Raw genomic sequence first — 56,692 nt, forward strand, 5'->3', positions numbered from 1 at the left:
AGCTCCTCCGAGACCCGCTCGCGCAGTTCGGCGATCAGCGGCTTGATGTCCAGCCCCGGGATCAGCGGGCCCAGCAGCCAGGCCACCCGGCTCAGCTGCGACAGGTCCGCGAGCAGCGCGTCGCCCGCGCCCGGGTACTGCACCTTGACCGCGACCCGGCGGCCGTCGTGCCAGACCGCCCGGTGCACCTGGCCGATCGAGGCCGCGGCCGCGGGCCGGTCGTCGAACTCCCGGAACAGCTCGCGCCAGTCGTCCCCGAGCCGCTGGGCGAGCGCGGTGTGCACCTTGGCGGCGGGCATCGGGGGAGCGGCGTCCTGCAGCTTGGTGAGCGCCGCCCGGTACGGACCGGCGACCTCCTCCGGCAGTGCGGCCTCGAAGACGGACAGCACCTGCCCGAACTTCATCGCCCCGCCCTTGAGCTCGCCGAGGACCTTGAACAGCTGGTCGGCGGTGGCCTGTTGCAGCTCGGCGGTGACCACCTCGGCGGAGCGGCCGCCGATCCGCCTGCCCAGGCCGAGCGTGGCGCGACCGGCTATCCCCAGCGGCAGGGCGGCGAGCCGTGCCGTGCGGGTCACTGCCTTGCGCGGAAGATCGCTCACCCCTGGCCTCCAATCCCTGGCCCCCCGACACCGGACGGCCGACCATCACTACGCCATTGTGCCCGCTCCCCGCGCCGCGCCCGCCGGAATTCCGCGAGGTGGGGCGGGGAGCGCCATCCCTTTGCGGGGAGTTGGGCGGCTTGGTCCGGTCGGCCGGGGTCGGCCGGGGTGGGCCGGGCAGGCCGAGGGGCGGCCGGGGTCAGCGGGGCAGGCGCAGGGCGAGGCCGTCCAGGACGACCTCCAGGCCGTAGGCGAACTTGGCGTTGCGGACCTCGGCCGGGTCGGTGAGCGCGGCGGCGGCCGCGTAGGCGTCGGCGAGATGGGCGTAGTCGGCGCTGGCCTGCTGGGCGGCGGGCATCAGGCGGGCGATGAAGTCGGCCTCGCTCTCCCCGGAGCGGGCGACGGTGGTGAGCCAGGCCGCCTCGGTCGTGCTCATCCCGACGACGTAGGAGATGAGCGTGTCGATCGCCCGGACCGGCTCGGGGAAACCGACGGCGGCGAAGAAGGCGGTCAGCCGCTCGCCGTAGGACGCCAGGTTGGGGCCGAGGTAGGCGAGGCCGGCCTGGCCCAGCACGGAGGACAGCCAGGGGTGGCGCAGGGCCGTCGTCCGGAAGGCCTCGGCGGCCTCGGTGGCGGCGGCCCGCCAGTCGGGGCTGTCGGCGGGCGGCAGGGCCATCTCGCCGAAGACCTCGTCCACCGCGAGTTCCATCAGCTCGTCCTTGGTCGCGACGTGCCGGTAGAGGGAGGTGGCGCCCGCGTTGAGGCGGGTGGCGAGCTTGCGCATGCTCAGGGCCTCGGTGCCGTCGGCGTCCAGCATGGTGATCGCCTCGCGCACGATCGAGGCCCGGCTGAGGGCGGGCTGGTCGGGCTCGCGCTGTTGGCGGGCCCACACGGACGGGATCGGGTTCGTTCGGGCGGCCATGGGCTGCTCCTCCTCCTACGTGCTGCGTACACCGTTCGCATCGAGCGTACAGGAGTCAGTGGTTGCGCACACTGTTCCGCCATGCGTACAGTGTTCGCATCGACGGAACGCAGTGCGCACCGAAGGAACGGTGTGCGCGATTGGGGAGGGGAAGCTGATGTCAGCCGACAACGTGACCGAGGCCGGGGGCCGCAACCCGCACCGCTGGTGGATCCTGATCGTGCTCTGCCTGAGCTCGCTCGTGCTGGTGATCGACAGCATGGCCCTGACCGTCGCGGTCCCCTCGATGACCACCGACCTCGGCGCGAGTGCCCAGGACACCCAGTGGATCCTCGACTCCTACGTCCTGGTCTTCGCCGGCCTGCTGCTCACCTCCGGCAGCCTCGGCGACCGCTTCGGCCGCCGGAAGGTCATGATCATCGGATTGCTGCTCTTCGGAGCGGCCTCGCTCGCCGCGACCTTCTGCGCCAGCCCTGCCGAGGTCATCGTCGCCCGGATCGCGATGGGCGTCGGCGGCGCGCTGATCATGCCCTCGACGCTGTCGATCCTCATCACCGTCTTCGACGGGGACGAGCGCAACAAGGCGATGGCCGCCTGGGGTTCGGTCTCGATGCTGGGGCTGGTCGGCAGCCCGGTGCTCGGCGGCGTGCTGATCGCCCACTTCTCGTGGCACTCGATCTTCTTCATCAACGTCCCGGTGGTGGCGCTGGCGATCCTGGCGGGCCTGCTGCTGATGCCGGAGTCCAAGGGGCCGTGGCAGAAGCCCGACCCGCTGGGCGCGGTGCTGTCGGCCGTCGGCATGACCGCCCTGATCTGGTGGATCATCGAGATCCCGCAGCACGGCGCGTTCGCAGGCCGGGCGCTGGTCACCCTGGTCGTCGCGGTGGCCGCGCTCGTCGGGTTCGTGGTGTGGGAGAACGTCACCGCCGCGCCGATGGTGCCGCTGGCGCTCTTCAAGGCCCGCAACTTCAGCGGGGGTTCGCTGTCGCTGACCCTGGTCCAGATCGGCAACGGCGGGCTGCTGCTGGTGCTCACCCAGTACCTCCAGTTCGTGCTCGGGTACTCGCCGGTCAAGGCGGGCCTCGCGTTCCTGCCGCTGGCCGTCGCGGCACTGCTCGGCAACGGGTTCGGCGCCAAGTTCGCGGCGAAGTTCGGCAACCGGCTGCTGATCCTCGCCGGGATGCTCGTCATGGCCTCCTCGTTCGCGCTGCTGACCACCGTCTCGGCCGACACCGGCTTCGCCGTCCCGTCGGTGGCGCTCGGTCTGCTCGGCCTCGGGGCGGGCCTGGCGATGCCGGCCGCGGTGGGCGCGCTGATGGGGACGATCCCGGCGGAGCAGGCCGGCGTCGGCTCGGCGCTGAACGACACCATCCAGCAGGCGGGCACCGCGCTCGGCATCGCGATCCTGGGCTCGCTGCTGTCGAGCGGCTTCGCGAACGGGATGCCGGCCGGGACGCCGGAGCAGGCGAAGCACTCCATCGCCGGGGCGCTGGCGATCGCCAACGGGGACTCCGGGCTCGTCCGGACCGCCCGGGAGGCCTTCACCGGGGCGATGACGACCACCTTCACGGTCAGCGCGATCGGTGTGCTGGCGGCGGCGCTGGTGGCCACGCTGGTGATGCGGGACCGGAAGGCGGAGGCCGGGGCCGAGGAGAACACCGAGGAGGCGGTGGTCGCCGCCTGAGTCCCGGTCGGACGGAGTCCGGTCGGCGCGTGCACCGGGAAGGCCGGCACCTGCGGGGTGCCGGCCTCCGGCGCTCTTCGGCGTTCTTCGGCGCTGTGACTCGGCCCCTCGACCCCTCAGCCCGGCGGCCCCTCAGCCCGGTGGCAGCGGTTGCCACAGGCACCCGCAGTCCGGGTGCCCCCGCAGCCGCAGCCGCCGGGCCATCCCGTCACCCGCCGACACCTCGCACCACCCGTCCACACTCGGCGGCCGGCCACCGTCCAGGTACACCTGCACCTGCAGCGCGGCCAGTCCGGCGACCGCCGTGGCCAGGGCCGTGTCGCAGGCCGGCGTACGGGCGCGGCCCGGGCCCTCGTGGGCCAGCTGGGCCAGGACCCGAGGCCAGGCCGCGTCCTCGTCCTCCCTGCGCAGCACCAGGCAGTGCCCGCACGCCGACATCCCGGGGATCACCAGCGGCCCGACGACGCCGAACTCCTCGACCACGCCCACGTACAGGTGCGGCACCCCGGCCCGGAGCAGCAGCCGGGCCTCGTACGTCCCGCCCGCGAAGGCGGCGCTGCCGTCCCGGGGCGCGAGGACCACGAAGTCCGGTGGCGGGTCGCCGGGCCCGCGGCGCGGTGCCGGAGCCGGCGGACGGCCCGCGGCGCGCTGCACCGCCTCCCGGGCCGCCGTCGAGCGCAGCCGCCCGACGTCCCCGGGCGGCAGCCCCGCCGGGGAGCAGTCGCCCGGCGTGACCCGGCCGCCGTCCACGACGGTGACCGTGCCCGTGCCGCCGGCGGCGAGCACCGCCGCCACGGCGGCACCGACCCGGCCCGCGCCGCGTACCTCGATCCGCGCGTCGGCCCGTCGGGCCAGGATCGCCGGTGCGGCGCCCGGGCCGGAGTGGACCAGGGAGAGCGAGGCGAGGTCGGGCCCGAGCAGCTCCCGGTGCGGCTGGGGGAAGCGGGCCAGTGTCCGGTCGGCGGCCTCCGCGTCGTCCAGCAGCCCGGTCTCCGCCAGCTCGGTCAGCAGGGTGTCGGTCGGCTCGCGGCCGAGGCCGATCCGCTCGCCGGCCGCCAGGAGTTCGGGCCGGTCGCGCGTGCCGTCGAGCAGCCCGAGGAACTCGCACAGGGTCGGGTCGGCATTGCCGAGCACCCCCGCGTGGCGGGTGACGGTGCCGAACTGCAGGGTCTCGGAGTCCCGCCAACTGCGGGACAGGGCGGGCTTCAGTGCGAGGCGCACGGCGATCTTCCTCCCGATCGTTTCCGGACGGCTGACCGCAGCATGCCCCATCGGGCCGACGGGGCGTCGAAGGTTTTCCACAGGTCCGTGCACATGATCGGACCAGCGGTTCGCACGCCCTGTGGATAACCGGCCATCCTCCCCGGCGTCGGTTTCCGGACACCCGCCGTCGACATTTCGTTCCCGATCACTCCATGAAAGATTCCGGCCATGGCAGCGGACTTCTGTCCGTGCCACCGGGTAACGTCGTGTGCCATGGCAGCCGAGCGGGACTCCCATCCACCGGCGTCGCGTCGGCGTGCCCGTGCAGCGTCCGGGTCGCAGATCGCGACGCCGAACACGCGCGGCCGCCCGGACCAGCTGCACCCGGACCAGCTGCACCCGGAGCAGCAGCCGAGGTCGGCGCCGCCGCATCCGCCCGTCGGGGCGGTCTCCCCGGAGGCGCTCGACCGCAGCCGGGTCGAGGTGCGGCGCAGCGCCCGCCGCAGTCGTACGGTCTCCGCCTACCGCGAGGGCGACCGCACCGTGGTGCTGATCCCGGCCCGGATGTCGCACGCCGAGGAGCAGCGCTGGGTCGCGCAGATGCTGGAGAAGCTCGCCGCCCAGGAGTCCCGGCGGATCCCCGGGGACGAGGCCCTGATGACCCGGGCCCGTGAGCTGTCGGCCGCCTACCTGGAGGCCCGCGCCCATCCCCGCCAGGTCCGCTGGGTCACCAACCAGAACTCGCGCTGGGGCTCCTGCACCCCGAGCGAGGGCACGATCCGCCTCTCCCACCGTCTCCAGGGCATGCCGGAGTACGTGCTGGACTACGTGCTGCTGCACGAGCTGGCGCACCTGCTGGTGCCGGACCACGGTCCGGCGTTCTGGGCCCTGCTGGAGGCCTACCCCCGGACCGAGCGGGCCCGCGGCTACCTGGAGGGCGTGGTCTCGGCGGCCCGGCTGCCGCACATCCCCGGTGCCCGGCACGCCGACCAGGGGTCCGACCCGGCCACCTCCTGCGGCTGACGCGCCCCGGGGGGCGGCGGAAGCCGACCGGAGGACGACAAGAAGGGGGCGCGGGCCGTATCGGCCCGCGCCCCCTTCCGCTGTCGCACCTCAGCCGGTCAGCTGCCGCGCCCGGGCCACCAGATCGCGCACCGAGTGGTCGGTGAGCTCCGGCAGCCCGTCGTAGTCGAACCAGCGCAGGTCCAGCGACTCCTCGCTGATCAGCGCCTGCGCGCCGGCCGGGGCCACCGCGATGAACTGGACGTCGAGGTGGGTGTTCTCCGGCCGGTCCTTGCCGGTGCAGCGGACCACGTGCCGGTCCAGCTTGGCCGGGACCGGGGCGCCGTCCGCCTCCAGCAGGACCAGGTCGGGGATGCCGGACTCCTCGACGGCCTCGCGCAGCGCGGCCGAGGCGAGGTCGCGGTCGGCGGGCTCGCAGTGCCCGCCCATCTGCAGCCACATGCCGACCTTGGGGTGCAGGGTGAGCAGCACCCGCCCGGCGGCCGGGTCGACGACGGCCGCGCTCGCGGTGATGTGCGCGGGCAGGCAGGACCGGTACATGCCCTCGGGCTGCGCGGCCAGGTGCGCCAGGTAGTCGAGCCGCAGCCGCTCCTGGTCCTCCTCGGCGGGGCGCCACGCGGACAGCGTGCGGACGGCGTCCGCGTGCAAGGGGGACGCGGACGTTCCGGGGTCCGTCATGCGGTGGGCTCGCCCTTCCCGTCGGTGTCGGTGCCGTCGGTCTTCGGCTTGCCGTCGTCCTCGGAGAGGTCGTCGTCCTTGCCGAGGTCGGGGCCCTTGGTGAGGTCGGGCTTGCCGGCCGCGGCCTCGCCGAGCAGCCTGTCGATCGCGTCGAAGTCGAGCCCGCCCTCCAGGCCGTCCGCGGTGCCCCGGTGCACGAAGGCGTCCGGGTCGTCGAGGTCGGCGGCGGTGGGCAGCATGTCCGGGTGCTCCCAGAGCGCGTCGCGGCCCTCGACGCCGCGGGCGTCGGCGAGCAGCGCCCACAGCCGGGAGGCGTCCCGCAGGCGGCGCGGGCGCAGCTCCAGGCCGACCAGGGTGGCGAAGGTCTGCTCGGCGGGCCCGCCGGCCGCGCGGCGCCGGCGGACGGTCTCGCGCAGCGCGCCGGCCTGCGGCAGGTGCGGTTCGGCGGCGGCGTGCACGACGGCGTCGACCCAGCCCTCGACCAGCGCGAGCGCGGTCTCCAGGCGGGCGAGCGCGGCCTTCTGCTCGGGGGTGTCCTCGGGCTGGAGCAGGCCGCCGGCGAGCGCGTCCTGGAGCGCCTCGGGGTTGCTCGGGTCGAGCTGGCCGACGAGCTCCTCCATGCGGGAGGTGTCGACCTTGATGCCGCGCGCGTAGGCCTCGACGGCGCCCAGCAGGTGGGCGCGCAGCCACGGCACATGGGCGAAGAGTCGCTGGTGGGCGGCCTCGCGCAGGGCGAGGTAGAGGCGGACCTCGTCGGCGGGCACGCTCAGGCCCTCGCCGAACTCGGCGACGTTCTGCGGCAGCAGCGCGGCCTGGCCGGCCGGGGCGAGCGGCAGGCCGACGTCGGCGGAGCCGACCACCTCGGCGGCGAGCGCGCCGAGGGCCTGGCCGATCTGGGTGCCGAACATGGCGCCGCCCATGGAGCGCATCATGCCCATCAGCGGGCCGGCCATGGCCTGCATCTCCTCGGGCAGGATGCCGCCCATGGCGTTGCCGACGCGCTCGGCGACCGGGTCGACCAGGTCCTTCCAGACCGGGAGAGTGGCCTCGATCCACTCGGCGCGGCTCCAGGCGACGGCGGTGCCGGCGCCGGAGGGGAACTCGGTGGCGCCGTCGAGCCACAGGTCGGCCAGGCGGACGGCCTCGGCGACGGCGGAGCGCTCGGCGGCGCTGACCGAGCGGTCCTTGCTCTTGCCCTCGGCGGGCTCGGCGACGACGCTCTGGCGGGCGATGTTCTTGGCGAGGTCCCAGTTCACCGGGCCGCCCTCGAACGAGAGCATCTGCCCGAGCTGCTGGAACGCGGCGCCGAGGTCGCCGGGGTTCATGCCGCCGAACATCGCGGCGAAGGGGTTGTCGGCGCCGCCGGGGCCGCCCGGGGCACCGGGCATCCCGAACATCGCGCCGAAGGGGTTGCCGCCCCCGAAGCCGAACTGCTGCGGGCCGGAGGCGGACTGGTCCTGGTCCTTCTTCTGCGCGTCGTCGGGCTTGGCCTTGCCGTCCTCGGGCTCCTCGGGCGGAACGCCGAATCCGAAGGGAAGGTCGCTCACGGGGTCCTCGATCCGGTCGGCCGTCATGCGGGTGTGGCGGAAAAGTCTGCGCCCGGGGCGGTGGCGGAGTGGGGGACTCGGGGGCGGCTCCCGCGCGGCAGGTCCGCGCCGGGTGCACCGCCGGGCCTTCGCCTCGGGCAGGATGGACGTACGTGACACACGTCCGTACGCACATAAGCTAACCGTGGAGGATGGCCGGTGAGTTCCCCGCCCTCGGACGTTCGCTCTGGGCTGACCGGAGGAGAGGAGGCGTCGGACACCACGGCGTCGCCGCCTCCAGCCTACGGCGGACGGCCGCTGACCGTGGCGGTGACGGGCGCCGCGGGTGTGCTGGGGGAGCGGGTCGCGGCGCGACTGGTGGCCTCCCCGCACGTGAAGAAGGTCCTGGCGGTCGACGACCGGCGCGGCGAGGTCCCGGGCGTGCAGTGGCGGGTGCTGGACGTACGGGACCCGGCGGTGGCCGAGCGGCTGGTCGGGGTCGACGTGGTGGTGCACCTCGCGATGGACTTCGGCATGGAGTCCGACCCGCGGGCCCGCAGCGCCTACAACGTGCGCGGCGCCCAGACGGTGCTGACCGCGGCCGCGGCCGCCGGGGTGCAGCGGGTGGTGCTGTGCACCTCGGCGATGGTCTACGGCGCGCTGGCCGACAACGAGGTGCCGCTGGCCGAGGACTCCGAGCTGCGGGCGACCGAGGAGGCCTCGCTGGTCGGGGACCTGCTGGAGATCGAGCGGCTGGCCCGCCGCGCGCCGCGCGCCCACCCCGGGCTGCAGGTGACGGTGCTGCGCCCGGCCGTGGTGGTGGGCCCCGGTGTGGACACCGTGCTGACCCGGCACTTCGAGGCGCCCCGGCTGCTGGTGGTGGCCGGCTCCCGCCCGTGCTGGCAGTTCTGCCACGCGGACGACCTGGCGGCGGCGCTGGAGTACGCGGCGCTGGGCCTGGTCGAGGGCGAGGTGACGGTCGGCTGCGACGGCTGGCTGGAGCAGGAGGACGTGGAGCGGCTGTCGGGGATCCGGCGGATGGAGCTGCCGGCCGCGCTGGCGCTCGGGACGGCCGCGCGGCTGCACCGGCTGGGCCTGACCCCGGCGCCGGCCGGGGACCTGGCGTACACGATGTACCCGTGGGTGGTGTCCGGCAGCCGGCTGCACGAGGCGGGGTGGCGCCCGGCGCACACCAACGAGCAGGTGCTGGCCGAGCTGCTGGCCCAGGTGTCCGGCAAGCACGCGGTGGCGGGGCGCCGGTTGGGCGGCAAGGAGGCCGCGACCAGCCTGGGGGCGGCCGGGGCGACGGTGGCGCTGGTCGGTACGGCGGCGCTGGTGCGCCGGGCCCGCAAGCGGCGCCGGTTCTGAGGCGGCGCCGGTTCTGAGGCGGTGCCCGGTCCGAGGCGGTGCCGGGTCCGAGGCGCGCCGCTTCTGAGGCGTGCCGATCGACGGATCGGCGCGGTTTTCTCACGATGCGAAATTTCCACATCGTGATGCGGAAGACACTTGCCTCCGACCGGTCCGGATGAGGAATCATGGGGTCATGTCCGAGAACCACGACCCCATCCGCCTGCTCGCCATCCGCGACACCCCGCTCTCGCTGGACGAGGTGTACGAGGCGGTCGGCGACGACGCGGCCGGCGGCACCACCGTCTTCGTCGGGACGGTCCGTGACCACGACGGCGGCAAGTCGGTCGCCGCGCTGGAGTACAGCTGCCACCCCAACGCCGAGCAGGAGATGCGCCGGATCGCCGAGAAGGTCGTCGCCGACTTCCCGGTCCGGGCGCTCGCTGCGGTCCACCGGGTCGGCCGGCTGGAGATCACCGACAAGGCCGTGATCGTCGCCGTCTCCTGCGCCCACCGCGGCGAGGCCTTCGCGGCCGCCCGCCGGCTGATCGACGACCTCAAGCACGAGGTGCCGATCTGGAAGCACCAGGTCTTCGCCGACGGCGAGGAGGAGTGGGTCGGCGCCGGCAGCTGCTGACGCCGACCGCCCGCACCGCGGCGTCGCACTCGCCGTGAAGCCGCACCCGCCGTGGAGCCGCTCGCACCTGCCACGAAGCGGCTTGCGCCGCGGAACCGCCCGCATGTCCCGCGCGTCTGTCGGGTCAGGCGCGCCGGGGCCTCACTCGAACGGGTTCGCGGCGGCGCCCCGAATAACTCCCTGGAAGTGAGCCGATCGGCCGTCCCGTAACCCGGACGGCGCCGGCCGCGTTGTCCGCCGGAGTGGTTAATCTGCTCATAGACACGACGAGCTGGGAGTACTGACATGGGTGCGCTCGCCTGGTTGATCATTCCGGTAGTCGCCGTCCTGGCCGCGGCCCTCTGGGCGGGCTGGGCCCAGCGGGCCCCGAGAGCCACGGGGGACCCTGCCTCGCTCGCCGAGCACCGGCGGTTCATGGCCGCCATGGAGCGCACCACAGCGGGGGCCGCCGCCCCCGGTGAGCGTTCCGGCCGGTAGCCCGCCGGGCGTCGCGTCACCCGCGTCCCGTACTGTCGAGGCATGCCACGCCGCTCCGCGACGATGCTCGCTGCCACCCTGCTGCTCATAGCACTGCTCTGCGTCTCGGTGCTGATGAAGGTGCCGTACACGGAGATGAGCCCGGGGCCGACGTACAACACGCTCGGCAACCAGGGCGGCAAGCCGGTGATCAGCGTCGCCGGCCACGACTCCTACCCGACCACCGGGCACCTCAACATGACGACCGTCCAGGTCACCGGGGCCAAGTACGAGCCCAGCCTGGTCAACGCGGTGGTCGGCTGGCTGCGCGACGACGTGCTGGTGGTGCCGCACGACAACGTCTACCCGAAGGGTCAGACGGACGCGGACGCGAAGCAGCAGAACGCCGAGGAGTTCGCCTCCTCCGAGGACAGTGCCCGCACCGCGGCGCTCAAGCAGCTGGGCATCCCGGTCGGCAGCGAGCTGATCGTCAAGTCGGTCACCGCCGGAGCGCCGGCCGAGGGCAAGCTGCACGCGGGCGACCAGATCGTCGCCGTCGACGGGACGCCGGTCGGCTCGGTCGAGCAGGTGGTCGCCGTCGTCACCAAGCACAAGCCGGGCGAGTCGGTGGTCTTCACCGTCGTGCCGCGGGTCAAGGACGCCGCCGGCAACGGCGCCGCCCCGGGGAACCGGACGGACGTGACCGTCCCGACCGTCCGGGCCAGGGACCTCGACCCGAAGGCGCCGGCCGAGCGGGCCGAGCTCGCGGTGGTCGGCATCGGCACCGGGATCCGGCACACCTACCCGTTCCAGATCGACATCGGCCTGCAGGACGTCGGTGGCCCGAGCGCCGGCCTGATGTTCTCGCTCGGCATCATCGACAAGCTGACCCCGGGCGGCGACCTCACCGGCGGCCGGTTCGTCGCGGGCACCGGCACCATCGACGACGACGGCAAGGTCGGCCCGATCGGCGGGATATCGATGAAGCTGATCGCCGCCCGGGACGCGGGGGCCCAGTACTTCTTCACCCCGTCCTCGAACTGCGCCGAGGCGACCAAGAACGTCCCGTCCGGGCTGACCCTGATCAAGACGGACACGCTGGACGGCGCGCTGAAGTCGCTGGAGCAGGTCCGCTCCGGGCAGACCTCCGCGCTGCCGTCCTGCGCCAAGTAGCGCTCGGGGGAAGGCCCCCGGCGACCGTCCTACGAGAAGGTCGCCAGCAGCGCGTCGGTCAGGCCGGGCACCAGGTCCGGGCCGGTCAGCACCTCGCGGGCGACGTCCTTGGAACGCAGCCGCAGGGCGATCTCCTTCTTGCCGTCGCGCAGGACGGCGGCGGTGATCCGCACCTCCTCGCGCTTGGGGTGGTTGGCCACCCAGTCGGCGAGCTGGGCGTCGCTGGCACCCCGCGGGCGGGACTGCTCGGCGCCCGGGGGCAGCATCAGGCGCTCGACGACCAGGGCGCAGCCGGCCACGGCGTCGGGCCAGGCGATGGTGCCGAGGAACTTGTCGAGCTCCATGCCGGCCGGCAGCTCGTCCTGCTCGACCGGGGTCAGGCCGGGCTCGTCGCTGTCGGCGAGGCCGAGCTGCTTGGCGATCCGGGGGTCGGCCTTGCGCAGGGCGGCGCTGTCCACCAGGGCGAACAGCCGGGCCGGGAGGTCCCAGCCGAGGGTGGAGGCGTACTCGTCGATCTCCAGCGCGGCCCGGGTGAGCGGGGAGGCGGCCGGGAGCTTGGAGACGTCGTCGGGGGAGTTGTTGAGATCAGACGCGTCGGACATGCCTCAATCCTCACACGCCGGGCGGGACGCGCTCGCCCGGGCGGTCCGGCGGGGGCCGGGTGGTGCGGACCGGCCCCGGGACACGGTGGGCGGAGACGGCCGGGGGCGGGGCGCCGTCGTAACCGTCTGCTAACGGTGGGAACTCGGCCAAAGCCTGGTTAAGTTGCTCTGACGACCGATCGATATCCAGACGACACAGCTGAGGTGCCACCGTGGTATTCCAGATGCCGGAACGCTCAGGGCCGGGTTTCCGGCGAAGGGTGGGCCCGCCCTCCCGGCGGGCGCGGGTCGCCCTGCTGACCCTGGGCGTACTCGCGGTGCTGTTCCTGCTGTTCGTCATGTTCGCGGGGTTCTGGACGGACTGGCTGTGGTTCAGGTCGGTCCACTACTCCTCGGTCTTCACCACCCAGCTGTGGACGAAGATCGGGCTGTTCGCGGTGTTCGGCCTGCTGATGGCGGCGATCGTCGGCTTCAACATCTGGCTGGCGCACCGGCTTCGGCCGCCGCTGTCGGCGATGTCGGTGGAGCAGCAGAGCCTGGACCGCTACCGGACGGGCCTGGCGCCGTTCAAGCGCTGGGCGCTGATCGGCATCTCGCTGGTGATCGGCCTGGTGGCGGGTGCCGCGGCGTCCGGCCAGTGGCGGACCTGGCTGATGTGGACCAACGCGACGTCCTTCGGGGAGAAGGACGCCCAGTTCGGCATGGACGTCTCCTTCTACGCCTTCGACCTGCCCTTCTACGAGTTCGTGCTGGGCTTCGCGTTCAGCGCGGTGATCGTCTCGCTGCTGACCTCGGCGCTGGTGCACTACCTGTACGGCGGGCTGCGGCTGCAGGGCCCGGGCCGGCGGGCGAGCGCGGGCGCGCAGGGGCACCTGGCGGTGCTGCTGGGCGTGTTCGTGCTGCTGAAGGCCGTCGCCTACTGGCTGGACCGGTACGCGCTGGCGGTCAAGACCGGCGCGTACAAGGGCGTCTCGGGCTGGACGGGCCTGCGCTACGTGGACGCCAACGCGTTCCTGCCGGCCAAGACCATCCTGTTCTTCGTCGCGATCATCTGCGCGGTGCTGTTCTTCCTGACCCCGATCCGCCGCACCTGGGCGCCGGCCCTGATCGGGCTGGGGCTGATGGTGCTGTCGGCGGTGCTGATCGGCGGCCTGTACCCGGCGATCGTGCAGCAGTTCCAGGTCAAGCCGAACGAGCAGGCCAAGGAGACGCCGTACATCCAGAAGAACATCGACGCGACGCGGCAGGCGTACGGGATCGCGGCCGCGCAGACCACGCCGTACAGCCCGCAGGGGTCGACCAACGGTGACGCGCTCAAGCCGGACGCGCAGACCATCGCGGACGTGCGGCTGCTGGACCCGAACATCGTGTCGCAGACGTTCCAGTCGCTGGAGCAGCAGCGCAACTACTACGCCTTCCCGAGCACGCTGGACGTGGACCGGTACGGCAGCGGCGCGGACAAGCAGGACACCGTGATCGGCCTGCGCGAGCTGGACCTCAACGGCGTGCAGCGCAACTGGATCAACGACCACTTCAAGTACACCCACGGCTACGGCGCGGCGGTCGCCAAGGGCAACCAGGTCGACGACAAGGGCGGGCCGGTGTTCACCGAGTCCGGTCTGCCGGCCACCGGCGCGCTCGGCGACTACCAGCAGCGGATCTACTACGGCGAGAAGACGACGACGTACTCGATCGTCGGCGGCGCGAACAAGGAGATCGACTACACCGACACCAAGACCGGCCAGAACGTGGAGTACACGTACGGCGGCGACAGCGGTGTCTCGCTGGACAACCCGGTCACCCGGGCCGCGTACGCGGTGCGCTTCGCCGAGCCGCAGATCCTGTACGCGGGGGCGATCACCGACGGCGCCAAGGTGATCTACAACCGCACGCCGAAGGAGCGGGTGGAGAAGGTCGCGCCGTGGCTGTCGATCGACGCCGACCCGTACCCGGTGGTGCAGAACGGCCACGTGGTGTGGGTGGTGGACGGCTACACCACCTCGGACGGCTTCCCGTTCTCCTCGAAGACGACGCTGGGCGCCGCGACCAAGGACTCGCTGACCAACCAGCGCGGTGAGCTGCTGACCGTCGCCAACCAGGTCAACTACATCCGCAACTCGGTCAAGGCCACGGTGGACGCCTACACCGGCGAGGTGAAGCTCTACCAGTGGGACGAGAAGGACCCGGTCCTGAAGACCTGGATGAAGGCCTTCCCCGGCACCGTCGAGCCCAAGGCGGACATCCCGCAGTCGCTGCTGCCGCACCTGCGCTACCCGCAGGACATGTTCAAGGTGCAGCGCGACCTGCTCGGCCAGTACCACGTGACCGACTCCAACTCCTTCTTCAACGGCAGCGACATCTGGCAGGTCCCGGTGGACCCGACCAGCGACACCAAGCAGGTCCAGCCGCCGTACTACGTGACGGTGCGCACGCCGGACGCCGCCAACGCGAGCTTCTCGCTGACCAGTACCTTCGTGCCCAACGGCCGTCCCAACCTGGCGGCGTTCATGGCCGTCAACGCGGACCCGGGCGACGACTACGGGAAGATCCGCGTCCTGAAGATGACCGGCGAGTCCGGCGCCCCCGGCCCGGGACTGGTGCAGTCGAAGTTCAACTCCCGCCAGGAGGTGGCCTCGCAGATCTACGCCCTGAAGACCGGCGGTGACACCGAGCTCGAGTACGGCAACCTGCTGACCCTGCCGGTCGGCGGCGGCCTGCTCAACGTCGAGCCGGTGTACGTGCGCGGACGCGGCGCCAAGTACCCGACGCTGCAGAAGGTCCTGGCGGTGTACGGGGACGACAACGTGGCGTTCGAGAACACCCTGGAGGCCGCGCTGACGAAGCTGTTCGCCGGGCAGGCCCCGCCGGCCACGCCGGTCGCGCCGTCCAGCCCGGGCGGCGGGACGACCCCGACCTCGCCGACGACGCCGACCTCCCCGACGTCCCCGGCGACGCCCACGCCCACCGCGCCGGCCACGCCGGCCCCGGGCGGGACGATCTCGCCGGAGCTGCAGAAGGCGCTGTCCGACGCGGCGAAGGCGTACAACGACAGTCAGACCGCGTTCAAGAACGGCGACTGGGTGGCCTACGGCAACGCCCAGAAGGCGCTCGGCGACGCCCTGAAGGCGGCCGAGGCGGCCCGCGGCGGCCCGGCGCCCACCCCGACCGGTACCCCCGCCCCGGGAGCCACCGGCGGGGGATCACCGAGTCCCCAGCCGTAAGGCCGCGGCAGTAGCCCTCAGCGGTGGCCCGCTGAGCTGCGGTAACCGTTTTCCGTTCCACCCCGCGCCCGTGCTATGGTTCAACTACCGACGCGGGGTGGAGCAGCTCGGTAGCTCGCTGGGCTCATAACCCAGAGGTCGCAGGTTCAAATCCTGTCCCCGCTACAAAGGCCAGAGGCCCGGAGGATCCTTCCTCCGGGCCTCTGGTGTTTCCCCGGGTGTTTTCGCGCAGAAGCGGTGGGAACCGCTCCGGTACTATCGACCGTCGCCAAGGAAGACGGCAGTGGGGTTTGTGAGGTCGAAGTGTCGGGAAATCGACAAAGCGTCGAAGCAATTCCGTCGGCTTCGGGTCGGCCCCACCGGAATTCGGGCGGGGCAGGTGTACGCGGGTAGCGGGTGATGCGACGATGGGACACGTGGGGGACGGTGCACGGCTGCTGATCGGCCGTCGGGTCCGGCGCCTCCCCTGGGAGTCCCCCCGGCCGCACGCCGGGGCACGATGCCGCGACACTCTGGGGGAGCGGGAGTCGGCATGAGGCTGATCGGCAAGTCAGGCGCCAAGTCAGCGGCGGCAGCCGAGGCGGACACCGACGCCTGGGCGGAGAGCGCAGAGGCCCCCGACAGCCGTCCCGGAGCCCTGCCGGCCCAGCGCACCAGCGGACTGTCCGAACGCCCCACCCCCGGCTACGGCCCCGACAGCCTGGTCCACGTGCCCACCCGTCACTTCGCCGCCGCCGTCGGCGCGTACGGGGAGCGGACCGACGAGGAGCCGGCCGCCGGCGCCGCCCTCGACCCGGCGGGCCTGGACCCCACCAGCTTCGAAACCGCGCTCGCCGCCCGCGAGTCCGCCGCGCTGGAGGCCCGGCACCGGCAGGCCGCCGACGGCGGGGACCCGGAGGCCGCCGGCCGGCTGGGCACCCTGCTGCTGCGCCGCGGCGACCTGGAGGACGCCGAACCGTACCTGCGCGCCGCCGCGGCGGCCGGGGTGCGCGCCGCCGCCAACAACCTCGGCGTGCTGCTGCACCAGCAGGGCCACCGGGCCGAGGCCGGCCAGTGGTGGCGCCAGGCCGCCGTCGCGGGCAGCGCCCCGGCCGCGCACGCGCTCGGCCTGCAACTGCGCGACCAGGGCGAGGAGGAGGCCGCCGAGTACTGGCTGCACTTCGCCGCCGACCACGGCCACCCGCTCGGTGCCTACGCCCTGGGCGACCTGATGGAGCACCGGCGGGACGTCCGGGCCGAGCGCTGGTTCAAGGTCTCCGCCGACGCCGGGCACCGGGAGGGCGCCTACCGGCTGGGCCGGATGCGCGAGGCTGCCGGGGACAAGGAGACCGCCGAGGCCTGGTACCGCACCGCCGCCGCCCGCAGCCACGCCCGCGCCGCGCTGCGCCTGGGCGTGCTGCTGGAGGAGCGCGCCCGTGCCGACCGGTCCCCGGCGGAGGAGGCGGCCCGCTGGTACCGGCAGGCCGCGCAGAACGGGGAGCCGCGCGCGGCCTGCGCGCTGGGCTTCCTGCTGCGCGACTCCGGGGACATCGAGGCCGCCGCCGAGTGGTGGCAGGAGGCCGCCGAGGCCGGGGACGGCAACGCGGCCAACGCGCTGGGCGCGCTGTACGCGAGCCGCGGCGAGGCCAAGGAGGCCGAGCGCTGGTACCGCGTCTCGCTGGACGCGGGCGACCAGAACGGCGCCTTCAACCTCGGCCTGCTCTGCGCCGGCACCGGTCGCGAGCAGCAGGCCGAGCAGTGGTACCGCCGGGCCGCGTACGCCGGGCACCGGGAGGCCTGCAACGCGCTGGCCGTGCTGCTGCTGCAGCGCGGCGACGAGTCCGGGGCCCAGCCGTGGTTCTCCAAGGCCGCCGAGGCCGGCAGCGTCGACGGCGCCTTCAACCTCGGTGTGCTGCACGCCGGGCGCGGCGAGCAGCGGCAGGCCCAGGAGTGGTACGCGCGGGCCGCCGCCGAGGGGCACGGCGAGGCGGCGCTGCAGCTCGCCGTCGTCCAGGAGCAGCGCGGCAACCTGACCGGGGCGCTGGACCGCTACCGGCAGGCGGCGGCGGGCGGCTCGGCCGAGGGCGCGTTCCGGCTGGCCTCGCTGCTGGACCGGCGCGGTGACGCGGACGCCGAGGCCGAGCACTGGTACGCGCTGGCGGCCGACGCCGGGCACCGGCGGGCGCAGGTGCGGATGGGCGTGCGGGCGGCCGAGCGCGGTGCGCTGGAGATCGCCGAGAGCTGGTACCGGCGGGCCGCCGAGGCCGGCAGCCGCAGCGCCGCGTTCAACCTGGGGCTGCTGCTGGCCCGGCAGGACAGCGAGGCCGAGGCGATGCTCTGGTACACCCGGGCCGCCGACGCCGGGCACGGGCGGGCGGCGCTGCGCCTCGCGCTGCTGGCGCTGCGCCGGGGCGAGCCGGTGCAGGCGGAGAACTGGTGCCGGCGGGCGATCGACTACGGCCCGGCCGAGGTGGCGGAGCGGGCCGGGCGCCTGCTGGGCGCGCTGCACGCCGAGCTGAGCGCGTAGCGGGCCGCCCGTTCGGGGGGCTGGGCGTTCGGGAGCTGCCCGTTCGGGGGCCGGACGTTCGGGCTGGGCGCGTAAGGGTGCGCTCAACTGTCGCGCTACGGGCGGCAGTCGGGGCACAGGCCGCGGTAGGTGACCTCGGCGGCGGTGACGGTGAAGCCGAAGCGCTCGGCGGCGGGCAGTGCGGCGAGCGGGTCGCCGTGCGGGTGGACGTCGCGGATCGCGCCGCAGCCGGAACAGACCAGGTGCTGGTGGGCGCGGTGCGCGTTGGGGTCGTAGCGCCGGGCGCGGCCGTCGGTGGCGACTTCCAGGACCTCGCCGAGGGCGACCAGTTCACCGAGCGTGTTGTAGACGGTGGCGCGGCTGATCTCGGGCAGTCGGTCCGTCGCGCGGGCGTGCACCTCGTCGGCGGTGAGGTGGACGTGCTCGCCGTCGAGGACCTCGGCCACGACCCGGCGCTGCGAGGTCAGCCGCCAGCCGCGTTCGCGCAGTCTCTCCAGCAGGTCGTTCATGGCCACCAGAGTAAGTCACAGTCCGGGATTGATTCCAGTATTGACTTGGACAAAGTCCAAGTTAGGATCGTGTCATCACGACCGACCCCGTGGAGGCACCCGTTATGACCACGCAGGACGAGCTGCGCCCGACCCTCACCACGGAGGCGGGTGCCCCCGTCGCCGACAACCAGAACACCGAGACCGCGGGCATCGGCGGCCCGGCCCTGATCCAGGACCAGCTGCTGTTCGAGAAGCTCGCGCACTTCAACCGCGAGCGGATCCCGGAGCGCGTCGTGCACGCCCGCGGCGCCGGGGCCTACGGCACCTTCACGGTCACCGCCGACGTGACGCCCTGGACCCGGGCGGCCTTCCTCTCCGGGATCGGCAAGCAGACCGAGGTCTTCCTGCGCTTCTCCACCGTGGCCGGCAACCTCGGCGCGGCCGACGCGGTGCGCGACCCGCGCGGCTTCGCGCTGAAGTTCTACACCGAGGAGGGCAACTACGACCTCGTCGGCAACAACACCCCGGTGTTCTTCATCAAGGACGCCATCAAGTTCCCCGACTTCATCCACACCCAGAAGCGCGACCCGTACAGCGGCTCGCAGGAGGCCGACAACGTCTGGGACTTCTGGGGCCTGTCGCCCGAGGCCACCCACCAGGTCACCTGGCTGTTCGGCGACCGCGGCATCCCGGCCTCCTACCGGCACCTGAACGGCTACGGCTCGCACACCTTCCAGTGGCAGAACGAGGCCGGCGAGCACTTCTGGGTCAAGTACCACTTCAAGACCGACCAGGGCATCCGCAACCTCACCCAGGCCGAGGCCAACGCGCTCGCCGGCGAGGACCCGGACAGCCACCAGCGCGACCTGCGCGAGTCCATCGAGCGCGGCGACTTCCCCAGCTGGACGGTGCAGGTCCAGATCATGCCGGCGGCCGACGCGGCGGCCTACCGCTTCAACCCCTTCGACCTGACCAAGGTCTGGCCGCACGCCGACTACCCGCCGATCGAGATCGGCCGGCTGGAGCTCAACCGCAACCCCGACAACGTCTTCGCCGAGGTCGAGCAGTCGGTCTTCTCCCCGGCGCACTTCGTGCCCGGCATCGGCCCGTCCCCGGACAAGATGCTCCAGGGCCGCCTGTTCGCGTACGCCGACGCCCACCGCTACCGGGTCGGCATCAACGCCGACCACCTGCCGGTGAACCGTCCGCACGCCACCGAGGCCCGCACCAACGGCCGCGACGGCCACCTGTACGACGGACGCCACGGGCGGCAGAAGAACTACGAGCCGAACAGCTTCGGCGGCCCGGTCCAGACCGGCCGCCCGCTGTGGGCCGCCACCGCCGTCGACGGCCTCACCGGCACCCACGTGGCGCCCGCGCACGCCGAGGACGACGACTTCGTGCAGGCGGGCAACCTGTACCGGCTGTACTCGGAGGACGAGAAGCAGCGGCTGATCGCCAACCTGGCCGGCTTCATCGCCAAGGTCTCGGCCGACCGCGAGGACATCGTGGAGCGGGCGATCGACAACTTCCGCCAGGCCGACGCCGACTACGGGCAGCGGCTGGAGACGGCGGTCCGGGAGCTGCGCAAGCAGTAGCAGCAGCCGGGCCGAGAAAGCGGCAGGCCCTGTGACCAGCTCCCACTGGTCACAGGGCCTGCAACCATGTCAGGGCGGTTCAGGCGTTCAAGCGTTCAGACGCTCAGGCGGCGCAGCGCTTCCTCGTGCAGCACGCCGTTGGAGGCGACGGCGTCGGCGCCGCCGGGGCCGGGGATGCCGTCCAGGCCGGTGAAGCGGCCGCCGGCCTCCTCCACGATGACGCAGTTGGCCGCCATGTCCCACAGCGACAGCTCGGGCTCGGCGGCGATGTCCACGGCGCCCTCGGCGACCATCATGTAGGACCAGAAGTCGCCGTAGGCGCGGGTGCGCCAGCAGGCGCGGGTGAGGTCCAGGAACGGGTCGAGGCGGCCGCGCTCCTCCCAGCCGGTGAGCGAGGAGTAGGAGAAGGACGCGTCCTCGATCCGGGAGACGCCGGAGACGTGGATCCGGGAGGCCTTGGTCAGGCTGCGGCCGGCGAAGGCGCCGAGGTCCTTGGCCGCCCACCAGCGGCGCTGCAGCGCGGGGGCGGAGACGATGCCGACCACCGGGCGCTCGACGCCGTCCGGGCCGTCCTCCAGCAGGGCGATCAGGGTGGCCCAGACCGGGACGCCGCGGATGTAGTTCTTGGTGCCGTCGATCGGGTCGATCACCCAGCGGCGCGGGCCGGAACCCTGCAGGCCGAACTCCTCGCCCAGGATCGCGTCACGCGGGCGGGCGCGCTGCAGCACGCTACGCACGAGTTCCTCGGCGGCCTTGTCGGCGTCGCTCACCGGGGTGAGGTCGGGCTTGGTCTCGACCTTCAGGTCGAGGGCGCGGAAGCGCTCCAGGGTGACCGAGTCGGCCGAGTCGGCGAGGACGTGGGCGAGTCGGAGATCGTCGTGGTAGTCGGCCATGTCCGAAACCCTAGCGAGCCCGCCCCGATCGGCACAGCGGGGCTCGCGGAGCGGGACGGGGCCGTCCGGGGGCGCGCCGTGTCGGCGAGTGGGCGAGCAACCGCTCCGAGCCGAAGGGGCGCGGGCCGGTGCCGAAAGGGAGAAGCGACAAGCCAGGCACGAGCGCCGGAGCGCCGACCGTCGGCACCGGGTCAGAGCGCCCCGGAGGCGAGCGGGCGAGTATCAGTGCGCGGTGCCGCTGAGCTGGAGGCCGATGACACCGGTGATCACCAGGGAGATCGAGACCAGTTTGAGCACCGAGGTGGCCTCGTTCAGGAAGACCATGCCGTAGATGGCGGTGCCGGCCGCGCCGATGCCCGTCCACACCGCGTAGGCGGGGCCGATCGGCAGGCTCTTCAGGGAGAGGGTGAGCAGGCCGAAGCTGCCGAGGGCGAACACGCAGAAGCTGACGGTGGGCCAGAGCTTGGTGAAGCCCTCGCTGAGCTTGAGGTTGATCGCGAAGCCGGTCTCGAGCAGGCCGGCCAGGACCACCAGGGCCCATGCCATCGCGTGCCCTCCCAGTCGATCGACGGGTCGGACCGTGCCCGGCCCGACTTTCCTATGATCGCCAGGCGGGCGCGGTCCGACACCTCGAAGGGGCCACGGATCCCGGGAGTGAGCGAAGGCTCAGTCGTCCTCGCGGGTCTCCTTGCTGGCCAGCAGACGGCGCAGCGAGTAGAGCCGGGCGGCCTCGGCGTGGCCGTCGGCGACCCAGGCGTCCAGCGCGCAGTCCGGCTCGTCGTGGCTGCACGCGCGCGGGCACTCGGCCGTGCCGGGCTCCAGGTCGGGGAAGGCGAGGATGACCCGGGACGGGTCGATGTGCGAGAGGCCGAAGGAGCGGAAGCCCGGGGTGTCGATCACCCAGCCCGGGTTCAGCGCCTTCTTGGAACCCGGCTTGGCACCGAGCGGCGGCGGCAGCCGCAGCGCGAGAGCGGAGACGGTGGTGTGCCGGCCGCGGCCGGTGACCGCGTTGACGTGGCCGGTCTGCCGCTGGCGGTCCGGGACGAGGGCGTTGACCAGGGTGGTCTTGCCGACGCCGGAGTGGCCGATGAACACCGTGGAACGCCCGCGCAGGTACGCGCGGACCGCCTCGGCGCCGGTGGTCTCCAGCTCGTCGCGGCGGGTGACCACGTACTGGATGCCGAGCGAGGCGTAGGAGTCCAGCAGTGTCGCGGCCGGGGCCAGGTCGGACTTGGTGAGCACCAGCAGCGGCTCCATGCCCGCGTCGTAGGCGGCCACCAGGCAGCGGTCGATCAGCCGGGGGCGCGGCTCCGGGTCGGCCAGCGCGGTGACGATCGCCAGCTGCTGGGCGTTGGCGACGACGATCCGCTCGTACGGGTCGTCGTCGTCCGCGGTGCGCCGCAGCACCGAGCTGCGCTCCTCGACCCGGACGATCCGGGCGAGCGTGTCGGCGTCCCCGGAGAGGTCGCCGACGATGTTGACGACGTCGCCGACGACGACGCCCTTACGGCCCAGCTCGCGGGCCTTCATGGCGACGACCTCGCGCTCCTGCTTGGTGCCCGGGTCGACCAGACAGGTGACCCGGCCGCGGTCGACCGTCAGCACCATCGCCTCGGCGGCGTCGTCGTGCTTGGGCCGGATGCGGGTCCGCGGCCGGGAGCCCCGGCGGGCGGGGCGGTTGCGGATGTCGTCTTCGTCGGCGTCCTTGCCGTAGCGGCGCATGGCTCAAGTCTCCGCTCAGGCGCCCGCCGCCGCTTCGCCGAGCAACTCGGCCCACATCCCGGGGAAGTCGGGCAGCGTCTTGGCGGTGGTGGCGACGTTCTCGACCTCGACACCGGGCACGGCCAGGCCGAGCACGGCGGCGGCGGTGGCCAGCCGGTGGTCCTCGTAGGTGTGGAAGATGCCGCCGTGCAGCGGGCGCGGGCGGATCCGCAGGCCGTCCTCGGTCTCGGTGACGTCGCCGCCGAGGTCGTTGATCTCCTTGGCGAGCGCGGCGAGCCGGTCGGTCTCGTGCAGCCGCAGGTGGGCGATGCCGTACAGGTGAGAGTCGGAGTCGGCGAGCGCGGCGACCGCGGCGATCACCGGGGTGAGCTCGCCGACGTCGTGCAGGTCGGCCTCGATGCCGTGGATCCGGCCGGTGCCGGTGAACTGCAGGCCCTCGTCGGTGAACTCGCAGGCGCCACCCATCCGGGTGTAGATCTCGCGCAGCTGGTCGCCGGGCTGGGAGGTGTGCTTGGGCCAGTCCCGCACGGTGACGCGGCCGCCGGTGACCAGGGCGGCGGCGAAGAACGGCGCGGCGTTGGACAGGTCCGGCTCCACCACCAGGTCGCGGCCGATCAGGGCGCCGGGGGTGACCCGCCAGACGTCCTTCTCGCCGCCGTCCTCCGGGGCGTCGACCTGGGCCCCGGCCAGGCGCAGCATCTCCACGGTCATCCGGATGTGCGGCAGCGACGGCACCGGGCCGCCGACGTGCCGGACCTCGATGCCGTGGTTGTAGCGGGCGCCCGAGAGCAGCAGCGCGGAGACGAACTGGGACGAGGAGGAGGCGTCCAGCTCGACCGGGCCGCCGTCCAGGGAACCGGTGCCGTGGACGGTGAGCGGGAACGCGCCCCGGCCGCCGTCGTCGATCCGGGCACCGAGCGCGCGCAGGGCGTTGATCACACCGTGCTGGGGGCGCTCGTAGCAGCGCGGGTCGCCGTCGAAGTGCACCGGGCCGTCGGCGAGGACGGCGAGCGGGGGCAGGAAGCGCATGACCGTGCCGGCGTTGCCGACGTCGACCGAGGCGGGGCCGAGCAGCGCGGGCGCGGGGATGACCCGCCAGGCCTCGCCGCCGCCGGTGCCGCCCGCGTCGTTGTTGACCGTCTCCTCGATGGTGACCCCGAGGGCGCGCAGGCCGTCGGCCATCAGCTGGGAGTCGCGGCTGCGCAGCGGACGGCGCACCCAGCCGGGCTTCTCGGCGAGAGCCGCCAGCACCAGGGCCCGGTTGGTGACCGACTTGGAGCCGGGGATGGTGACGGTGGCGTCGACGGGGCTGGTGGCGACGGGGGCGGGCCACAGGGTCTCGGTCATGTGGCAAGTCTAGGGGCCGCCCGAGCGCCCTCTAATGCAGCGGCTGGAGCAGCCAGCTCGCGCCGAGGGCGAGGCAGGCGAGGGCGGTGAGCAGGAAGACGGTGACCCAGGCGAGGGCCGGGACGTGGGTGAGCCGGGCGAGCTGGTCGGCGTCGGAGTCGCGGGCCCAGCCGATGCGGCGCTGGTGCTGGAGCTCCAGGACGGGACGGACGGCGCCGAAGAGCAGGAACCAGCAGCCGAGGTAGGCGAAGCCGGCCTGGACCTCGGCGCTGCCGAACCAGGAGACCAGGAAGAAGGCGCCGCCGGCGACCAGGACGGTGAAGAGGCCGAAGGCGTTGCGGATGCGCAGGAGCAGGGCGAGCAGCAGGGCGATCGCCAGCCAGAGCAGCAGGGTGATCCGGTCGGCGGCGAGCAGGGCGGCGCAGCCGAGCCCGAGCAGGGCGGGGGCGGTGTAGCCGGCGGCGGCGGTGAGGATCATCCCCGGGCCGGTGGGGCGGCCGTAGGAGAGGGTGAGGCCGGAGGTGTCGGAGTGCAGCCGGATGCCGGCGAGCTTGCGTCGGGTGGCGAGCGCGATCAGGCCGTGGCCGCCCTCGTGGGCGATGGTGACGGCGTTGCGGGTGACGTGCCAGAGCGGGCGGGCGAGGACGGCGAGCAGGGCGGCGGCGCCGGTGGCCAGGACCAGCCAGCCGGGCGGGGCGGGCTGGCTGCCGGTGACGTGGTCCCACAGGGCGCTCAGGGTCTGGTCGTCGGTGCTCATGTGATCTTCCCCGCCTCCGTTCGCTGCGTTGGGCCGTTCGGGGCAGCCTCCCATGCGGGGACGGGCGGGCGGGAGCGGGCGGTTCTGGTCCGGGGATGAAGAGGTGGTGAGAACGGGCGGCATGGCAAGCTGGCCCGCATGTGCGGTCGGTTCGCAGCCAGCAGCAAGCCCGAGGCCATCGTCGAGCTGTTCGACGTCGAGCAGTGGGACCCCGAGGAGACCCTGGACCCGAACTGGAACGTCGCGCCGACCGACAGCGCGTTCGTGGTCCTGGAGCGGACGGGCCGGGAGCGGCCGCGGGCGGTGCGGCAGCTGCGGGTGCTGCGCTGGGGGCTGGTGCCGCAGTGGTCGAGCACCGCGGAGACGGCGGTGAAGATGATCAACGCCCGGTCGGACACGGTGCACGAGAAGCCCTCCTACCGGCAGGCCTTCGCCGCGCGCCGGTGCATCCTGCCGGTGGACGGCTACTACGAGTGGCAGACGGTGCCGGGCGAGCGGGGCAAGGCGCGCAAGAAGCCGTACTTCGTCTCCCGGGCGGACGGCACCCCGCTGGCGCTGGCCGGGCTGTACGAGTTCTGGCGCGACCGGGCCGTGCCGCCCGGGCACCCGGAGGCCTGGCTGGTCACGTTCACGATCGTCACCACGGACGCCGAGGAGACGCTCGCGCCGATCCACGAGCGGATGCCGCTGTTCCTCGACCCGCAGGACTGGGACGAGTGGCTGGATCCGCGGCTGACCGACCCGGACGGGCTGCGCCGGCTGCTGATACCCCCGCCGCCCGGCGCGCTGCTGGCCACCCCGGTGTCGCCGGCGGTCGGCAGCATCCGCAACAACGGCCCGGAGCTCAAGGAGCCGTGGACCGAGGTCGAGTACGAGACCACCCTGTTCTGAGCTGTTCCTGGCAGTCCTGAACCTGTCCTGCAACCTGTCCTGCAACCTGTTCTGACCTGTGCTGAAGCGCGTTGGGAGCAAGCGGAGATGACCACCGAACCCGTCCCCACCGAACCCGTCCCCACCGAGGCCGGGGAGGCCCGGATCACCTACCACCGGGCGGCCGCGCCGAAGGCCGTCCTGGCATTGGGCCACGGCGCGGGCGGCGGGATCGGGGCCCGGGACCTGGTGGCGCTGGCCGGGAACCTGCCGGAGCGCGGGATCACCGTGGCGCTGGTCGAGCAGCCCTGGCGGGTGGCGGGCAAGAAGCTGGGCCCGGCGCCGAAGACGCTGGACCTCGGCTGGCGGCCGGTCGCCGAGCGGCTGGCCGGGCAGGGGCTGCCGCTGGTGGTGGGCGGGCGCAGCGCCGGGGCGCGGGTGGCTTGCCGGACGGGGGTGGCCACCGGGGCGGTTGGGGTGGTGGCGCTGGCGTTCCCGCTGCACCCGCCGGGCAAGCCGGAGAAGAGCCGGGCGGAGGAACTGCTGGAGTCGGGGCTGCCGACGCTGGTGGTGCAGAGCGTGGCGGATCCGTTCGGCGGGCCGGAGGAGTTCCCGGGGCTGCCGGCCGGGCACGAGCTGGTGGCGGTGCCGTACGGCAGCCACGGCTTCGAGGTGCCCAAGCGGGCGCCGGTGGGCCAGGACGAGGTGCTGGACCTGATCTGCGCGGCGGTGGGGGACTGGGTGCTGGCCCTGGTGGCCCGCGGGTGAGGCCGTGGCCGCCGCGACCGCTGTGAGCAGGGAGTTTCCGGTCGCTCACCCCTGGGAGTGAGGTCCGCGGGTGAGGCGGGAATGCGGGCGGGGCCGGTGTGGTTGACACCGTCGTCAGCACGATCACCGGTGAGAGGCAGGGCAGATGGGTTCGATCGCGTGCCCCGAACGGCCTGAGGAGCGCGAGGCCACCACGGCGTTCGTCCCCTCCTGGTCGGAGTGGATTGACGCGGGCGAGAAGCCCGTCAGCCCGATATCCTCCATTTCTGGGCGGCCCGCTGTGGGCCGTGGCCGTCATGCCGAGGAGGTGGGTCCGGTCGTCGGGACCGAGCACGAGGCCGAGCCGGGCGGTGGCCCGGAGGAGGTCCGGCCTGCGGGCGAGGCGCTCACCGGTGAGGAGCTGGCCGAGGCGATCGGTGAGGACACCTACCGGGTGTCGGCGGAGGAGAGCGAGCAGGCCCGGCGGGAGCGCTTCGAGCGCGACGCCCTGGGCTACCTGGATCCGATGTACTCGGCGGCGCTGCGCATGACGCGCAACCCGGCCGACGCGGAGGACCTGCTCCAGGAGGCGTTCGCCAAGGCGTACGCGTCCTTCCACCAGTTCCGCGAGGGCACGAACCTCAAGGCCTGGCTGTACCGCATCCTCACCAACACGTTCATCAACTCGTACCGCAAGAAGCAGCGGGAGCCCCAGCGCACCGCGGCGGAGGAGATCGAGGACTGGCAGCTGGCCAGGGCCGAGTCGCACATGTCGACCGGTCTGCGCTCGGCGGAGACCCAGGCGCTCGACCACCTCCCCGACAGCGATGTGAAGGACGCGCTCCAGGCCATCCCGGAGGAATTCCGGATCGCCGTCTATCTCGCGGACGTAGAAGGCTTTGCGTACAAGGAGATCGCGGACATCATGGGTACTCCCATCGGTACGGTGATGTCCCGACTGCACCGCGGCCGCCGTCAGCTGCGCGGCATGCTGGAGGATTACGCCCGTGAGCGCGGGCTGGTCCCGGCCGGCAGCGGGGCAGGGCAGGAAGCGAAGGGCTCGGGCTCATGAGCTGCGGCGATCCGCACGACACCGAGTGTGGCGAGGTCCTCGACCACCTCTATGAATTCCTCGACAACGAGATGGCCGAGGGCGACTGCGCCAAGTTGCGCGTGCACTTCGAGGAGTGCTCGCCCTGCCTGAAGCAGTACGGGCTGGAACAGGCGATCAAGGCGCTGATCAAGCGTTCCTGCGGGTGCGACGACACCCCGGCCGACCTGCGCAGCAAGGTGCTCGCCAGGATCGACTCGATCCGGGCCGGGCAGCGCTCGGGCGAGCCGGTGGTGGTCGCGGCGGAGAGCGCCGTCGAGGTGCACGTCGAGTCCGCCCGGCCGGCGCCCAGGCCGACGCCGAAGGCGGCGCAGGGCGGGGCCGGCGAGGAGCCGGCCGGGCGCCCCGGCGCGCCCGTCGAGGCGGGCGCCCCGGCGGAGTGACCGGCCGTCACGCCGTCCGGGCGGTCACCGGCCGAGCGCGGTAGTCAGCGAGTTCGGTCATCAGGGAGTTCAGCGGCCCCGGGAGCGTGCGCTCCCGGGGCCGCTCCCGTTCTGCTCGCATGCGCCGTCACTCGTACGGGTGAGTTGGCGGTGCGCCAACTGCGCCATTGCGCGACCATGCGTCCCCGCGCCCGGACGGCGGCCTATCCTCCTGACGGACGCTCACCGTCGGTTCGCCCGGCGCGCTGAGGCAACACGGGCCCGGACGGCGGGGAGGCCGAGATCGCTACCGACAGTGGAGGCGCGACCCTGCCGCCGGGTGCGGCGCGCTACCTGGTGGCCGTCCCGGTGGCGGCACTGTGCTGCCTGGTGCCGCTGCTGCCCGCCGGGGCCACCCCGGGGGTGCCGCGCTGGCTCGGCGAACCGGTGGACTGGCCCAAGGTCGGCCTGCTGGCCTTCCTGCACGGCTGCTGGGAGTCACTGGCCCAGGGCCTGCCGACGCCCTGCCTGGTGCTGGTGCGCCGACTGCTGCGCCGCCCGGCACTGCCCGGGCGGGTGCCCGCCCGACCGGGGGCGAACGCCTTCTTCCCGGTGCTGTTCGCCGGGGTCCTGATGCTCCCTCCGGCCGCCGCCGCCCTGGTCGCCGCCCCGGCCGCGCTGCTCGGCGGTTCGAGCGGGCCCGGCTGCCGAGGGCGGCAGCTGTTCAACGGCTCCCAGCTCGCGCTGTGCGCCTTCACCTCCTCGGTCGTGTTCCACCTGCTGTGCGGCCCGCAGCTGCTGCTGGGCTCCCGCTTCCCGGCCGCGCTGCTGCCCGGCTTCGCCGCCGTCGCCGCGTTCTGCCTGGTCAACGGCGTGGTGGTGGGCGTGATGGTGATGCTCAGCGAGGGCCGCGGGGCCGGGGTGCTGCTGCGCGGGGCCTGCTCGGTGTGCGGACTGCCGGTGCTGGTGCACGCGGCCGGCGGGCTGATGGTCGCGGTGCTGTGGCAGGGCCCGTACGGCGCGTTCGCGGCGCTGCTGGCGCTGCTGCCGCTGTCCATCTCCGCCTGGGTGTTCGCCCAGGGCCAGCGTGAGCAGGACGCCCACCAGGCCACCGTGCAGTCGCTGGTGCAGGCCGTGGAGATCAAGGACGCGTACACCCGCGGGCACAGCGAACGGGTCGGCCGGGCCTCGGTGCTGATCGCCACTCAGCTCGGCATGGAGGCCGAGCGGCTGCGCACCCTGCGCTTCTCGGGGATCCTGCACGACGTCGGCAAGCTCGGGGTGGCCACCGAGCTGCTGCGCAGAAACGGTCCCCTCAGCGAGGCGGAGCGCCGGGCCGTGGAGATCCACCCGGTGTACGGGTACGAGCTGGTGCGCGGGATCGACTTCCTCGGCGAGGCGCACGCCGGGATCCTGCACCACCACGAGCGGATGGACGGCCGCGGCTACCCGAGCGGGCTGGCCGGCGAGCAGATCCCCGAGTTCGCCCGGATCATCTCGGTCGCCGACGCCTTCGACTCGATGACCTCCACCCGCTCCTACCGGCGCGGCCGCCCGGTCGCCGAGGCGGTGGCCGAGCTGGAACGCTGCTCGGGCAGCCAGTTCGACCCGGTGATGGTGCGGGCGCTGATCGACGCGCTGGCCGTGCACGACTGGCAGCCCGTGGTGCACTCCGAGGACTGCGTGCGGGCCGTCCCGGACATCCCGCTCGGGGTGCCCGAACCCGTTCGGGCGGCTCCCTCCCGGGTGCCGTCCCAGGGCGGCGTCCCCGCGGCCGGGCAGTCGTGACGGCGCCCGGGCGCGCGGTCCTCGGCCGCAGGGCCCGCGGCCGGACGCTCCCCGGCCGGACGGCGTGCGGGCCCACCGCCCGTGCCGTGCACGTGGCCGCCGCCGCGCTGCTGGCGCTCGCGCTGGGCGCGGTCGCGGTGCGCGGGGTCGCGGAGCCCAGGGTCGCGCTGGCGTTCATCGTGCTGATCGCGCTCGGCGAATGCGTCCGCATCACCCTTCCGGGGGATCGCGAACAGGCGCCCATCGGCGCGGCCGGCGCGCTGGCCTACGCGCTGCTCGGGCCGCTGCGCGGAGTGCCGACCGCGCACGGGACGCTCCAGGTGGTCGCGGCGACCGGCGTCGGCCTGCTGCTGGCCTGGCTGCCCGGGCTCGCCCTGTCGCACCACCCCGACCGCCCGCACCGCCGCCCGCCCTGGGCCGACCCGGCCCGTCGCGACAGCGCCGCCCGTCGGCTGCTCGCCGTCGGCTTCGCGGCCGCCGTCTTCCAGCCGCTGTACAACGGCGGCCTGGTCGACCGCTTCTCGCCCGAGGGCCCGGCGTACGGGGCGTTCCTGACGGCCGTCGCCGCGCTGGCCGCGCTGTGCGACGCGACCCTGGCGGCCCTGCTGCGCCGTTCGGGGGGCGGACTGCGGTTCCCGGCGGCCCTGGAGGACGAGCTGCGCTCGCTGTTCGGCATCGGCTCGGCGATCGTCGCCACCGGCATGCTGGTCAGCCTCGCGGCCGGTGAGGTCGGACTCTGGGCGCTGCCGCTGTTCTGCACCCCGCTGCTGCTCGCCCAGGTGTCCTTCCGGCGCGCCGCGGCGGTGCGGGCCACCACCGGGCAGACCATCGCCAGCCTCGCCCGGGCCACCGAGGTGGCCGGCTACACCCCGCACGGGCACGCGCGCCGGGTCGCGGACACGGCGTGCGCCCTCGGGCGCGAGCTGGGCCTGGGCACCCGCGAGCTCGCCCTGTTGGAGTACGCCGCGCTGATGCACGACGTCGGCCAGCTCTCCCTGGTCGAACCGGTGCCGGACGGTGCCACCGCGGTGCTGCCCTGCGCCGAGCAGCAGCGGATCGCCCGGCTGGGCAGCGAGGTGATCAGCCGCACCGGGGTGCCCCGGCAGGTCGCCGAGCAGGTCGCCCGGCTGGCCGACCCCTGCGCCGGGCCGGCCGGCGGCGAGGGCCCGGTGCCGCTCGCGGCCCGGATCATCCGGGTCGCCAACGCCCACGACGACCTGCTCACCGCGGCCCGCGGCCGGGGCGTCGGCGAGGCGGTCGGGCGGCTGGAGGCGCTGGAGGTGATCCGGCTGGGCCGCGGCCGGGTCTACGACGCCCGGGTGGTGGACGCCCTGGCCCGGGTCGGCGGACAGGCCCGCGGCTGAGGTTCGGAGCTGCAGGTCAGGGCCGGGGTTCGGGGCTGCAGTTCGGGGCTTCGGCTCGGGGCCGCGGGCCGGACGTCGGGGCCGGGGCCCGTGGCCGGGGCGGGCGGGGGAGCGGGGCCGTCGGCCCGGGGTTTTCGGTCCGCCGAACGGGGTCCGCCCCGCCAGGGGTTGAGAGGGCGCGATCGGGCGGGCAGGCTGGGGAGGGGCGGCCCCAACCTCGGCGGTGGGGAGCGCGGGCGGGGGCGAGCGTGGTTGGATGCGGTCGTAGCGTGGAACACCGACCCGGGGCACCGAGCCCCGTACGCCGTCCAAGACGGTACGGGCACGGGTGGCACGGGACTTGAGCGGACGACGACGGCAGGGACGAACGTGAGGATCTTCCACCGGGCACGGCACCGGCCGTCCGCCACCTGGCGGCAGACGACCGACCGGGCCTTCACGCTGATCGGCGACGGCCGCTACGAGGACGCCGGCGCGCTGCTGGTGATGGCCGCCGACCTGGAGCCCTGGCTCTCCGACTCCTGGTTCAACCTCGCCCTCCTGCACAAGTTCCGCCGCGACTGGGAGCAGGCCCGCTCGGCCGGCCTGCGTGCCGTAGCCCTGCTGGACCGCGAACACGGCGCCCCCGACTGGTGGAACCTCGGCATCACCGCCACCGCCCTGCAGGACTGGCCGCTGGCACGCCGCGCCTGGCAGGCGTACGGGCTCAAGCTGCCGGGCGGCCCCGGCGGGCAGCCCGACGGTCCGGTCAGCCTGGACCTCGGCACCACCCCGGTGCGGCTCTCCCCGGACGGCGAGTCCGAGGTGGTCTGGGGCCGGCGCCTGGACCCGGCCCGGATCGAGGTCCTCTCCATCCCGCTGCCCTCCTCCGGCCGCCGCTGGGGCGAGGTGGTGCTGCACGACGGCGCCCCGCACGGCGAGCGGGTCACCGACGGCGTCGCCTACCCCGTGTTCGACGAGATCGAGCTGTGGGCGCCCTCCCCGGTGCCGACCTACGTGGTGCTGCTGCAGGCCGCCACGGCCGGGGACCGTGACGCCCTGGAGCGGCTCGTCGCCGACGCCGGCTACGCCGCCGAGGACTGGACCTCCTCGGTACGGCTGCTCTGCCGCGCCTGCTCGGAGAGCCGGATGGCCTCCGACGACGGGGTCGCCGCCCACCACGACCCGCACGATGACGGCGACGCCGCCCACCCCGGCCACCTCAGCCACCTCAGCCAGGGCGGCGCGGCCGGGATGTCCTGGCTGGTCGAGCGCGAGTGCGGGATCGCCGCCCCCGCCCACCTGGTGCGGGTGCTGCTGGACCGCTGGGTCACCGGCTCCCCGGGAACCCGGGCTTACCGGGATCTCGAAGAAGTCTGCTGAGTACCCTGGTGAGGTACGTGTAGACCTATGGAAGCGGAAGACATGGCGGACCAGGCCGAGCAGCACGACCACTCGCACGAGCACGAGCACGACGTGGAGGGGGCGGCGCCCGAGGCTCCCGTGAAGGTGGTCGGCGAGGAGCCCGACCTCGGCAGGGGCACCGCCCGTCCGATCACCGTCGTCGGCAACCCCGTCCTGCACCGCGAGGTCAAGGACGTCACCGCTTTCGACGACGAGCTCTCCGCGCTCATCGACGACATGTTCCAGTCCATGTACGCCGCCGAGGGCGTCGGCCTCGCCGCCAACCAGATCGGCGTGGACCTCAAGGTCTTCGTCTACGACTGCCCGGACGACGAGGGCGTGCGCCACATCGGCCACGTGATCAACCCGACGCTCGAGGAGTACCCGGCCGACCGCCGGCGCCTCCTCGACGACGGCAACGAGGGCTGCCTGTCCGTCCCCACCGCCTACGCCGAGCTGCCGCGCCCGGACTACGCGGCCGTGACCGGCGTCGACAAGGACGGCAAGCCGATCCGCGTCGAGGGCACCGGCTTCTTCGCCCGCTGCCTGCAGCACGAGACCGACCACCTGTACGGCACCCTCTACATCGACAAGCTGTCCAAGCGCGACCGCAAGGACGCCCTGAAGCAGATGGCCGAGGGCACGGCGAAGTACGCGACCGTGCCGAACGCCTGACGGCGGAGCGGCTGTCGGGCTTCGACGAAGGCCGGCGCGGACCCGTCCGCGCCGGCCTTCGGCGTTCCCGGCCGACGATGTCACGTTCTCCCGCCCCGTCCGGTCCATTCCTCGGAAGTGACCGAACGGAAGGGGAACCGTCATGAAGGCCGTCATCGTGTGCGCGTCCGTGTCCCACGGAAACACGAGGAGGATCGCCGAGGCCATGGGCCGGGTGCTGTCGGCCCCGGTGGTCGAGCCCGAACAGGTCGACGCGGCCGGGCTCTCCGGCTACGACCTGGTGGGCTTCGGCTCGGGGATCTTCACGGGGCAGTTCCACCCACGGCTGCGCCACTTCGTCCGGTCGGTTCCCGAGCGGGCTCCCCAGGGGCAACGGCAGGGGCAGCGGCAGCGGGCGTTCGTGTTCGCCACCAGCGGGCTGCCGGAGCTGCCGGTCCGGCCCTTCACCCGCCCCCTGGTGCGGCAGCTCGAACGGAAGGGCTTCGAGGTGGCCGGCGCCTTCTCCTGCCGGGCCTTCGACACCTGGCTCCCCTTCAAGCTGGTAGGCGGCATCAACAAGGCGCGGCCGGACGGCGACGACCTGGCGGCGGCGCGCGCGTTCGCCGAGGGGCTGCGGGCGGACGGCCCCGGCGGCAGCGCTGGGTGAGCCGGGCTCCTCGGGCGGGGTTCCGTATCGGGTGGGTATCAGCGAGCGCTCGGTCTGCCGTCGACCGGTTCCACACGGCGGGCGCGTCCGGTATCTGCCGTATCGTTCCCTTGTCCGCCGCCGAGGGAACTGGAGCCCGCCGCCCGTGTCCTCGCCCGCACCGTCCCCGCGCCCGGTCCGCGTGCTGCTGGTGGAGGACGACGACCTGATGCGCCGCTCCTTCACCGTCGCGCTGGAACGCTACGGCTACGAGATGACGGCCGCGGCCGACGGCCTCACGGGGCTGGAGCTGTTCCGGGCCGAGCAGTTCGACCTGCTCGTCCTCGACGTGATGCTGCCCGGACTCGACGGGATCGGCCTGTGCCGCCGGATCCGGGAGACCAGCCTGGTGCCGGTGCTGATGATGTCCGCGCGCGGCGACGGGCTCGACGTCGTCGCCGGACTGGAGGCCGGGGCGGACGACTACGTGGTCAAGCCCGTGGACACCTTCGTGCTGGTGGCGCGCATCCGCTCGCTGCTGCGGCGGGCGACGTACACACCCGTCCCCTCGCCCGAGGCCGCTGCCGCTGCCGAGGGCGAGGGCAAGGTCCTGGTGTTCGGGGACCTGACCGTCGACACCGCCGGCATGGAGGTGTCCGTCGGCGGACTCCCGGTCGCGCTGACCCCGACCGAACTCAAGCTGCTGCTGGAGTTCGCGGCCCACCCCGGCGTGGTGCTGGAGCGGCACACCCTGCTGCGCAACGTCTGGGAGTACGGCTGGGACGGCGACAGCCGGGTGGTGGACCTGTGCGTGCAGCGGCTGCGCCGCAAGCTCGGCCGGGAGCGGATCGAGACGGTCCGCGGCTTCGGCTACAAGCTCAAGCGCTGAACGCGATGCGTACGCTCCGTCGGCGTCGGGCCTCGCTGCGCTGGAAGATCGCCGCCCTCGCCGCCGCCACCGCCTGCCTGGTCGCGGCGGCGGTCGGCGTGCTGGTGCACCTGTGGACCGCCCAGGACATCCGCAGCCGCGCCGAGGCGCGGGCCTTCAACGCCGTGTACTCGGCCGTGGACGTCTACCGGCGCACCGGAGCACTGGCCGACGGCGCCGAACTCGACCCGGCCGACCTGCCCGCCGGCTTGCGGCACCCGGCCGACGGGAACCGGCACACCGCGTACGACGGACGCGTCGAGGGCAACGCGGGCCCGAGCGCCTGGGCCGCCCAGCGCACCGGCGGCCCGGGCAGCCCGGTGCTGGCCGTACGGATCAACATGGGCCCGGAGCTGTCCGATCTGCCCCGGCTGGACGTGGCGATGGCGGTGGCCTCGCTGCTCGCCCTCGCCGTGGCCACGCCGGCCGCGGTGTACGGGGCCGGGCTGCTCGCCCGCAGACTGCGGCGGGTCGCCGAGACCGCGGACCGCATCTCCGCCGGGGACCTCGACGCCCGCACCGGGCCCACCAAGGGCGACGACGAAGTGGCGGACATCGCGGCGACGGTGGACGCGATGGCCGACAGCCTCGGCCGACTGCTCCGGACGGAACGGCAGTTCACGGCCGACGTGGCACACGAGCTGCGCACCCCGATCGGCGGGCTGCTCGCCGCCGCCGACCTGCTGCCGGCCGGCGAGACGGAGAACCTCATCCGGGCGCGGGTGCGCGACCTGCGCGGACTGGTCGAGGACCTGCTGGAGATCTCGCGGCTGGACGCCGGGGCGGAACAGCCCGTACGGGCCCGGGTGCCGCTGGGCGCCGTCGTCCGGGAGGCCGTGGCGCGCACCGGGTTCGAGGCCGAGGTCTGCGTGGCAGCGGTTGCCGAGGCTGACACCGCGTCGGCGGCATCCTCGCCGTCGGCGTCGGTGGAGACCGACCCCCGGCGGCTGGAACGGATCGTCGGCAACCTCGTCGTCAACGCGCACCGGCACGGGGCCGCCCCGGTGCTGGTCACGGTCGAGGGACGCACCGTCGTCGTGCGCGACCACGGCCCCGGCTTCCCCGCCGACCTGCTGCGGCACGGCCCACGCCGGTTCCGGACCGGCGCCGCCGAGCGCGGCACGGGCCACGGGCTCGGCCTGACCATCGCGGCAGGACAGGCCCGACTGCTCGGCGCGGAGCTGAGCTTCGCCAACGCCGCGGACGGCGGCGCGGTGGCCACCCTGCGACTGCCGGACTGACGCGCTGCCGCACGACCGCTTGCTACGGAACTGCTTGCTGCACAACGCGTGCTGGACAGCCGCTTGCTACCGAACTGCTGCCGACTGGCGCGGGCGCTGATACACGGCGGCCCAGGGGCCTGATACGTGCACCGGACACCCTTCGACGTGCACCGATCCGCACCTCGAAGACGGAGTCCCCTCGTGACCGCCAACTCCCTCACCCTGCACACCACACCCGGGATCGCGGCCGCCACCGCCGACCTGACGAAGGTCTACGGCAACGGCGACACCCGGGTCACGGCGCTGGACCGGGTGAGCATCGCCTTCCGGGAGGGCGAGTTCACCGCGATCATGGGCCCGTCCGGCTGCGGCAAGTCCACCCTGATGCACTGCGCCGCCGGTCTCGACACCCCCACGTCGGGCTCCGTCCGGATCGGTACGACGGAACTGGGCGGCCTGGGCGACCGGCAGCTCACCCAGCTGCGGCGGGACCGGGTCGGCTTCATCTTCCAGGCGTTCAACCTGCTGCCCACCCTGACCGCGCTGGAGAACATCACGCTCCCGCTGTCGCTCGCCGGGCGGCGGGTGGACCGGGAGTGGCTGGAGCGCGTGGTGTCGATGGTCGGGCTGTCCCAGCGCCTCGGCCACCGCCCGGCCGAACTGTCCGGTGGGCAGCAGCAGCGCGTCGCGGTCGCCCGGGCGCTGGTCGCGCGGCCCGCGATCGTGTTCGGCGACGAGCCGACCGGCAACCTCGACTCCCGGGCCGGGGCCGAGGTCCTCGGCTTCCTGCGGGACTCCGTACGGGAGTTGGGCCAGACGGTGGTCATGGTGACGCACGACCCGGTGGCCGCCGGCTACGCGGACCGGGTGGTGTTCCTGGCCGACGGGCGGCTGGTCGACGAGATGGCGCACCCGACGCCGGACCGGGTGCTCGACGTCATGAAGTCCTTCGCCGGCTGAGCCGGCGCCGAGTCCGCGCCCCTTCTCCTCCCGACACCTCCGAAAGCTGCTCATGCTGACCACAGCCCTGCGCAACGTGCTGGCGCACAAGGCCCGTCTGCTGATGACCGTCCTCGCGGTCTGCCTCGGCGTCGCCTTCGTCTCCGGCACCCTGGTCTTCGCGGACTCCACCGCCGCCGCCCACCGGGCCGCCGCCACCAGGAACTTCGCCGACATCGCGGTCACCGTCACCGCGAAGGAGTCCCCCGCCGCGCCCGACCAGCCGAGCGTGCTGACGGACGCGCTCGCGCGCCGCCTCGCCGACGTGCCCGGGGTCGCCGCGGTCCGGCCGTCCGCCGACGGGAGCGCCGTCCTGAACGCGGCCGACGGCACACCGCTGCGGGTCAAGCCGGGGACGAACCTCGCGGCCGCGTACGACCAGGGGCGGTACCCCCTGGTCGAGGGGCGCGCCCCCGCCGCCGCCGAGGAGATCGCCGTGGACCGGGGCACCGCCGCCGCGGGCCGCCTCCACCTGGGGGACACGGTCACGCTCGCGACGGACGGCCCCGCCCTCACGGCGCGCCTGGTCGGCATCGTCACGACCCGGGACACCCGGGTCACGGCCGGCGGTACGCTCACCCTCTTCGACCGGGCCACCGCACAGCGGTTGTTCGCGACCCCCGGCCACTACACCGGCATCGACGTCTCGGCGGCCCCGGGCACCGGGCCGTACGAGCTGGCGCAGCGGATCGCCGGGATGCTCCCGGCGGACCGTGCCGAGACCACCACCGGACAGGCGCAGGCCGACCAACAGGCCATCTACGTCGGGGTGTTGACCCGGGGCTACCAGAAGATGCCGATGGTCTTCGCGGGCGTGTCCCTGTTCATCGGCTCGTTCCTCGTGGTCAACACCTTCACCATGCTCGTCGCCCGGCGCACCCGGGAGCTCGCGCTGCTGCGGGCGGTCGGCGCCACCCGCCGCCAGGTGGTCCGTTCCCTGCTGGCCGAGGCCGTGCTGGTCGGGCTCGCCGCGTCGGTGATCGGATTCATCGGCGGACTCGGCATCGCGTCCGTGCTGCCCCGGCTGCTGAGCGGCGACGGGAACCGGCTGCCGGAGGGCCCACTGGTGATCGGGCCCCGACCGGTGGCGGCGGCGCTGTTCGTCGGCGTCGGGGTGACCGTGCTGGCCGCCTGGCTGCCGTCGCGCCGGGCGGCGCGGATCGCACCGATCGAGGCGCTGCGCTCCGCCGCGCAGCCCGGTGGGCGCTCGTGGCTGCGTCCGATCGCCGGGGCGGTCCTGCTGCTGCTCGGCGTCGGTCTGCTGGTCTCGCTCGCGGGCTCGGCGAAGGACGCCTCGGAGGAGAACCTGCGCCGTGCGATGCTCGGCTGCGGCGTCCTCGTCGTCGCCCTGATCGTGCTGGCGCCGGCCCTCGCCGCCCCCGTGATCCGGGTGACCGGGCGTGTGATCCGGCGATTCGGCACCCCCGGCCTCCTGGCCCAGCAGAACGCGCTGCGCGACCCGAGGCGCACGGCGGCGACCGCCGCCACACTGCTCATCAGCACCGCGCTGGTCAGCGGGCTCGCCACCATCGGCAACTCGACCGGGCAGGCCCTGGACCGGCAGGTCGCGGACGGGCTCGGCGCCGACTACGTGATCAGCACCGGCAACACCATGACCGGCATCGACCCGGCCGCCGTGCAGCGGGTGGCCGGCGCCCCGGGAGTGCGGAGCGTCAGCGCGGTCGCGGACTCCACGGCGGTCGTGGGCGGTCGCGTCCGGGAGATCTCCGGCGTCGACCCGGCGGCCCTCGACCAGGTGATGAACCTCGACTTCGTGAGCGGCTCGGCGAAGGACCTCGGGCCCGGCCGGATCGCCGTCTCCAGCAGCGTCGCCCGGGAGACCGGGGTGAGCACGGGCGGGCAGGTCGACGCGCGCATCGGGCGGAGCGAGGAGTTCGCGCACTACACCGTGGTGGGCGTCTACCGGGACAACCCCACCGCCCACGATGTGCTGGGCACCCGCGACGAGGTGCAGCGCGACAGCTACAGGCCCGGCACCGTCCAGCGGGTCCTGGTGCGCGGCGAAGGCGCGACGGAGAACGGGCTGCGGACGGCGGTGGGCAACAACCCGCTGCTCAAGGTGCAGGACCGGGCCGCGCTGGTGCGCGAGGCGGCGGGGACGATGAGCGACCTGCTGACGCTGATGTACGGGCTGCTCGCGATCGGCGTCGTGATCGCCGCGCTCGGGATCGTCAACACGCTGGCGATGTCCGTCACCGAACGGACGCGGGAGATCGGTGTCCTGCGGGCCATCGGCATGGATCGGGCCGGCGTCCGTCGGATGATCCGCCTGGAGGCCGTGACGGTCGCCGCGTTCGGCACCCTGCTCGGCCTGGCCGGCGGGCTGTTCGGCGCCTGGGCGGTCGGGGCGCTGGCGGGCGGTGCGATGGAGCAGTACGCGCTGGCGCTGCCCTGGGGGACGCTGACCCTCGTCTGCCTGGGATCGCTCGCGCTCGGCGCGGTCGCGGCGGCCGTCCCGGCCCGGCGGGCGGCGGCCCTGAGCCCGCTGGAGGCCGTCGCGGAGGCGTGACCTGTCCGCTTGCCCTGCCCCCGCTTGCCCTGCCCCCGCCCGCCCGGCGTTCCGTGCCGGGCGGGCGGGGGCACGCGTCCGGTCAGTTGGCGACGAAGAGCCACTCCGGGCCGTAGACGAGGTGGGGGTCCGATGGGAGCTTGATGGCGTTGATCGTCCGTGCGGCGTCGCCCAGATCGCCCATGTGCCCGATCGCGTCGAAGAGCGAGTTCGGGTTGCCGCTCCAGGCCGAGCAGAGGGCGCGGAGCATGTCGCTGTAGGTCTTGTTGAAGTCGTGCAGCGCGGTGGCGGTGGCCTGGTCGGGCGTGTTGGCGGGGTCGTTGGCCCAGCCGCCCTCGGGGACACGGGCGACGGGGGCGGTGTCCGGGAGCGGGACGTCGGGGCCGGTGAACTCGAACCTCCCCGTGGTGGGGTTCTTGACCAGCTTCTTGCCGACGGCGATCTCCTTGAACGCGTAGTAGTGGGCGAGTTCGCCCGGGGCGCCCGGGAAGGGGTTGTCCGGGGATGCCGTGGTGCCCTCGCCCTGGGTCTGGATGATGTGGATCGCCTTCAGGACGTCGTCGATGGTGTTCATCGGGACGATGTCGTTGCCGGCGCCGTGGCTCGAGAGCGGGAAGGTCACCTGGTTCTGACCGGTGAGCAGGTGGGCGAAGTTGGGGAAGACGTCGGCGATCCGCTGGTAGAAGGCGCCGATGGTGTTGCCGTCGGCGGCGAAGGCGAGGGGGTTCTCGGGCTTCTCGATGTCGGAGAAGAGGCCCGCCGACTCCCGCGTCAGCCCGCTGAGGGAGACGACCAGCCCCGGGTTGACCCCGCCGGGCAGCTCGCCCGGGTACTTCGGGACGGTGGCGGGGTCGGTGAGGACGACGGTGCCGCCGATGCTGGTGAGCATGTTGCAGACCAGGCCGAAGTGCGACATCTCATCGAAGATGATCTCCCGGATGGTGTTGCGGACGGGTTGGGTGCTGTCCTGGCTGGTGATCGACCAGAGCGCGGTGGCGTAGGGCGGGATGGTGGACAGCTCCAGCATGATCGCCCGCTGCAGCGCGTCCTTGAGCTCCTGCTCCGTCCAGTCCTTCTCCGCGATGTTCATCAGCTGGACGATCGCGTCGCTCTCGTAGTCCAGGATTCCGGTCGTCGTCACCGTGGGCCCCTCTCGTCTCGTCGTACGGCTGTGCGCCGGACCGTAACCGGAGGTGGGCGGTACGTGTGCGTGCGGTGCCGGTGTGGCCCCGGGAGTTCAGCCGGACGGGTGGAGCACGCCGATAGCACTGCCGTGGTGCGTCGACCGGTGCGCGCATCTTCGTTGTGGCGCAGGAAGTCGAACCGGCCGACTTCCTGCGCCACCAAGGCCCGGCCGGCCGGGGTGCTCGTCGAGCGACGGCTATCGGCCCAGACCCTGAGCCGCTTCCCGATGGCGGGAAGCCCACTCCTTCAGCAGTGTCGTACCGGTACGTGACTCGAAGGACCCTGACGGGCCGGCTCTGCTCTTTCCGGCTGACGCGTGGTCCTCCTTCCTCGCCGGGGTCAAGTCCGGCGAGTTTTCTACCGACTGATACGACAGAGGTGCCCCGCACGGGCTGTGGCCGTGCGGGGCACCTCTGTCGTATCCGGCTCTTCTAGAAGTCGTCGTCGAAGGAGACCGAGCCCTCGACAGCCACCTGGTACGCCGACACCCGGCGCTCGAAGAAGTTGGTCAGCTCCTGGACGTTCTGGAGCTCCATGAAGCCGAACGGGTTGGTGGACCCGTACCGGATGGGCATGCCCAGGCGGGCCAGGCGCTGGTCGGCCACGGCCTCCAGGTACTGGCGCATCGAGTCGGTGTTCATGCCGGCCAGACCGTCGCCGCACAGGTCCTGGGCGAACTGGAGCTCGGCCTCGACAGCCTCCTCCAGCATCTCCGTGACCTGCTTGGCCATCTCCTCGTCGAAGAGGTCGGGCTCCTCCTCGCGCACGGTGTCGACGACCGACATCGCGAAGTCCATGTGCATGGACTCGTCGCGGAACACCCAGTTGGTACCGGTCGCGAGACCGTGCAGCAGGCCCCGGCTCCGGAACCAGTACACGTAGGCGAACGCGCCGTAGAAGAACAGGCCTTCCACACACGCCGCGAAGCAGATCAGGTTGAGCAGGAACGCCCGCCTGTCCTCCTTCGTCTGCAGCGAGTCGATGTGGTCGACCGCGTTCATGTACTTGAAGCAGAACTGGGCCTTCTGGTGGATGGAGGGGATGTTCTCCACCGCGGCGAAGGCCGCGTTGCGGTCCTCCGGGTCCGGAAGGTAGGTGTCGAGCAGCGTCAGGTAGAACTGGACGTGCACGGCCTCCTCGAACAGCTGCCGGCTCAGGTAGAGCCGCGCCTCCGGGGAGTTGATGTGCTTGTAGAGGCTCAGCACCACGTTGTTCGCGACGATCGAGTCGCCCGTCGCGAAGAACGCGACGAGGCGCCCGATGAGGTGGCGCTCGCCCTCGCTCAGCTTCGCCAGGTCGGCGACGTCCGAGTGAAGGTCGACCTCCTCGACCGTCCAGGTGTTCTTGATGGCGTCCCGGTACCGGTCGTAGAACGACGGGTAGCGCATCGGGCGCAGGGTCAGCTCGAAGCCGGGGTCGAGCAGCATCTTGCGGTCTTCGGGGGTGCTCACTGGCAGGCCTCGCAGGACTCGGGGTTCTCCAGGGAGCAGGCCAGCGCGGCCTCCTCCTCCGGGGTGAGGGTCGGGGTGCCCACCGGGATCGTGTTGGCCGGCACCGGCGCGGCGGCGCGGGCGGTACCCGACGCGGCCTGGGCGATGCGGGTGGCCGGGCGCGAACGCAGGTAGTAGGTGGTCTTGAGACCGACCTTCCACGCGTAGGCGTACATCGAGCTGAGCTTGCCGATGGTCGGCGCCGCCATGAACAGGTTCAGCGACTGGCTCTGGTCCAGGTACGGCATGCGGGCCGCGGCCAGGTCGATCAGCGCGCGCTGCGGCAGCTCCCACGCGGTGCGGTACAGCGACCGCACCTCGGCGGGCAGCCAGTTCAGCTCCTGCACCGATCCGTTGGCGTCGCGCAGCGCGTCGCGGGTCTGCTGGTCCCAGACGCCGAGCTCCTTGAGCTCGCGCACCAGGTACGGGTTGACCTGGAGGAACTCGCCGCTGAGCGTCTCGCGCTTGAACAGGTTGGACACCTGCGGCTCGATGCACTCGTACACGCCGGCGATGGACGCGATGGTCGCGGTCGGCGCGATGGCCAGCAGCAGCGAGTTGCGCAGGCCGGTCTCGGCGATGCGGGCGCGCAGCGCGGTCCAGCGGTCGGCCCACTGCGGGGCGGCCGTCGGGAAGTGGTCGATGTGCAGTTCGCCGCGGGCGGCGCGGGTCTCGCCGTACGCCTCGTGGCGGCCGAGCCGCTCGGCCAGGTCGGCGGAGCGCTCGTAGGCGGTGAGCATGATGCGCTCGGCGATCAGCGTGGACAGCCGGGCGGCCTCGGCGGAGTCGAAGTCGAGCCGCAGCTTGAAGAAGACGTCCTGGAGGCCCATCACGCCGAGGCCCACGGGCCGCCAGCGGGAGTTGGAGGTGCCGGCCTCGGTGGTCGGGTAGAAGTTGATGTCCACGACGCGGTCGAGGAAGGTGACGGCGGTGCGCACGGTGGCGTCGAGCCGCTCCCAGTCCATGGCGCCCAGCAGGTCGTCGGCGGACGCCCCGGGGGCCACGTGGGCGCCGAGGTTGACCGAGCCGAGGTTGCAGACGGCGGTCTCGGAGTCGTCCGTGACCTCCAGGATCTCGGTGCACAGGTTGGAGGAGTGCACCGTGCGGCCCGGCAGCGCGGTCTGGTTGGCGGCGCGGTTGGAGGCGTCCTTGAAGGTCATCCAGCCGTTGCCGGTCTGCGCGAGGGTGCGCATCATGCGGGCGTACAGGGTCTGCGCGGGGATGGTGCGCACGGCCTTGCCGGCCAGCTCGGCCTTGCGGTAGGCCTCGTCGAAGTCGGCGCCCCACAGGTCGACCAGCTCGGGCACGTCGGCCGGGGAGAACAGCGACCAGTCCGCGTTGGCGTTGACCCGGCGCATGAACTCGTCCGGGATCCAGTGCGCCAGGTTGAGGTTGTGGGTGCGGCGGGCCTCTTCGCCGGTGTTGTCGCGCAGCTCGAGGAACTCCTCGATGTCGGCGTGCCAGGTCTCCAGGTAGACGCAGGCGGCGCCCTTGCGACGGCCGCCCTGGTTGACGGCGGCGACGGAGGAGTCGAGGGTGCGCAGGAACGGCACGATGCCGTTGGACTTGCCGTTGGTGCCGCGGATCAGGCTGCCGCGCGAGCGGATGCGCGAGTAGGACAGGCCGATGCCGCCGGCGTGCTTGGACAGGCGGGCGATCTGCGCGTAGCGGTTGTAGATCGAGTCCAGGTTGTCCAGCGGGGAGTCGAGCAGGTAGCAGCTCGACATCTGCGGGTGGCGGGTGCCGGAGTTGAAGAGCGTCGGCGAGGAGGTCAGGTACTCCAGGCGGCTCATCAGGCCGTACAGCTCGGCGACTTCGCGCACGGACTGCTCGTTGTCGCCGACCGCCAGGCCACAGGCGACGCGGAGCAGGAAGTGCTGCGGGGTCTCGATCACCTTGCGGGTGATCGGGTGGCGCAGCAGGTAGCGGGACTGCACGGTGCGCAGGCCGAAGTACTCGAAGCGGTCGTCGCCCTTGGTGTCGATCAGCGCGTCCAGGGCGGCGGCGTGCTTGGCGACGAACTCCGCGGTGGTGTCGCCGATCAGGCCCTCGGCGTGGCCGACGGTGATCGAGGCGGAGAAGGACGTGGAGCCCTGGCTGTTCGCCTCGTCGACGATCTCCAGGGCGAGCAGGCGGGCGGCGAGCTTCGAGTACTGGGGGTCCTCGGCGATCATCGACGCGGCGGCGTCCACGGCCAGCCCGCGCAGCTCGGCGAAGTCCGAGCCGGCGTGGCGGCCGCGCAGCGCGGCGGCGGCGACATGGCCGGGGTCGACCTCGGTGAGGTCGACGCTGCGGTCGGTGAGCAGCCGCAGCAGGGCGCCGCCGGGGTCGGAGACCTTCGGGTCGGTGAAGGCGGTACCGGAGCCCTGGGCGGGCAGGGTGGCTGAGGCAGCGGTGGTCAAGGCGCTCTCTCCTGGCGGCGATCGTCGGCGGTGATCGGAGTACCGGGCGATCGGGGCAGGGGAGCACGCGCGCGGGCGCAAGCGGCGTCCGTGCGACGGTGGCATCCCCGGCCCGCCCGCGAGGCCCGGAAGGTACTGCTGGTGCTGGCGCGGCCTCTGCGGGAGGGCCGTGGCGCACGCTGTCGGCAGGTCATCGGACTCGCGGGCAGGGCTCTTGGAGCCGCTCGCTCACCGCTGCGGGGCAGTCCCGGATTCCCACCGGGTTCCCCTGCATCGACAGCAGGGATGAGCATACATCTAGTGGCGCGAGTCCGATGCAGCCCCACATGTAGTGTCGCGGGGCACGACTGTTCGACTCATCGTGCGATAATCTGCTCAGGCTGGAGGGTGCCATCCCTGGCCCGTACGGGCATCGCACGGGCGCATCCGCACCTGGGTGGTCCCGCCCGCGGAGGCGCTCGCAGAGGCGCCCGCGGAGGCGCTCGCAGTCCCGCTCGAGGAGGCGCTCGGACCGGCACTGGCGGCAGCGCTCGGACCCGCACTCCCGGCAGCACCCGGATTCTCGACGCAGCGCCCCGTGTCCTGGTTGGCGAGCTGTCCCGTGGGGGTCACCCGCCAGCGCTGGTCGGGCCGCGAGGTGCAGCCGGTGAGGACGGGGAAACCGAGGCCCGGGTCCTCGACGCAGCGCCCGTTCTGCCCGATCGAGCCGTTGTCCCCCATCGTCCAGGTCTGGGCCGGCGAGCCGTCGCAGGTGCCGGCGCCGACCGCGGCCGGATCGCCCGCCACCCGGCTGTCCAGACAGAGACCGGGCAGGGCCGAGGTGATCGCGCCGCTCGGCTGTCCGGCGGCGGCCTGGAACGAGAAGGAGTCGCTGCCGAGGCCGGCGCCGCCGTCCCAGATCTCGAACCCGGCCTGGACGGCGCACAGGTAGGAGCCGGCCGGGACGTAGCCGCGCTGGATGGCGTCGCGGGTGAAGGCCCGCAGGTCCAGGTCGGTGACGGAGGTCGTGCCGGTGGCCATCTCGTAGGTGATCAGGGTGTGGCTGCTCTTCTTCGGGGCCTCGTACACGCGGTAGGAGGTGCCGCCGACCTGTAGGTCGCCGGTCCGCTGGCCGAACGGGGTCTTGCCGTTGCCGCGCAGCCAGATCATCAGCTCGGCGCTCTCGGTGAAGGAGCAGCTGGTCCGGCTGTTGCTGTACCAGACGTCGTACGAGACGTTGTAGACGCCGCCGTCGACCTGGGTGGTCTGCCAACTGCTGGTCGCGTACCGCAGGTTGTCCACCGGGATGGGCAGCGGGCCGGTGCCGGGCTGGAGCTGGGTGCTGATGTGCGGGTAGGCGCCGGGGCCGCGGTCCGGGTCCGTGAGGCTGGCGGGGCTGATCCCGCTGCGGGTCACCCGGAAGTCGGTGCCGGCGCCGCTGCTGCTGATGCAGAGGCCGCCGGTGGCGTTCCACTCGTTCGGGTTGATCAGGTAGCGGCCGGAGTCGACGGCCTGGGACGGGTAGCGGTTCTGCCCGGTGGAGCAGATCTCGCCGGCGGTCGCGGCCGGCAGCGGGGTGACGGCCGTGGTCGCCCGGACGGGCGCCTGCGGGTCCCGCGAGTCGTGCGGGATCAGCACCGCGCACAGGGCCAGCACGATCGCGATGGTCGGCGCGAGCCACCACCACGGGCGCAGGCCGCGGCGCCCGGTTCCGGGCACGACGGGGTGGGTCATGGGGCTCTCGCCTCCCTGCTGCGGTGTCTGCGGCCGGTGCGCGGGCCGGGGCGGTGGTGTCGTAGGCCGGTACGCGGGCCGGGGCGGGGTCGTGCTCACCCGGCGGGCGTGGAACTCGACCGGGGCTTGGTCGCGGGCGAGGTCGGCTTCTTGACCGGAGGCTTCTGGGTGGTGGCCGACGGGCTGGGGGAGGCCGGCGCGTCGGGGGAAGGGGCGGGTGCCGGGGCCGGCGCCGTGACGGTCAGGGCCGGCTCGGAGTGGACGGTCCAGGGCGTGTTGTAGCGCGGCGCGGAGACCCCGGCGGCGAACGCCTGGGCGGCGGCGGGGGACGCGGCTACCCGCCAGTCGACCTCCTTCCTCGCCTCGTACCAGATCACGCCGATGATGTCGGGGTGCTGGGCGAGCTGCGAGAACATCTCGGTGATCCACTGTGCCTTCAGCCCCGAGGTGTCGGTGGCCCCGGTCTCGGTGATCACCACGGGCTTGTGGCTGAACGCCCGGATCTGCTCGATGGTCGGCTGGAAGATCTGGTCGAACGACTTGTACTTCTCGACGCCGGTGGTGCCGTAGTAGCCGGACAGGCCGACCCAGTCGACGTAGTCGTCGCCGGGGTAGAGCGTGTTCAGGCTGGTGGCGTTCTCGTAGTCGACGTTGGGGCTCCACACCCAGGTGACCCGGGTGGCGCCGGCCTGCTTGAAGATGTCGTGGACGTGCCGCCAGGCCTGGACGTACTGGCCCTTCTTGTTGCCGTTGGACTGCTCGGCCCAGGGGTACCAGTAGCCGTTCATCTCGTGGGCGAAGCGCAGGGCGACGGGGTAGCCGAGGCCCTTGATGCCGTCGGCCCAGGTCTTGATGTAGTCGTCGAACCTGCCGTCGATGATGTTGGAGAGGGAGTACTCCGGCTGCTCGCCGCGGAGCTTGTCCTCCTTGGCTTCCTTGCGGTAGTCCCAGGGCTCCCAGGCGACCATCGGCATGATGCCGCGTTCGGCGACGGTGTCGAAGACCCGGCGGTCGAACTTCCGGTCCCACCAGCCGACCGAGAACTCCAGCACGTTCGGCTGGTGCTTGACGGCCGCGGTGAACTCGTCGAGCGGGCCGAGGTCGTAGGGGCCGGGCTTGGTCATGATGCCGGTGAACGCGCCGCCGGCCGGCGGGAACTGCGGGGGCGGGGGCGGTGTGGTGGGCGTCGCTGCCGCCGTCGGGCTCTGGCCGGCCGTCGCGGGGGTGGCGGTCGGTGACGCGGCCAGGGCGGTGGTCAGCCAACTCGGCATCGCCGTCGGGGCGGCGCCGGCGAAGGTGTACGGCTCCAGGTCGTGCGCACGGGAGAGCCGGGGCGCCAGGACGAAGGTGTACCCGACCATCAGGGCCAGGGCGACCAGGGCGGCGATCCGGGGGACGGTGATCCGCAGCATCAGCGGCTCCTCCGCTCGGTCCGGGAGCCGGCCCGGGCCGGCTCCAGCAGCTCCTCGAACTCGTCCTCGGCGAGGGCTCCTTCGACGGGTTCCTCGGATTCCTCGACGGCTTCTCCGAAGGCGTCCTCGACGTTTTCTCCGACGGGTCCTCCGACGGCTGCCCCGGTGCGCGGCGGTTCGGTCCGCTGGGAGGGCAGGTGGCCGGGCAGCCGGTCGGCGGCGGGCGCCTCGGCGGCCCTGGCCGCGGCGGCCCGCTGGGCCCGGGCCTCGCGGCGTCCGCTGACGAAGGAGATCACCAGCGGCGCGAGACCGGTGAACAGGCTGACGCCGGCCCAGAACCGCAGGATCCAGATGTCGTGGTGGAGCGTGAAGCTCGCGCCGAGCAGCCCGCCCGCGACCGCCGCCCACAGCAGGTGCAGCCGGAAGGTCGACAGCGACTCGGCGCTGCGCAGGTCGCCCTTGGCGGTGACGGCGTAGGCGAGCGGGCGGCGCAGCAGCGCCGCGATCGCGGCGGCGACGTAGACCGGGCCGGCGAACATGGCCAGCCCCATGCCGGCCACGCCGATCTCGCGCCGCTCGTGCGCGGCCAGGTTGAAGCGGCGCAGCCACAGCCACAGCACGAACCAGCTGCCCATGCTGGCGCCCCACAGGGCCATCCAGTGGGTGCTGTTGAGGTGGATGGAGGTGACGCCGAGGGCCAGGTAGACGGAGGTGGCGAGGCTGCCGAGGACGGTGTTGATCGCCACGCTCGGGTAGTAGAACTGGACCAGGCCGTAGAGCACCCGCTGGCGCAGGCGCAGCTTGATGCCGGAGCGCAGCCGGCTCTTGAGCAGGATCTCCCAGATGCCGTACGCCCAGCGCTTCTGCTGGTTGAAGTAGTCGGTCCAGGAGGTCGGGCCCTCGCCGACGGCGAGAACGTCGGGGGTGTAGACGCCCTTCCAGTGCCGGTCGGTCTCCGGGTTGACGGAGGCCTGGACCCGCATGCTGGTGAGGTGGTCCTCGATGATCGAATCCTGGTAGCCGCCGATCTGCTGCCAGGCGACCGGCCGGTACAGGTGGTTGGTGCCGATCAGCAGCGGCGCGTCCATGCCGTTGCCGCCGCGCTCGACCAGGCCGGAGAACAGGTACTGCTGCACGGAGGCACCGTGGGCGACCCAGTTGTCGTACATGTTGCCGTACACCTGGGGGGCGACCACGAAGGCGACGTCGGGGTCGCGGAAGTATCCGAGGGTGCGCTCCAGGAAGCAGGGCAGCGGGACGTGGTCCGGGTCCATCTGGGCCACCACGTCGTAGCCGTGCTCGTGCTCGGCGCGCCAGGAGTTGTGGTTGCCGGACTTGGTCTTGGCCCGGAACTCGCCCTCGGCCTGGTTGTACTCGGGGCGTCCCTTGCGGCTGAAGTGGTGGACGCCGAGCCGGGCGGCCATCTCCTTGACCCGGTCGTCGTTGCCCTCGTCGAGGATCCAGACGTCGACCCGGCCGTCGTACTCGATCCGCAGCATGGCGGCGAGGGTCCGCTCGACGATCTCGATCGGCTCCTTGGAAGGCACGATCGTGGTCAGCACCGCGACCCGCAGCCCGGGCGGCGGAGTGACCGGCACCGGGTCCTTGGCGCGGAACGCGAAGACCCAGACGGCGAGGTTCTGAACCAGCCGGATCACTTCCACCGTAATAACGGAACAGAAGCAGATACGCGCCAGGTTGATCCGCCAGTCCGGGGACCAGCCGACGTGGGAGCTGGGGATGTGCTCGGGGAGGAGCAGCCAGCCGACGAAGACGAGGCCGGCCAGAGCGTTGACCGCCACCAGGACGGTCATGACGAACTTGACGCCGCGTGAGGAAACCGAGCGGTAACGGACGGCGCCGCCGTCCTCGCCGGGGGTCAGCGGGCCGGCGGTCTCGGCGCACGCCACGTAGGCGCGCTGGGCGGCGCTGTTGCGCAGCTCCCTGCGGACGATGCGGCGTTCGTTCCGGGCCCGGGGCAGGACGCGCCCGTGGCGTCCGCGCGCCCGGTTGCCCTGCGTCGCCGTGTGTTCGTTGGTGGAGTCCACCGGTCAACCCCCGTACAGCTGCCCGGTCGTACCGGAGCCGCTGGTTCCCTGCTCGGTCACCGCCCGTCGACGTCCGACACCGGGCCGTCGGGTCGACGGTCGTACGGCGTGGCGGCGTCACTCATGGGCTTGGCTGATTGTCGTTCAAGCGGTCAGCATACGGGCCGTGGCCGAGCGCTCTCTGCCGGGGCCGGGAATGCCAAGGCTCCCGCAAGCCCCGCGGAAGGGCGGGGCCTACGGGAGGGACGAGCGTCAGGGCGTGATCTTGACGGAGTTCGCGATCTGGTCCATCAGCGCCAGCGGCGGAGCCTCCGCCGCCTGGTCCAGGCAGATCTGGAGCACCGGGACGGTGGTCGCCCCGGCCGCCGGCGTGACCTCGAGGACGCCGCAGTAGCTGTCCGGCGTGGACGAGGCACTGGACATCGGGACGTGCCACAGCGCGAGGTAGCCGTCCATGCCCTGGATCTTGACGGCCGACTGCTTCACCGGGTCCGGCGGCGTCGGCGCGTCCGAGCCGTAACGGGTGTTGTAGAGCAGCTGGCCCATGCCGAGCACCAGGGACTTCGGGTCGGACCAGCCGCCGTTGAACACCCGGAGGTTCTGGACGACCACGCCGCGGGTGCAGGCCCCGTTGCCGTGGCCCACGCAGGCGTACGGGTTGACCGCGTAGCGGACCTCGTTCGGGGCCTTGGCGTCGACCTGGACCTGCCAGTCCTGCGGCAGCATGAAGTTCATCTTCGAGTCCTGGCCGGTGATCTGCCGCCCGCCGGGGAGCTGCTGACCGCCGGTCAGGGCGGTGCCCATGAAGCCGTTCGGGCTCTTGGGGTCACCGGTGGGGGTCGCGGCCGTGGTCGAATCGGCCTTCGCCGAGCCGGGCTTCGCGGTCTTGTGGCCCAGGACGTAGCCGCCGCCCGCCATCACGACCGACAGCACCACGGCGCCGACGGCCACGAGTACCCGGCGCTTGGTGTTCTTCGGCTCGACGGTCTCGAACACCACCGAGGTGGGGATCGGCTTGGGCGTCGGCAGGCCGGGGGTCGGCGGGCCGGGCTGCTGCGGCGCCGGCCCGGGGGCCTGGGCCGGTCCCGGGGCCTGGCCCGGTCCGGACGTCTGGCCCGGTCCCGAAGTCTGGGTCGGCAGGGTGGCCAGCGTCGGAGCGGCCGGCGCCGTGGGCGCCGGCGGAACCTGCACCGCCGGGCTGACGGCCGTCGGCGCGGCAGCGTTCTGGACGGCATGGCCGGGGAACGGGCTCGCGGGCATGCCGCCGCCTCCCGGCTTGGCCTGAACCTTGTCGGTCCAGGTCGAACCATCCCACCAGCGCAGCGTATTGGGCTGCCCGGAAGGGTCCTCGTACCAGCCGCTAGGCGGACTCCCCGTCGTCATGCGGCGGATACTAGCAGCGAGCCGATCGGATGGTCATTTCAAGTCATGGGCTGGGCGTACCAGTCGACGCCGCCTCAGAACGCCAAGGTGTAGACCATCAGGTCCATCCCCGGGTACGGCGCCCAGTCCCGCTCGGGGGTGCGCCGGAAGCCGACCCGCTCGTAGACGCGGTGGGCGGCGGTCATCTCCGGGCGGGTGGAGAACGCCATGCCGGCCAGGCCGAGTTCGCGGCTGCGGGCGAGGGAGGCGCGCACCAGCGCCTCGCCGACGCCGCGGCCGCGGGCGGCGGTGTCGGTGGCGAGCATCCTGATCTCGCCCTCGCGCGGGGTGGCGATGTCCGCCCACTCGGTGCCGCCGACCGCGAAGGTCACGCAGCCGAGGACCCGCCCTGCGGCCGGGTCGACCGCGACCAGGAGCTCGGCCTCCCGGGCCCGGCGGTCGGCGTCGCGCAGCAGCTCGGCGTAGCCGCTCCCGGGCGAGGTGAAGCCGCCGCCGACGAAGGCCTCGACGGTGATGCGGCCGGCGTCTTCGAGGTCCTCCGGGAGGGCCGGGCGGATGAGGTAGTCCATGCGGCCAGTGTGCCGGAGCCGTGCGGGGTGGAAAGCTCCGGGGTCGAACGGACCGGGAGGGTGGCCGGATCGGCGGAGGGGCGCAGGGAGGCGGCGGGCATGGTGCCGTACAGCCGCTCGGGGCGGGCGGGGTCGGCCGGGTAGCCGCCCGGGCGGTGGTAGTTGTCGCGGCGGGCCGCCGGGCCGCGGGAGACTTCGCGGCTGATCAGGACGCCGAGCAGGCCGAAGCCGCCGACGATTCCGGCCAGGGCGAGTGCGCCGGCAAGGGTGTCGCTGTCCATGGCCTCCACTCTGGTCGGGCGGGACGGCGCCCACGAGTGGCAGGAATGACCGATTGCCTCGAAATCCTGCCAGTCGGCGTCTTCCGCCGCGACGGACGGACCGGGCATCCTGGACGGCATGCTGAAGAACGACGGCGCGCCGAGGAGCGACGGCACGCTGAAGAACGTGGTCGCGGTGGTGCTGGAGGAGATCCACCCCTTCGAACTCGGGGTGGCCTGCGAGGTCTTCGGCCTCGACCGCACCGACGACGGGCTGCCCGGCTACGACTTCGCGCTCGCCGGCGCCCGCCCCGGGCCGCACGCCACCCATGCCGGCTTCGCCGTGGACGTCCCGTACGGCCCCGAGCGGCTGGCCGGGGCCGACCTCGCGGTGGTCACCGCGGCGAGGATCCGCCCCAGCTACCCCGAGCCGCTGCTGGAGGCGCTGCGCGGGGTGGTGGCGGACGGTGGCCGGGTGCTCTCCATCTGCAGCGGCGCCTTCGTGCTGGGCGCCGCCGGGCTGCTGGACGGCCGCCGCTGCGCCACCCACTGGCGGCACAGCGAGGACCTGGCGGCGCGCTTCCCGCTGACCACCGTCGAGCCGGACGTGCTGTACGTGGACGACGACCCGGTGATCACCTCCGCCGGGACGGCGGCCGGTATCGACGCCTGCCTGCACCTGGTACGCAAGGTGCAGGGTGCCGAGGTGGCCCGGGAGATCGCCCGCCGGATGGTGGTGGCGCCGCACCGGGAGGGCGGGCAGGCCCAGTTCGTGAACCGCCCGCTGCCGGAATGCGACGGCGACTCGCTGGCCCCGCTGCTCGACTGGATGCGCCACCACCTCGACTCGGAGGCCACCGTCGAACAGCTGGCCGTCCGGGCGCACATGTCGCCGCGCACCTTCGCCCGCCGCTTCCAGCAGGAGACCGGAACCACCCCGCACCGCTGGCTGGTCGGGCAACGGGTGCTGTTCGCCCAGCGGCTGCTGGAGTCCACCACCGAGCCGGTGGACGCGATCGCCGCCCGCTGCGGCTTCGGCAACGCGGCCGCCCTGCGGCACCACTTCGGCCGCCGGCTGGGCACCACGCCGCTGGCCTACCGCCGCTGCTTCGCCGACCCGGCCATGAAGTGACCGTGCGTCAGCCGGCTTCCACCGTCAGGTGGTCGACGGTGTTCCAGCGGTCCGGCCGCAGCCGCCCGTCCTGGGCCCGCCAGAGGCTGGTGGAGCAGTTGTGCACCGGCCCGAGCGCGGTGAGCTGCTCCTCGGTGAGCCGGTCCAGCGCGTAGCGGAGCATCAGCACCGTGCAGTCGTGCGCGACCAGCAGGACGGGCCGGCCGGCCTCCTCCTCGCAGACGTCCCGCAGCAGGCTGCGCACCCGCAGCGCGACGTCGGCCCAGGACTCGCCGCCGGGCGGCCGGTAGTACAGCTCGCCCATCTTGCGCCGCCGGGCCGCCTCCTCCGGGTGCTTGGCCTCGATGGCGGCCTTCGGCAGCATCTCGAGGATGCCGAGTTCGCGGTCGCGCAGTCGCTCGTCGTAGCGGACGGCCGGCGTGACCGGGACGGCGCCGAGTCCGGCGGCCTGGGCGAGCGCGATTCTCGCGGTCTCGGCGGTGCGCACGTACGGCGAGCACCAGACGCTGCGGGGGCGGTCGGCGCTGGGCAGGGCGGCCCACCAGTGGCCGAGCGCCTGGGCCTGCTGCCGCCCGTGCAGGGACAGCGGGATGTCGGCGTCGCGGCAGCTGATCGGGACGCTGAGCGCACCGGCGGCCTCGGCCAGCTGGAACTCGACGTTGGCGGTGGACTCGCCGTGCCGGGTGGCGATCAGCACGGACGGCAGCCGGGTGGCCGTCGCCGGGCGGTGGGCGGTGACGTGGTGGCTCTGGGCGCCGGCGTGCTGGTGCTGGTTCTGGGGCTGGTGCTGGGCGGACTGGTTCTGGGTGGACTGGTGCTGGCCGTTGAGGGTGGTACCGAGTTCTGCCATGGCCGCGAGCTCCCCGTGGTCGATCAGGTTCCGGCCGGTTGCCGGTCCGGTCTGGTGGTGCCCGGCGTGCACGCCTGTTCATACATATGATCGCGCCGCCTTCTCCAGTGTTGACGGAGAAGGCGGCGCGATCACAGGGCGCGTACCGCGCGAATCAGTGCGCCGCTACGGGCTCCGGCGCGCTCTTCAGCTCGTCGTCGCCGGCTTCGGCGCTGTAGTCGGACGGCCTGGTCTCGTCCGGGCCCTCGGGTGCCTTGACGGCCCGCAGCACCAGGGTGAGCGCCACCGCGACGACCAGGTTCAGCGCGAAGGCGGTCAGACCGATGTAGCCGATCTCGCCGATGCCGGGGATCTCCGCCGAGTTGCCGCCGAAGTGCTTGGTCGCCGGGCTGGCGATCCCGTACGCCTTCCAGGTGCCGTAGACCATGCCGGCCGCCCAGCCGGCGAACAGCGCCCAGTGGTGGAACCAGCGGGTGAACAGGCCGCCGACGATGGCGACGAAGGTCTGCAGGATCCACAGGCCGCCCAGCAGCTGGAGGTTGATCGCGGCCTGCTTGTCCATGCCGAGCACGAAGACCAGCGCGCCGACCTTCACCAGCAGCGAGACCAGCTTGGCGACCCGGGTCTCGTCGGAGGGGGTGGCGGAGGGCTTCAACCAGTCCTTGTAGACGTTGCGGGTGAACAGGTTGGCCGCCGCGATGGACATGATGGCGGCCGGCACCAGCGCGCCGATGCCGATCGCGGCGAAGGCCACGCCGGTGAACCAGTCCGGGAACATGTTCGCGAACAGCTGCGGCACCGAGAGCTGGGCGTTGTAGCCCTTGACGCCCTTGCCGACGCCCGCCGCGATCGCCATGAAGCCGAGCAGCGCGAGCAGGCCCAGCATCAGCGAGTACGCGGGCATGATCGCCATGTTGCGGCGCACGGTGTTGCGGGACTTGGAGGCGAGCACCCCGGTCACCGAGTGCGGGTACATGAACAGCGCCATCGCCGAGCCGAGGCCCAGCGTGGCGTACGTCCACTGCTTGTTGTCCGGGACGGTCATCGACCCGGCCTTGGCCTCCTTGAAGTGCTGCGCGGCCGCGTCGAAGATGTGCCCGTAGCCGCCCAGCCGGATCGGGATGTAGATCACCGCGACGATGATCACGATGTAGACCAGGGCGTCCTTGACGAAGGCGATCAGCGCCGGGGCGCGCAGGCCGGAGGAGTAGGTGTAGGCGGCCAGCACGCCGAAGGCGATGAACAGCGGCAGGTCCTTGACGAACCAGTTGGCGTTCTCCCCGCCGCCGACCCCCAGCACGTCCAGCACCGCCTGGATGCCGACGAGCTGCAGGGCGATGTACGGCATGGTGGCCAGGATCCCGGTCAGCGCGACCACCAGCGACAGCGGCCGCGAGCCGTAGCGGCCGCGCACGAAGTCGGCCGGGGTCACGTAGCCGTGCACCCGGGAGACCGACCAGAGCCGGGGCAGGAAGAGGAAGACCAGCGGGTAGGCGATGATCGTGTACGGCACCGCGAAGAAGCCGGCCGAGCCGCTCGCGTACACCGCGGCCGGGACGGCGACGAAGGTGTACGCGGTGTAGAGGTCGCCGCCGAGCAGGAACCAGGTCACCCAGGTCCCGAAGCTGCGCCCGCCCAGGCCCCACTCGTCCAGGTGCGCCGCGTCGCCCGCGCGGCGCCAGCGCGAGGCGAGGAAGCCCATCACGGTGACCAGGGCGAAGAACAGCACGAAGACCACGAGGGCCGGCACGTTGACGTCCTTCATCGCGCACCGCCCTTCCGGGCCGCCTTGCGGGCCTTCTCGTCCCGGTTGATCAGCAGGTAGGCGGCGACGGTGAAGACGGCCGACGCCGGCACCCAGAGCAGCTGGTACCAGTAGAAGAACGGCACCCCGGCCACCGCGGGGTCGGGCTTGTTGTAGGAGGACACCCACAGCATCGCCACGATCGGCACGAGCAGGGCGAGACCGGCCAGCACCCGCTCGGGGGTCACCGCCGGGACGGGTGCCCCGGCTGGCTCGGGCATGACATCTTCGAAGGTATCGGGATCAGACGGCAACTTCGGCTCCGCTCCGGAGGGTTGTCCCCGTCGGCGCCGCAGCCCGGGTGGCGTCCCTGCCCCCGCGAGCCCGCCGAGCAGCACCATCGGTGATCGGCAGTCAGTATTGGCTGCGCAATCTAGAGCATGGGGTGATCCATGTCACCGGGATTGGCGCAACTTCCCGCCATCCGGACGCATGCGGCCGTCGGGGCCCCGGAAAAGCACCCGTACGGAACGCGAAAAGCACTGTCACGGAATGCAGAAGGCACCGGCGCGCGGGTCGCGCGCGCCGGTGCCCGTGGTGCGAGGGGGGAGTGCGCCTGCTCCGTACGCCTCTCCGAAACGCCTACTCCGGACGCTTCAGACGGGTGATGAACTTGTAGCGGTCGCCCCGGTAGATGGAGCGGACCCACTCGACCGGGTTGCCCTCGGCGTCGAAGGAGTGCCGGGACAGCTGCAGCATCGGCAGGCCGAGGTCGGAGCCGAGCAGCCCGGCCTCGCGCGGGTCGGCCAGGGTGGTCTCGATGGTCTCCTCGGCCTCGGCCACGGTGACCCCGTAGACCTCGCGCAGCGCCGCGTACAGCGAGTTGTGCTTGGCGAGGTTGCGCCGCAGGGCGGGGAAGCGCTTGGCGGACAGGTGGGCGACCTCGATGGCCATCGGGTCGCCGTTGGCCAGGCGCAGCCGCTCGATCCGCAGGACGCGGCCGCCGGGCTTGATGTCGAGCAGCGGGGCGAGCCGGTCGTCGGCGGTGATGTAGCCGATCTCGATCAGCCGGGAGGTGGGTTCCAGCCCCTGGGCCCGCATGTCCTCGGTGTAGGAGGTGAGCTGCAGCGCCTGGGCGACCTTGGGCTTGGCGACGAAGGTGCCCTTGCCCTGGATGCGCTCCAGTCGCCCTTCGACGACCAGTTCCTGCAGGGCCTGGCGGACGGTGGTGCGCGAGGTGTCGAACTGGGCGGCCAGCGCGCGCTCGGGCGGGACCGGGGTGCCGGCCGGCTGGGTCTCGGTGAGCTGGAGGAGGTGGCGCTTGAGTCCGTAGTACTTGGGGACGCGCGCGGTCGGGTCGGTGCCGGTCTGCGTCGGGAGGTTCTTCACCTCGGGGTCGTCGGCCTGGGCGGTGGTTCCCCCGTCGCTGCTCATCGGACCTGTTCTCCCGCTTCTCGCAGGGCCTTCACAGACCCTGCCACATCGTTAACGGGTCACATCGTTGCATGTATGGC

At 72.9% G+C, this 56,692-nt stretch carries 47 protein-coding genes, 1 tRNA gene, 1 pseudogene and 1 riboswitch (1 of these 50 only partly in view); of the genes and pseudogenes, 25 read left to right on the forward strand and 24 right to left on the reverse strand.

The genetic code is table 11. The features are described 5' to 3' along the window. On the reverse strand, nt 1-599 hold the 5' portion of the coding sequence (locus tag ACZ52J_RS10570) for an ABC1 kinase family protein (protein ID WP_465617497.1). It extends 850 nt beyond the left edge of the window; the window shows 599 of its 1,449 coding nt (coding positions 1-599); the start codon lies at nt 597-599; its stop codon lies beyond the left edge, outside the window. Nucleotides 600-798: 199 nt separating this feature from the next. Continuing rightward, entirely contained in the window at nt 799-1,521 is a 723-nt protein-coding gene (locus tag ACZ52J_RS10575; protein ID WP_465617499.1) for a TetR/AcrR family transcriptional regulator, read from the reverse strand. 157 nt (nt 1,522-1,678) lie between these two features. On the opposite strand from ACZ52J_RS10575, the gene ACZ52J_RS10580 reads away from it, so the two are divergent. Then, nucleotides 1,679-3,205 (forward strand): MFS transporter, encoded by a 1,527-nt coding sequence (locus ACZ52J_RS10580; protein WP_465617501.1) that lies wholly within the window; start codon nt 1,679-1,681, stop codon nt 3,203-3,205. 132 nt (nt 3,206-3,337) lie between these two features. On the opposite strand, the gene ACZ52J_RS10585 is transcribed toward ACZ52J_RS10580, so the two are convergent. Beyond that, on the reverse strand, nt 3,338-4,426 hold the full coding sequence (locus tag ACZ52J_RS10585) for a TOMM precursor leader peptide-binding protein (RefSeq protein WP_465617502.1): 1,089 nt from the start codon (nt 4,424-4,426) through the stop codon (nt 3,338-3,340). 255 nt (nt 4,427-4,681) lie between these two features. Here ACZ52J_RS10585 and ACZ52J_RS10590 point away from each other — a divergent pair, with 255 nt between their 5' ends. Continuing rightward, nucleotides 4,682-5,431, forward strand: a complete 750-nt coding sequence (locus ACZ52J_RS10590) for a M48 metallopeptidase family protein (protein ID WP_465617504.1) — start codon at nt 4,682-4,684, stop codon at nt 5,429-5,431. A 90-nt stretch (nt 5,432-5,521) separates the two neighbouring features. Here ACZ52J_RS10590 and ACZ52J_RS10595 read toward each other — a convergent pair whose 3' ends face one another. Together ACZ52J_RS10595 and ACZ52J_RS10600 are read right to left on the reverse strand one after the other, a co-directional pair. Next, on the reverse strand, nt 5,522-6,109 hold the full coding sequence (locus tag ACZ52J_RS10595) for an NUDIX hydrolase (protein ID WP_465617506.1): 588 nt from the start codon (nt 6,107-6,109) through the stop codon (nt 5,522-5,524). Next, nucleotides 6,106-7,656: a zinc-dependent metalloprotease gene (locus tag ACZ52J_RS10600; RefSeq protein WP_465617508.1), complete on the reverse strand. Its 1,551-nt coding sequence runs from the start codon at nt 7,654-7,656 to the stop codon at nt 6,106-6,108. The genes ACZ52J_RS10595 and ACZ52J_RS10600 overlap by 4 nt, the downstream gene beginning before the upstream one ends. 198 nt (nt 7,657-7,854) lie before the next feature. Here ACZ52J_RS10600 and ACZ52J_RS10605 point away from each other — a divergent pair, with 198 nt between their 5' ends. The 4 genes from ACZ52J_RS10605 to ACZ52J_RS10620 all read left to right on the forward strand — a co-directional run bounded on the left by ACZ52J_RS10605 (nt 7,855) and on the right by ACZ52J_RS10620 (nt 11,248). Next, nucleotides 7,855-9,003: an NAD-dependent epimerase/dehydratase family protein gene (locus ACZ52J_RS10605; protein ID WP_396287760.1), complete on the forward strand. Its 1,149-nt coding sequence runs from the start codon at nt 7,855-7,857 to the stop codon at nt 9,001-9,003. A 175-nt stretch (nt 9,004-9,178) separates the two neighbouring features. After that, complete coding sequence (locus tag ACZ52J_RS10610) at nt 9,179-9,619, forward strand: molybdenum cofactor biosynthesis protein MoaE (RefSeq protein WP_360505616.1); 441 nt, start codon at nt 9,179-9,181, stop codon at nt 9,617-9,619. A 285-nt stretch (nt 9,620-9,904) separates the two neighbouring features. Next, the gene (locus tag ACZ52J_RS10615; RefSeq protein ID WP_360505619.1) at nt 9,905-10,096 is read left to right on the forward strand and encodes a hypothetical protein; all 192 of its coding nucleotides are present in this window, start codon (nt 9,905-9,907) and stop codon (nt 10,094-10,096) included. Between the two features lie 42 nt (nt 10,097-10,138). Next, nucleotides 10,139-11,248, forward strand: coding sequence for a YlbL family protein (locus ACZ52J_RS10620; RefSeq protein ID WP_360505622.1), 1,110 nt, complete (start codon nt 10,139-10,141; stop codon nt 11,246-11,248). Nucleotides 11,249-11,277: 29 nt separating this feature from the next. Here ACZ52J_RS10620 and ACZ52J_RS10625 read toward each other — a convergent pair whose 3' ends face one another. Next, nucleotides 11,278-11,850, reverse strand: a complete 573-nt coding sequence (locus ACZ52J_RS10625) for a PPA1309 family protein (protein ID WP_360505625.1) — start codon at nt 11,848-11,850, stop codon at nt 11,278-11,280. 224 nt (nt 11,851-12,074) lie between these two features. On the opposite strand from ACZ52J_RS10625, the gene ACZ52J_RS10630 reads away from it, so the two are divergent. From ACZ52J_RS10630 to ACZ52J_RS10640, 3 genes are all read left to right on the forward strand, one after another. Beyond that, a complete protein-coding gene (locus ACZ52J_RS10630) occupies nt 12,075-15,071 on the forward strand; it encodes a UPF0182 family membrane protein (protein ID WP_360505628.1) in 2,997 nt (998 codons plus the stop codon). Nucleotides 15,072-15,162: 91 nt separating this feature from the next. After that, a tRNA-Met gene (locus tag ACZ52J_RS10635) sits at nt 15,163-15,236 on the forward strand. A 367-nt stretch (nt 15,237-15,603) separates the two neighbouring features. Further along, nucleotides 15,604-17,577: a tetratricopeptide repeat protein gene (locus ACZ52J_RS10640; RefSeq protein ID WP_465617512.1), complete on the forward strand. Its 1,974-nt coding sequence runs from the start codon at nt 15,604-15,606 to the stop codon at nt 17,575-17,577. A gap of 95 nt (nt 17,578-17,672) precedes the next feature. On the opposite strand, the gene ACZ52J_RS10645 is transcribed toward ACZ52J_RS10640, so the two are convergent. Next, nucleotides 17,673-18,086, reverse strand: a complete 414-nt coding sequence (locus ACZ52J_RS10645) for a Fur family transcriptional regulator (protein WP_465617514.1) — start codon at nt 18,084-18,086, stop codon at nt 17,673-17,675. Between the two features lie 104 nt (nt 18,087-18,190). Between ACZ52J_RS10645 and ACZ52J_RS10650 the strand changes: the two genes are divergently transcribed. Next, complete coding sequence (locus ACZ52J_RS10650; protein WP_465617516.1) at nt 18,191-19,666, forward strand: catalase; 1,476 nt, start codon at nt 18,191-18,193, stop codon at nt 19,664-19,666. 95 nt (nt 19,667-19,761) lie between these two features. Here the strand turns inward: ACZ52J_RS10650 and hisN are convergent, their stop codons facing one another. The 5 genes from hisN to ACZ52J_RS10675 form a co-directional block, all read right to left on the reverse strand. Next, complete coding sequence (gene hisN, locus ACZ52J_RS10655) at nt 19,762-20,559, reverse strand: histidinol-phosphatase (protein ID WP_360505639.1); 798 nt, start codon at nt 20,557-20,559, stop codon at nt 19,762-19,764. Between the two features lie 222 nt (nt 20,560-20,781). Next, nucleotides 20,782-21,105, reverse strand: a complete 324-nt coding sequence (locus ACZ52J_RS10660; protein WP_465617518.1) for a DMT family transporter — start codon at nt 21,103-21,105, stop codon at nt 20,782-20,784. A gap of 120 nt (nt 21,106-21,225) precedes the next feature. Next, nucleotides 21,226-22,281, reverse strand: a complete 1,056-nt coding sequence (gene rsgA, locus ACZ52J_RS10665) for a ribosome small subunit-dependent GTPase A (RefSeq protein ID WP_465617520.1) — start codon at nt 22,279-22,281, stop codon at nt 21,226-21,228. A 15-nt stretch (nt 22,282-22,296) separates the two neighbouring features. Next, the gene (gene aroA, locus ACZ52J_RS10670) at nt 22,297-23,628 is read right to left on the reverse strand and encodes a 3-phosphoshikimate 1-carboxyvinyltransferase (protein WP_465617522.1); all 1,332 of its coding nucleotides are present in this window, start codon (nt 23,626-23,628) and stop codon (nt 22,297-22,299) included. Nucleotides 23,629-23,659: 31 nt separating this feature from the next. Further along, on the reverse strand, nt 23,660-24,385 hold the full coding sequence (locus ACZ52J_RS10675; protein WP_465617524.1) for a M50 family metallopeptidase: 726 nt from the start codon (nt 24,383-24,385) through the stop codon (nt 23,660-23,662). Between the two features lie 138 nt (nt 24,386-24,523). Here ACZ52J_RS10675 and ACZ52J_RS10680 point away from each other — a divergent pair, with 138 nt between their 5' ends. The 13 genes from ACZ52J_RS10680 to ACZ52J_RS10740 all read left to right on the forward strand — a co-directional run bounded on the left by ACZ52J_RS10680 (nt 24,524) and on the right by ACZ52J_RS10740 (nt 38,990). Beyond that, nucleotides 24,524-25,276 carry an SOS response-associated peptidase gene (locus ACZ52J_RS10680; protein WP_465617526.1) on the forward strand — a complete coding sequence of 251 codons (753 nt, stop codon included), beginning with the start codon at nt 24,524-24,526 and terminating at the stop codon, nt 25,274-25,276. Between the two features lie 87 nt (nt 25,277-25,363). Further along, on the forward strand, nt 25,364-26,023 hold the full coding sequence (locus ACZ52J_RS10685) for an alpha/beta hydrolase family protein (protein ID WP_465617528.1): 660 nt from the start codon (nt 25,364-25,366) through the stop codon (nt 26,021-26,023). A 307-nt stretch (nt 26,024-26,330) separates the two neighbouring features. Next, nucleotides 26,331-27,074, forward strand: a complete 744-nt coding sequence (locus ACZ52J_RS10690; protein WP_396287756.1) for a sigma-70 family RNA polymerase sigma factor — start codon at nt 26,331-26,333, stop codon at nt 27,072-27,074. Next, nucleotides 27,071-27,496 carry a mycothiol system anti-sigma-R factor gene (gene rsrA, locus ACZ52J_RS10695; protein WP_465617530.1) on the forward strand — a complete coding sequence of 142 codons (426 nt, stop codon included), beginning with the start codon at nt 27,071-27,073 and terminating at the stop codon, nt 27,494-27,496. Before ACZ52J_RS10690 ends, rsrA begins: the two co-directional genes overlap by 4 nt. Before the next feature lie 336 nt (nt 27,497-27,832). Continuing rightward, nucleotides 27,833-29,263: an HD-GYP domain-containing protein gene (locus ACZ52J_RS10700; RefSeq protein WP_465617532.1), complete on the forward strand. Its 1,431-nt coding sequence runs from the start codon at nt 27,833-27,835 to the stop codon at nt 29,261-29,263. An 86-nt stretch (nt 29,264-29,349) separates the two neighbouring features. Continuing rightward, the gene (locus tag ACZ52J_RS10705) at nt 29,350-30,627 is read left to right on the forward strand and encodes an HD-GYP domain-containing protein (RefSeq protein WP_465617534.1); all 1,278 of its coding nucleotides are present in this window, start codon (nt 29,350-29,352) and stop codon (nt 30,625-30,627) included. 369 nt (nt 30,628-30,996) lie between these two features. Continuing rightward, a complete protein-coding gene (locus ACZ52J_RS10710) occupies nt 30,997-31,989 on the forward strand; it encodes a tetratricopeptide repeat protein (protein WP_360505667.1) in 993 nt (330 codons plus the stop codon). A 42-nt stretch (nt 31,990-32,031) separates the two neighbouring features. After that, the gene (gene def / locus ACZ52J_RS10715) at nt 32,032-32,685 is read left to right on the forward strand and encodes a peptide deformylase (RefSeq protein WP_396287753.1); all 654 of its coding nucleotides are present in this window, start codon (nt 32,032-32,034) and stop codon (nt 32,683-32,685) included. A gap of 142 nt (nt 32,686-32,827) precedes the next feature. Next, the gene (locus ACZ52J_RS10720; RefSeq protein WP_465617536.1) at nt 32,828-33,331 is read left to right on the forward strand and encodes a flavodoxin family protein; all 504 of its coding nucleotides are present in this window, start codon (nt 32,828-32,830) and stop codon (nt 33,329-33,331) included. A gap of 145 nt (nt 33,332-33,476) precedes the next feature. After that, nucleotides 33,477-34,199: a two-component system response regulator CseB gene (gene cseB / locus ACZ52J_RS10725; RefSeq protein WP_465617538.1), complete on the forward strand. Its 723-nt coding sequence runs from the start codon at nt 33,477-33,479 to the stop codon at nt 34,197-34,199. A 5-nt stretch (nt 34,200-34,204) separates the two neighbouring features. Then, nucleotides 34,205-35,479 carry a sensor histidine kinase gene (locus ACZ52J_RS10730; RefSeq protein WP_465617540.1) on the forward strand — a complete coding sequence of 425 codons (1,275 nt, stop codon included), beginning with the start codon at nt 34,205-34,207 and terminating at the stop codon, nt 35,477-35,479. Between the two features lie 204 nt (nt 35,480-35,683). Further along, on the forward strand, nt 35,684-36,421 hold the full coding sequence (locus ACZ52J_RS10735) for an ABC transporter ATP-binding protein (RefSeq protein ID WP_465617770.1): 738 nt from the start codon (nt 35,684-35,686) through the stop codon (nt 36,419-36,421). A 52-nt stretch (nt 36,422-36,473) separates the two neighbouring features. Beyond that, nucleotides 36,474-38,990, forward strand: a complete 2,517-nt coding sequence (locus tag ACZ52J_RS10740; RefSeq protein ID WP_465617542.1) for an ABC transporter permease — start codon at nt 36,474-36,476, stop codon at nt 38,988-38,990. 82 nt (nt 38,991-39,072) lie between these two features. Here the strand turns inward: ACZ52J_RS10740 and ACZ52J_RS10745 are convergent, their stop codons facing one another. Further along, nucleotides 39,073-40,131: a ferritin-like domain-containing protein gene (locus ACZ52J_RS10745; RefSeq protein WP_465617544.1), complete on the reverse strand. Its 1,059-nt coding sequence runs from the start codon at nt 40,129-40,131 to the stop codon at nt 39,073-39,075. Nucleotides 40,132-40,426: 295 nt separating this feature from the next. Between ACZ52J_RS10745 and ACZ52J_RS10750 the strand changes: the two are divergent. After that, nucleotides 40,427-40,543: pseudogene (locus tag ACZ52J_RS10750) on the forward strand (DUF397 domain-containing protein); the annotation flags it as partial. Between the two features lie 63 nt (nt 40,544-40,606). Here the strand turns inward: ACZ52J_RS10750 and ACZ52J_RS10755 are convergent. From ACZ52J_RS10755 to ACZ52J_RS10785, 7 genes are all read right to left on the reverse strand, one after another. Further along, nucleotides 40,607-41,602 carry a ribonucleotide-diphosphate reductase subunit beta gene (locus tag ACZ52J_RS10755; protein WP_465617772.1) on the reverse strand — a complete coding sequence of 332 codons (996 nt, stop codon included), beginning with the start codon at nt 41,600-41,602 and terminating at the stop codon, nt 40,607-40,609. A gap of 20 nt (nt 41,603-41,622) precedes the next feature. Next, nucleotides 41,623-44,043, reverse strand: a complete 2,421-nt coding sequence (locus ACZ52J_RS10760) for a ribonucleoside-diphosphate reductase subunit alpha (protein WP_465617774.1) — start codon at nt 44,041-44,043, stop codon at nt 41,623-41,625. Between the two features lie 191 nt (nt 44,044-44,234). Beyond that, a riboswitch (cobalamin riboswitch) is annotated at nt 44,235-44,360 on the reverse strand. 82 nt (nt 44,361-44,442) lie between these two features. Further along, the gene (locus ACZ52J_RS10765) at nt 44,443-45,780 is read right to left on the reverse strand and encodes a GH12 family glycosyl hydrolase domain-containing protein (protein ID WP_465617546.1); all 1,338 of its coding nucleotides are present in this window, start codon (nt 45,778-45,780) and stop codon (nt 44,443-44,445) included. Between the two features lie 95 nt (nt 45,781-45,875). Beyond that, the gene (locus tag ACZ52J_RS10770) at nt 45,876-47,192 is read right to left on the reverse strand and encodes a glycoside hydrolase family 26 protein (protein ID WP_465617548.1); all 1,317 of its coding nucleotides are present in this window, start codon (nt 47,190-47,192) and stop codon (nt 45,876-45,878) included. Further along, nucleotides 47,192-49,240, reverse strand: a complete 2,049-nt coding sequence (locus ACZ52J_RS10775; RefSeq protein WP_465617550.1) for a glycosyltransferase family 2 protein — start codon at nt 49,238-49,240, stop codon at nt 47,192-47,194. The genes ACZ52J_RS10770 and ACZ52J_RS10775 overlap by 1 nt, the downstream gene beginning before the upstream one ends. Nucleotides 49,241-49,492: 252 nt before the next feature. Next, nucleotides 49,493-50,623 carry a DUF2510 domain-containing protein gene (locus tag ACZ52J_RS10780; protein ID WP_465617552.1) on the reverse strand — a complete coding sequence of 377 codons (1,131 nt, stop codon included), beginning with the start codon at nt 50,621-50,623 and terminating at the stop codon, nt 49,493-49,495. Nucleotides 50,624-50,697: 74 nt separating this feature from the next. After that, a complete protein-coding gene (locus ACZ52J_RS10785; RefSeq protein WP_465617555.1) occupies nt 50,698-51,192 on the reverse strand; it encodes a GNAT family N-acetyltransferase in 495 nt (164 codons plus the stop codon). A gap of 399 nt (nt 51,193-51,591) precedes the next feature. Between ACZ52J_RS10785 and ACZ52J_RS10790 the strand changes: the two genes are divergently transcribed. Further along, complete coding sequence (locus ACZ52J_RS10790; protein WP_465617557.1) at nt 51,592-52,584, forward strand: helix-turn-helix domain-containing protein; 993 nt, start codon at nt 51,592-51,594, stop codon at nt 52,582-52,584. 7 nt (nt 52,585-52,591) lie between these two features. Here ACZ52J_RS10790 and ACZ52J_RS10795 read toward each other — a convergent pair whose 3' ends face one another. From ACZ52J_RS10795 to ACZ52J_RS10810, 4 genes are all read right to left on the reverse strand, one after another. Then, on the reverse strand, nt 52,592-53,434 hold the full coding sequence (locus ACZ52J_RS10795; RefSeq protein WP_465617559.1) for a histidine phosphatase family protein: 843 nt from the start codon (nt 53,432-53,434) through the stop codon (nt 52,592-52,594). Nucleotides 53,435-53,588: 154 nt separating this feature from the next. After that, on the reverse strand, nt 53,589-55,199 hold the full coding sequence (mctP, locus tag ACZ52J_RS10800) for a monocarboxylate uptake permease MctP (protein WP_360505705.1): 1,611 nt from the start codon (nt 55,197-55,199) through the stop codon (nt 53,589-53,591). Next, complete coding sequence (locus ACZ52J_RS10805) at nt 55,196-55,459, reverse strand: DUF3311 domain-containing protein (RefSeq protein WP_360505707.1); 264 nt, start codon at nt 55,457-55,459, stop codon at nt 55,196-55,198. Before ACZ52J_RS10805 ends, mctP begins: the two co-directional genes overlap by 4 nt. A 361-nt stretch (nt 55,460-55,820) precedes the next feature. Next, nucleotides 55,821-56,612, reverse strand: coding sequence for a GntR family transcriptional regulator (locus tag ACZ52J_RS10810; RefSeq protein ID WP_360505710.1), 792 nt, complete (start codon nt 56,610-56,612; stop codon nt 55,821-55,823). Between the last annotated feature and the right edge of the window lie 80 nt (nt 56,613-56,692).

This window comes from Kitasatospora sp. NPDC034035, from assembly GCF_055575755.1.

Excerpts from the sequence above, each read along its gene's own strand:
- ACZ52J_RS10610 (WP_360505616.1), top strand. The coding sequence starts at position 9,179 with ATGTCCGAGAACCACGACCCCATCCGCCTGCTCGCCATCCGCGACACC.
- ACZ52J_RS10720 (WP_465617536.1), top strand. The coding sequence starts at position 32,828 with ATGAAGGCCGTCATCGTGTGCGCGTCCGTGTCCCACGGAAACACGAGG.
- rsgA (WP_465617520.1), bottom strand. The coding sequence starts at position 22,281 with ATGCGCCGCTACGGCAAGGACGCCGACGAAGACGACATCCGCAACCGC.
- ACZ52J_RS10575 (WP_465617499.1), bottom strand. The coding sequence starts at position 1,521 with ATGGCCGCCCGAACGAACCCGATCCCGTCCGTGTGGGCCCGCCAACAG.
- ACZ52J_RS10640 (WP_465617512.1), top strand. The coding sequence starts at position 15,604 with ATGAGGCTGATCGGCAAGTCAGGCGCCAAGTCAGCGGCGGCAGCCGAG.
- ACZ52J_RS10590 (WP_465617504.1), top strand. The coding sequence starts at position 4,682 with ATGGCAGCCGAGCGGGACTCCCATCCACCGGCGTCGCGTCGGCGTGCC.
- ACZ52J_RS10645 (WP_465617514.1), bottom strand. The coding sequence starts at position 18,086 with ATGAACGACCTGCTGGAGAGACTGCGCGAACGCGGCTGGCGGCTGACC.
- ACZ52J_RS10685 (WP_465617528.1), top strand. The coding sequence starts at position 25,364 with ATGACCACCGAACCCGTCCCCACCGAACCCGTCCCCACCGAGGCCGGG.
- ACZ52J_RS10790 (WP_465617557.1), top strand. The coding sequence starts at position 51,592 with ATGCTGAAGAACGACGGCGCGCCGAGGAGCGACGGCACGCTGAAGAAC.
- def (WP_396287753.1), top strand. The coding sequence starts at position 32,032 with ATGGCGGACCAGGCCGAGCAGCACGACCACTCGCACGAGCACGAGCAC.
- ACZ52J_RS10630 (WP_360505628.1), top strand. The coding sequence starts at position 12,075 with ATGCCGGAACGCTCAGGGCCGGGTTTCCGGCGAAGGGTGGGCCCGCCC.
- aroA (WP_465617522.1), bottom strand. The coding sequence starts at position 23,628 with ATGACCGAGACCCTGTGGCCCGCCCCCGTCGCCACCAGCCCCGTCGAC.
- mctP (WP_360505705.1), bottom strand. The coding sequence starts at position 55,199 with ATGAAGGACGTCAACGTGCCGGCCCTCGTGGTCTTCGTGCTGTTCTTC.
- ACZ52J_RS10595 (WP_465617506.1), bottom strand. The coding sequence starts at position 6,109 with ATGACGGACCCCGGAACGTCCGCGTCCCCCTTGCACGCGGACGCCGTC.
- ACZ52J_RS10660 (WP_465617518.1), bottom strand. The coding sequence starts at position 21,105 with ATGGCATGGGCCCTGGTGGTCCTGGCCGGCCTGCTCGAGACCGGCTTC.
- ACZ52J_RS10795 (WP_465617559.1), bottom strand. The coding sequence starts at position 53,434 with ATGGCAGAACTCGGTACCACCCTCAACGGCCAGCACCAGTCCACCCAG.
- ACZ52J_RS10755 (WP_465617772.1), bottom strand. The coding sequence starts at position 41,602 with ATGCTGCTCGACCCCGGCTTCGAGCTGACCCTGCGCCCGATGCGCTAC.
- ACZ52J_RS10625 (WP_360505625.1), bottom strand. The coding sequence starts at position 11,850 with ATGTCCGACGCGTCTGATCTCAACAACTCCCCCGACGACGTCTCCAAG.
- ACZ52J_RS10730 (WP_465617540.1), top strand. The coding sequence starts at position 34,205 with ATGCGTACGCTCCGTCGGCGTCGGGCCTCGCTGCGCTGGAAGATCGCC.
- ACZ52J_RS10615 (WP_360505619.1), top strand. The coding sequence starts at position 9,905 with ATGGGTGCGCTCGCCTGGTTGATCATTCCGGTAGTCGCCGTCCTGGCC.
- ACZ52J_RS10650 (WP_465617516.1), top strand. The coding sequence starts at position 18,191 with ATGACCACGCAGGACGAGCTGCGCCCGACCCTCACCACGGAGGCGGGT.
- ACZ52J_RS10770 (WP_465617548.1), bottom strand. The coding sequence starts at position 47,192 with ATGCTGCGGATCACCGTCCCCCGGATCGCCGCCCTGGTCGCCCTGGCC.
- ACZ52J_RS10805 (WP_360505707.1), bottom strand. The coding sequence starts at position 55,459 with ATGCCCGAGCCAGCCGGGGCACCCGTCCCGGCGGTGACCCCCGAGCGG.
- ACZ52J_RS10680 (WP_465617526.1), top strand. The coding sequence starts at position 24,524 with ATGTGCGGTCGGTTCGCAGCCAGCAGCAAGCCCGAGGCCATCGTCGAG.
- ACZ52J_RS10765 (WP_465617546.1), bottom strand. The coding sequence starts at position 45,780 with ATGACCCACCCCGTCGTGCCCGGAACCGGGCGCCGCGGCCTGCGCCCG.
- ACZ52J_RS10620 (WP_360505622.1), top strand. The coding sequence starts at position 10,139 with ATGCCACGCCGCTCCGCGACGATGCTCGCTGCCACCCTGCTGCTCATA.
- ACZ52J_RS10580 (WP_465617501.1), top strand. The coding sequence starts at position 1,679 with ATGTCAGCCGACAACGTGACCGAGGCCGGGGGCCGCAACCCGCACCGC.
- ACZ52J_RS10675 (WP_465617524.1), bottom strand. The coding sequence starts at position 24,385 with ATGAGCACCGACGACCAGACCCTGAGCGCCCTGTGGGACCACGTCACC.
- rsrA (WP_465617530.1), top strand. The coding sequence starts at position 27,071 with ATGAGCTGCGGCGATCCGCACGACACCGAGTGTGGCGAGGTCCTCGAC.
- hisN (WP_360505639.1), bottom strand. The coding sequence starts at position 20,559 with ATGGCCGACTACCACGACGATCTCCGACTCGCCCACGTCCTCGCCGAC.
- ACZ52J_RS10740 (WP_465617542.1), top strand. The coding sequence starts at position 36,474 with ATGCTGACCACAGCCCTGCGCAACGTGCTGGCGCACAAGGCCCGTCTG.
- ACZ52J_RS10785 (WP_465617555.1), bottom strand. The coding sequence starts at position 51,192 with ATGGACTACCTCATCCGCCCGGCCCTCCCGGAGGACCTCGAAGACGCC.
- ACZ52J_RS10780 (WP_465617552.1), bottom strand. The coding sequence starts at position 50,623 with ATGACGACGGGGAGTCCGCCTAGCGGCTGGTACGAGGACCCTTCCGGG.
- ACZ52J_RS10810 (WP_360505710.1), bottom strand. The coding sequence starts at position 56,612 with ATGAGCAGCGACGGGGGAACCACCGCCCAGGCCGACGACCCCGAGGTG.